The following is a 55988-nucleotide window of genomic DNA, read 5'->3' on the forward strand; positions in this document are numbered from 1 at the left end:
GAGGGCTGCCGACACCTCGGCCAGGTTGTCGCTGACCTGGGTCGCCTGCGAACTGACCGGGGCCATCAGTCCCAGCAGGGTGGGCGATTCCGGAGCCTCATAGACCCCGGCCATGCCCTGCCACTTGAAGTGGACGTTCGAGCCGTGCTCGGACACCTGACCCGCGATCGTCCCGATCGTGCGGGCGTTCTCCTCGATGACCTCCGGCTTGATCTCGTCACCCGGGATCTCACCGACCTTGATCGCGTCCGGCATCACATCACCCCGTGCGGAAAGCTCATTACTTGGCCACCGTCCCGCGCCCACGGAACAGATGAGACTTACACCGTAGGCACATCACCGCCACTCCCCAAGGAAGATGAGAGAACTCTCCTCTTCGCCTCATCCGCAAAGGAAAAGGGGCCGGATGCCACTGGCATCCGGCCCCGAAAACGTCCGGTCCTATTCGACCGTCACCGACTTCGCGAGGTTGCGGGGCTGGTCGACGTCCAGGCCCTTGGCCTCGGCGAGGCCCATCGCGAAGATGTGCAGCGGCACCACGGCGAGGAGCGGCTCGAACAGCGGCGCGGCGAGCGGGATGCGGAGCACCTCGTCGGCGGCGGGCAGCACGGCGACGTCGCCCTCTTCCGCGATCGCGATCACGCGGGCGCCGCGGGCGCGGATCTCCTCGATGTTCGACACGACCTTCTTGTGCATCTCGCCCGAACCGCGCGGCGACGGCACCACGACGAACACCGGCTGACCGGGCTCGATCAGGGCGATCGGTCCGTGCTTCAGCTCGCCGGCGGCGAAGCCCTCGGCGTGGATGTAGGCCAGCTCCTTGAGCTTCAGCGCACCCTCGAGGGCGATCGGGTATCCGACGTTGCGGCCGAGGAACAGCACCGAGCGGGTGTCGGCCATCCAGTGCGCGAGCTGCTCGATGCGGGTCTGCTCGGTCTCGAGCACACGGGCGATCTTGCCGGGGACGGCCTCGAGCTCGGTGACCGCCTCGACGGCGACCACGGGGTCGACCGCGCCACGCACACGACCCACGTGCAGGGCGAGCAGGTACAGCGCCGTGATCTGCGCGACGAAGGCCTTCGTCGAGGCGACGGCGACCTCGGGGCCGGCGTGCGTGTAGACGATGGCATCCGACTCGCGCGGGATGGTCGCGCCCTGCGTGTTGCAGATCGACAGCGTCTTCGCGCCGCGAGAGCGGGCGTACTTCACGGCCATCAGCGTGTCCATGGTCTCGCCGGACTGGCTGATCGAGACCACGAGCGTGCGGGGCGAGAGCACCGGGTCGCGGTAGCGGAACTCGTGCGCGAGTTCCACGTCGACGGGGACCCGCGTCCACGTCTCGAGCGCGTACTTGCCGACCATGCCGGCGTAGGCGGCGGTGCCGCACGCGATGACGAGGATGCGGTCGATGTCGGCGAGGAACTCGTCCATGCCGTCGAGTTCGGGGATCTCGACACGGCCCTCGTGGATGCGACCGCGGAGCGTGTTGGCGACGGCCTCGGGCTCCTCCGAGACCTCCTTCGCCATGAACGACGACCAGCCGCCCTTCTCGGCGGCGGACGCGTCCCACGTGACCTCGAAGGCCTCGACCTCGACCGGCGCGCCGGAGAAGTCGGTGACCTCGACACCCTCGGGCGTGATCGCGACGATCTCGTCCTGGCCGATCGCGAGAGCGTTCCGCGTGTGCTCGACGAAGGCCGCGACGTCGGAGCCGAGGAAGTTCTCGCCCTCGCCCAGGCCGATCACCAGCGGAGAGTTGCGGCGGGCGCCCACGACGAGGCCCGGGTGGTCCTTGTGCATCGCGAGCAGCGTGTAGGCGCCCTCGAGGCGCGACACCACGGCGCGGAACGCCGCGACGAGGTCACCGGTGCGGGCGTACTCGCGGCCGATCATCGCGGCCGCGACCTCGGTGTCGGTCTCGCTGCGGAAGGTCACGCCCTCGCCCACGAGCTCGCTCTTGAGCTCGGCGAAATTCTCGATGATCCCGTTGTGGATGACAGCGAGCTTGTCGTCATCGGCGAGGTGCGGGTGCGCGTTGGCATCCGTCGGTCCGCCGTGCGTGGCCCAGCGCGTGTGCCCGATGCCCGTGGTGCCATCGGCGAGGGGCGTGGATACCAGGTCGTCACGCAGCACCGCGAGCTTGCCGGCACGCTTGCGCATGCCGAGGCCCCCGTCGCCGTCGATCACGGCGATGCCGGCGGAGTCGTAGCCCCGGTACTCCAGCCGCGACAGGCCCGCCAGCAGGATGTCCTGGCTCTGCCGAGGACCCACGTATCCGATGATTCCGCACATAGCTTCCGAGTCTACGGGGCGGTGCCTGTGCGAATCCCCCGCCGGGTTGCTGCGTCAGAGCTTGCGTAGCAGTACCGATTCGACGGTGTGGTCGGCACCCTTCTGCAGCACGAGCTTGGCCCGGTGTCGGGTGGGAAGGACGTTCTCCTCGAGATTGGGCAGGTTGATCTCGCGCCAGAACCCGAGCGCCCGCGACACCGCTTCTTCGTCGCTGATGTCGGCGAACACGCGGAAGAAAGACGAGGGGTTGGTGAACGCGTTGTCGCGCAGCGCCAGGAAGCGGTCGACGTACCAGCGCTCGATGTGGGCCGCATCGGCATCCACGTAGATCGAGAAGTCGAACAGGTCGCTGACCGCGACGTCGTTCGGCGTGGGCGGGGGCTGCAGCACGTTGAGCCCCTCGACGATCACGACGTCGGGGCGGTGCACCGTCACGTGGGCGTCGGGCATGATGTCGTACTGCACGTGCGAGTAGAACGGGGCGCGCACCTCCTCCGCGCCGGACTTCACTTCGCTGAGGAACTCCACCAGCGCCCGTCGGTCGTAGGACTCCGGGAAGCCCTTGCGGTCCATGAGGCCGCGGCGCTCGAGCTCGGCGTTCGGGTAGAGGAAGCCGTCGGTGGTCACGAGCTCGACGCGCGGGGTGTCGGGCCAGCGGCTCATCAGCTCGCGCAGCAGGCGCGCGATCGTGGACTTGCCCACCGCGACCGAGCCCGCGACCCCGATGACGAACGGGGTCGTGGCATCCGGTTCGCCCAGGAACTCGCTGGTGTCGGCACCGAGCCGCCGCGTGGCGCGGGCGTAGAGGCTCAGCAGGCGGCTGAGCGGCAGGTACACCTCGGCGACCTCGCGCAGGTCGAGCCGATCGCCGATGCCGCGCAGCTGCACGACCTCGGTCTCGGTGAGCGGCTGCTGGATGCCGCCGGCCATACGTGCCCACTCGGCGCGGTCGATCTGACGGTAGGGGCTCAGCGACGGTGCGGGAGCGGCGGTCTCTGCGGCGGACACCCGCCCATGCTACCCGCGGGCTCCCACTACGCTCGGAGCGTGCGACTCGGGGTACTCGACATCGGTTCCAACACCGTCCACCTGCTCGTCGCGAACGCGCGCGCCGGGGGACGGCCCACCGCGACGACGTCGCACCGCTCGGTGCTGCGGCTCATGCGCTACCTCGAGCCCGACGGGTCGATCTCGCCCGAGGGCGTCACCGGACTGGTGGATGCCGTGACCCAGGCGTGCGAGACCGCGCGGGCCGAAGGGGTCGACGAGCTCCTCGCGACCGCCACCTCCGCCGTCCGCGAAGCGACCAACGGCGATGACGTCATCGCCCGCATCGAGGCCGTCCTGGGGCAGCCGCTCCAGGTGCTCGGCGGAGAAACCGAGGCCCGGTACACCTACCTGGCGGTGCGCCGCTGGTTCGGATGGTCCGCCGGACAGATCCTGCTGTTCGACATCGGCGGCGGGTCGCTCGAGATCGCGGGCGGCGCGGACGAACTGCCCGAGCTGGCCGAGTCGGTGCCGCTGGGCGCCGGGCGGTCGACGGTGCAGTTCCTCCCCCACGACCCGCCGAGCGAGGACGAGATCGACGCGCTGCGTCAGCACGCGGCATCCGTCCTCGCCCCCGTCGCCGAGCGCTTCGCCGCCCTCCCCCGCCCGGACCACGTGATCGGCTCGTCGAAGGCGATCCGCTCTCTCGCGAAGCTCGCCGGGTACCCCGTGCCGGGCTGGTCGGGCATCGACCGGATGGTGCTGCCGCGGCGCGAGCTGAAGGATTGGATCCCGCGACTTGCGCGGATTCCCGCCGACGCCCGCGAGGCGCTCCCCGGTATCACCGCCGACCGCACGTTCCAGATCGTCGCGGCCGCGGTCGTCGTGGAGCGCGCGATGAAGGCGATGGACGTCGATGAGCTCGAGGTCTCGCCCTGGGCGCTGCGCGAGGGCGTCCTGCTGCGCTACATCGAGTCGCTGGAGTACTGACCTTCCTCGGGGCGCCGCATTCCCTGGTTTGGGGCGCGTTCCCGCGTTCGGGGCGTGAAAATCCCGCCCCGAACGAAGAATCGCGCCCCGAACCCAGGTCAGGGGCCGTGGGTCAGAGGGCGAGGCGCTCGCGCACGACCTCGGACAGGCGATCGGCGTGGGCGCGGGCGACGTGCTCCGACGCGGCCTCGACCATGACGCGAACCAGCGGCTCGGTCCCCGACGCGCGCAGCAGCACGCGCCCCGAGTCGCCCAACTCCGTCTCGGCGGCGCGCACGGCCTCCTGCACGACCTCGTCGGACACGCGGTCGCGGTCGACGCCCCGGACGTTCACGAGCACCTGCGGGTAGACCGTCATGATCGCGGCCAGCTCGGCCATCGTCTTCTTCTGACGGGCCATCTCCGCGACGATGTGCAAACCCGTGAGCAGACCGTCGCCGGTCGTGGCGAAGTCGCTCATGATCACGTGGCCGGACTGCTCGCCCCCGAGGGAGTAGCCGCCCTCGTTCATGGCCTCGAGCACGTAACGGTCTCCGACGGCGGTCTGGAGGACCCGGATGCCGTGATCCGCCATCGCGCGATGAAGGCCCAGGTTGCTCATCACGGTGGCCACCAGGGTGTCGTCGACGAGCGCACCGCGCTCCTTCATCGCCACCGCGAGGATCGCCATGATCTGGTCGCCGTCGACGATGTTGCCGTCGGCATCGACGGCCAGGCAGCGGTCGGCGTCGCCGTCGTGCGCGATGCCGACGTCGGCCCCCAGGCGCACCACGGCCTCGGCGAGCACGTCGAGGTGGGTGGAGCCCACGCCGTCGTTGATGTTGAGGCCGTCGGGGTCGGCACCGATGACGGTCACCGTGGCACCCGCGTCGCGGAAGGTCTCGGGCGAGACGCCGGCGGCGGCACCGTGCGCGCAGTCGAGGACGACGTGGATGCCGTCGAGCCGGTGCGGAAGCGAGCCGAGCAGGTGGACGACGTAACGGTCTTCGGCGTCGGCGAAGCGACGGATGCGCCCGACACCCGCACCCGTGGGCTGCAGTCGCTCCCACTCCAGGGCGCGCTCGATGCGCTCCTCGACGATGTCGGGGAGCTTCGTACCGCCGCGGGCGAAGATCTTGATCCCGTTGTCGGGAGCGGGGTTGTGCGAAGCCGACACCATGACGCCGAAGTCGGCGTCGCGATCCGCGATCAGGAAGGCGGTCGCCGGGGTCGGGATGACGCCCGCGTCGAGGACGTCCACGCCCGACGAGGCCAGGCCCGCGGCGACCGCGGCCGAGAGGAACTCTCCCGAGACCCGCGGATCGCGCGCGATGACGGCGGTGAGACGGCGGCCTTCGGCCTTCCGCGCCTCCGCCGAACGGCCCTGGCCCAGGACGACGGCAGTCGCCTGGGCCAGGTGCAGCGCGAGTTCGGCGGTGAGGAGACCGTTGGCCAGCCCCCGCACCCCGTCCGTGCCGAAAAGAGGCATCCGGAACGTCGAACTCAGCGCTTGGAGTACTGAGGCGCCTTGCGGGCCTTCTTAAGACCGGCCTTCTTGCGCTCCTTGACGCGGGCGTCACGGGAGAGGAAGCCGGCCTTCTTCAGACCCGGGCGGTTGTTCTCGGCGTCGATCTCGTTCAGCGCACGGGCGATGCCCAGGCGCAGCGCACCGGCCTGGCCCGAGGGGCCGCCGCCGGAGATACGTGCGATGACGTCGTAGGCGCCGGCGAGCTCGAGGACCGTGAACGGGTCGTTGATGAGCTGCTGGTGGAGCTTGTTCGGGAAGTAGTCCTCGATCGTGCGGCCGTTGACCGTGATCGTGCCGGAGCCGGGGACCAGGCGCACGCGGGCGATGGCCTGCTTGCGACGGCCGACGGCTGCGCCGGGGACCGAGAGAACGGGGCGCTCGGCCGCGACGACGGCCTGCTCGGCCGGCGTCTCGGTGCTGTAGTTGCTGGAGTCGATGTTCGACACTGTTTCGTCCTTATCCGGCGGCGCTTACTGGGCGACCTGGTCGAAGGTGTACGCGGTGGGCTGCTGGGCACCGTGCGGGTGCTCGGCGCCGCGGTAGACCTTCAGCTTCTTGAGCTGCGCCGCACCGAGGCTGTTCTTGGGGAGCATGCCGCGAACGGCCTTCTCGACGGCCCGCTCGGGGTTCTTCTCGAGGAGCTCGTTGTAGGTGACCGACTTGAGGCCGCCCGGGTAACCCGAGTGGCGGTAAGCCTTCTTCTTCTCGAGCTTCTGACCCGTGAGCGCGACCTTGTCGGCGTTGATCACGATGACGAAGTCACCCGAGTCGATGTGGTTGGCGAAGGTCGCCTTGTGCTTGCCGCGGAGGAGGGCCGCCGCGTGCGAGGCCAGGCGGCCGAGGACGACGTCGGTGGCGTCGATAACGACCCACTCGCGCGTGACCTCAGCGGCCTTGGGGGTGAAAGTGCGCGTCACAGTAGTGCTGCTTTCTTGATCGAACGGAGGAGTTCGTGAATCCCGCTCCGGTGGTCGGTTCTCCGGTCGATGACCGGGCAACTGGGCCGGTGGAGGGCTCACGTTCGGGCGACCCGCTCGCAGTGAGGCGGGCACCAAAGGGTTAGCTTACGGCATCCGGATGCCACGACCAAACGAGACGGCCCTCTCCGCCACCGGTCGGGCGCTGCCTCCCGAGACAGGACCGTGCCCCCGGCACCGGGTGGTGTCGGGGGCACGGACCGCCCTCCGCGGGATCGCGGGCGAGATCGAGGGCGCGGTGACGGGTCAGCGCTGCAGGAAGTCCACCAGCGCGCGGTTGAATTCGTCGGCGTGGCTGACGTTGACGCCGTGCGGGGCGCCGGCCACGACGTGCAGCTCACTGCCGGGGATCGCCGCGTGGGTGCGCTTGCCCGAGCCCTCGAACGGAACGGTCGCGTCGCTGTCACCGTGCAGGATCAGCGCGGGCACCGAGACGTTGCGCAGGTCGTCGCGGAAGTCGGTCGTGGCGAATGCCTCCATCGCCTTCAGCGCGGCGTGGTGGTCGGCCTGGTTCGCGAGACGCTCCGCCTCGGCCTGCTCGGCCGGGGGCACGGTGAGCTCCCCGTCCACCGAGAAGAAGTCGGTCGTGAACTGGTGGTAGAAGGCCTTCTCGTCGTCCTTGAGCCCCTTCTCCATCCCCGCGGCCGTGTCCGCGTCGAGCGGCCCCTCGGGGTTGTCGTCGGTCTGGGCCAGGTACGGCGGGACCGCGGCGGCGAAGACGACGCTGCGCACCCGGTCGGCGCCGTGGCGGGTCAGGTAGCGCGCCACCTCTCCCCCGCCCATGGAAAAGCCCACGAGCGTGGCGTCGCGAAGATCCAGGGCCTCGAGGACGGCGTGCAGATCGTCGGCGAAGGTGTCGTAGTCGTATCCCGTGCGCGGCTTGTCACTGCGCCCGAACCCGCGGCGGTCGTAGGTGACGACCCGGTAGCCGGCCTCTTCGAGGGCGGGCACCTGATGGGCCCACGATTCGCCCGAGAGGGGCCAGCCGTGGATCAGGACGACGGGGCGCCCTGCCCCGCCGGCGTCGTCGACGTGGAGGTCGATGTCGGTCAGAAGTCCGTGGTGTGCGGTGATCTCGCTCATGCCGGTCATGCTGGGACGCCGACCTGGGCGCGCGGCCGCCATTGACGCCGGGGGCGGGGCTTGATATCACGCCGCTCCCCTGGCATATCCCACGCGCCGCCGCAATGACCGGCGTCGGTTCGGATCCGGCCGTTAGCCTCGCGCCATGGCATCCCATCGCGCTCCGGCCGCGGGGCTCTCCGCCCTCGGTCTCGCTCTCGCACTGACCGCGTGCGCTCCTTTCGGCGGCCAGGCCGGCACCGGCGACGTGGGCTACGAAACGGTGATCGCCGCGGTCCTGCTGGCCGAGTCGGATGCCGGGGGCCGGGCGTTCGAGGTGGAGATCGACGACGGGACCGCTCAGGTGCATGTGGCGGCGGGCGACCGGACCGTCGAGGTCGACATCGATCTCACCGGCCCGAGCGTGACCGACCGCCGGGACGCGGGCGAGGTCGAGGCCGAGGACCGGGAGGCGTTGACGAGGGCGTCCACGACGCTGGCGGACGGCATCCGCGTCGCCGCCTCCGCGCACGCCGGCGACGGGAGTGTCGCGGAGGTCGGGTTGGGCTCCGGTGCACAGCCGTCCTGGACGGTGGAGTTCACCGACGGCGGCGAGGTGGCGGTCGCGGTGACCGACGGGTCGATCGAACGCTGAACCGACGGCGATCAGGCCGGTTCGGCGAGGCCCGGCATCCCCGGGAGGCCGAGCTCGAAGTGGTGCCCGTTGATGGCGAGGACATCGCGGTCCGCGTCGGGCGGGAAGCCCGACGCGGACATGGCGCCGACGTCGCTGCGGGGGATCATGCGACCCATGGTGCGGGTGCACGGCATCCCGTGGCAGGGGTTGACTTCCGGGGTTCGCTCCGATTCATGTTGTGCACAATTAAATTGTGTGCAACTCTTAGGTCATGCCCGCCGTCGACTCCCTCGTCTGCTTCGCGCTGTACGCGGCCAGCCGCACCACCACCCAGGCCTACCGCGTCCTCCTCGACCCGTGGGATCTCACCTATCCCCAGTACCTCGCGTTCGTGACGCTCTGGAACGACGGCGATCAGACCGTCAGCGGGCTCGGCGACGCCCTGCAGCTCGATTCCGGCACGCTTTCGCCGATGCTCGCCCGCATGGAATCCGCCGGATACGTCACGCGCGAGCGCCGCGTCGACGACGAACGCGTCGTGACGGTGTCGCTCACCGCACGCGGGCGCGAGATGCGCGACGAGCTGGCGCACGTCCCGCGCTGCATCGCCGTGGGATCCGGCATCCCCGACGCCGACAGCGCTCACGAGTTGATCCGCGCCCTCCAGCAGCTCACCGTCGCGATGCGCGACCTGCGCGACCACCCCCAGACCGTCCGCGACGTCGTCGACGGAGCATCCCGCGCCTGATCGCGAGACGCCGCGCGCGTCCCCTCCTCCCCTCATGCCGTCCGGCATCCGTTCGTCCTCCAGAAAGGAACCCCCACACATGGACGTCCTCTACACCGCCGAAGCCCTCTCGACCGGAGAGGGCCGCAACGGCCACGTCGTCGCCGGCGACCAGCTCGACCTCGACGTCGCCGTCCCGAAGGAGATGGGCGGCTCGGGCAACGGGACGAACCCCGAGCAGCTCTTCGCAGCCGGCTACGCCGCGTGCTTCCACAGCGCGCTGCACGCCGTCGCCCGCGGTCACAAGGTGAAGCTGCAGGACTCCTCCGTCGGCGGCCGTGTCCAGATCGGACCCAACGGTCAGGGCGGCTACCAGCTCGCCGTTCTGCTCGAGGTCGTGCTCCCCGGCATCGAACAAGACCAGGCCCAGCAGCTCGCCGACGAGGCGCACCAGGTGTGCCCGTACTCGAACGCGACACGCGGCAACATCGAGGTGACGGTCACCGTCTCCGACGACTGACCCGTCGACGGAAGGGGATGCCGGTCGCCCGGCATCCCCTTCCGCGTTCCCGGGCGGGCGACTCGGCCCGCCCCGTCGTAGGGTGACAGACGTGATCCGCGTGGTAGTCGTCGACGACGAAGCCCTCGTCCGTTCGGGCTTCGAGCTCATCCTGGGCGCCGCCGACGACATCGAGGTCGTCGCGGCCGTCGACGGCGACCATGCCGTCGACGTCATCCGTCGCGAGCGTCCGGACGTGGTCCTCCTCGACATCCGGATGCCGGGACGCAGCGGCCTGGACGTGCTGGCCGACATCCGGGACGACCCCGAGCGCCCCGTCGTCGGCATCCTGACGACCTTCGACACCGACGAGCACATCGCCCGGGCCCTGCAGGACGGCGCGTCCGGGTTCCTCGTGAAGGACACGCCCCCGCAGCACCTCGCGGCCATGGTGCGCTCGCTCGCCGCCGGAGGCGTGGTGCTCTCGCCCCAGGTCTCGCGGACGCTGGTCGAGGGCTACGTCGGCGCTCCCGACCCGGACGCCGTGGAACGCGTGGCGCTCCTGACCGAGCGCGAGCGAGACGTGCTCGAGCGCCTGCCCACGGGCGAATCCAACGCCGAGATCGGCAAGCGCCTGCATCTCAGCGGCGCGACCGTGAAGGACCACGTGAGCGCCATCCTGGCAAAGCTCTCGGTCTCCACCCGACTCGAAGCCGCCCTCATCGCCGAGCGCGCCCGCCGGGGCGGCGACCGGCGGTGACCCTCCGCGCGCGCGACCGGTTGGCGGCCGTCACCCGCACGCGATGGTTCGCCGTCGTCACCGACCTCGCGCTGGCCGGAGCCGCGGTCGTGGACGTCGTCGTCCTCCTCCCGGAGTGGACCCCGTTCGAGGTCGCGCTCGCCGCCATCGCCGTCCTCGGGCTCCTCGTGCGCCGACGTCTTCCCTGGGTGGCGTTCGCGCTGGTCCTGCCCGGGCTCGTGGTGGATGCCATGACCATCGCCGCACCGATCGCGCTGTACTCGGTCGCCGTCCGCGAGCGGCGCCTCCCCCCGCTCGTCGCGGCCGGGGCCGTCACCTTCGCGTGCTTCCTCCTCCCCGACTGGCAACTGCCCGAGCTGGACTACCTGGCGCCCTCGCTCCTCTACGCCCTGCTCTACGCCGCGACCCCGATCGCCCTCGGCGCGCTGGTGCGCACCCGGCGGGAGCTGAGCGACCGGGTCGCCGATCTCTCGGCGGCGAGGGAGGCCGAGCGGCGCCGCGACGAACAGGACGTCCTCCGACGGGAACGCGCCCGCCTCTCCCGCGAGATGCACGACGTCGTCTCCCACCAGGTGAGCCTGATCGCCGTGCAGGCCGGCGCGCTCCAGGTGTCCTCGCCCGATCCGGCGGCGCGGACAGCGGCCGGAGTCATCCGCTCCCTGGCGGTGCGCACCCTCGACGAGCTCCGGCAGATGGTCGGGGTGCTGCGCGCCGAGGGCGCTCCGACCGGCGGCGACAAGCCGCAGCCGACCCTCGACGACCTCCCGCGACTGGTCGCCGACAGCGGCCTCCCCGCGGAACTGGTCACCGACGTCACGGACGACCTCGCACCGCCGCTGCAGCGAGCGGTCTACCGGACGATCCAGGAAGGACTGACGAACGCTCGGAAGCACGCTCCCGGAGCCGCCGTGCGGGTGAGCGTGCGCACCTCGACCACGACCATCGACGTCGTCGTCGAGAACGACCCGCCCACGGGAGCCGCGCTGATCCTCCCCTCCGGCGGAGCCGGCCTCCGCGGACTGCGGGAGCGGGCCGAACTGCTGGGCGGCCGTCTCACCGCCGCGGGCGGACCGGACGGCGCCTTCCGACTCGCGGTGTCGCTCCCCCGGCGCACGCCCGAGAGCTGAGCCCGGTCAGGACAGCCGGAGCTCGGCCTCGGTCTTGGGGTACGTCCGTCGCAGCCAGTCGCCGAAGCCGGGCTGCGCGAGGCACGTGGACGCCTCCGCGCACCGGACCACCGGGTCGTCGGCGGCATAGGTGCGGTACACCTCGACCTTGGCATCCAGGGCGTCGCCGGTGACGTTGACGGGTTGATCCTGGGACGGGTATCCGAGGAAATACGACATGGACTCCGCGGGGATGCCGACCGCGGGCGCGGACCTTCGCACCAGCGAGCCGACGCACGAGTGATCGGGGTGGTCGCCGCGGGCGAAAGCGCTCTCGTGCGGGACGTTCGTGCTCACGCGTTCGGGCTGCGCCGCCGCCAGGAGCTCGGCGAGCGTCGCGGTCAGTCGCGGCAGGTCATAGGTCGGCGACCCGTCGATCGGGGCGAGTTCCGCGACGTCGCCGTTGACGAGCTGCGTGAGCCCGGCGTTCCCCGTGGCGGGGAAGCCCTTGCCGTTGAGCCCGCCGTCGGGGAGCCGAAGGACGGTGATGGACAGGCGTGGTTCGTCGGACGGCACGAACCGCGTCACGGTGGCACCGCTGAGGAGGGTGATGCGTCGTTCGTCCCACTCCGCGGTGGAGCCGCGCATGAGGTCGTAGGCGGCGCGGATCCCGGCCTCGCGTTCATGGGCGTAGTCGAGCCCCTTCCCCGCGTCTCCCGCCGTGACGTACACCGCGCGCACGGTGGCGCCGCCGGTGATCGCGTCCGACAGCTCCGGGTTGGCGAAGATGATGTCGTCATCGGCGTGCGCCCACATCGTCACGCTCGTGTCGATGCCGGGCGCTTCGACCGCGGGCGAGAGCGCGGCCGGCGCCGTCGGCGCGGGGATCGCGCGAAGCGGCATCCACGCTCCGCGCGGCGGGCCGCCCCGGCGGAACTGCCGGGCGAGCAGGGCGCCGCCGCCGAGTCCGACGACCGCGAGTCCGCCGATGAGGAGGCCGCGCCGAGTCACACGGATGCGGCGCGCGTCGCGTGTTCCGTCTTCTCCGTCACCTTTCGCCCCAGAAAGGTCGTCGTCCTGCACCGTGGCTCCGTCCTGTGTCCCCCCGGCCGAGCGCGGCGACGGGTTCGGGTCGTCGGCGGTCGGCGTGACCCTCCGACGCTACCGCGCCGACGCACCGGAACCGCTGAACACACACCACGGCCCCACCGACCGGCGGGGCGACAGACGCCGATCGGCGGGTGCCATCGACGGCGCGGCGGGAGTGCGTTGGCATCCACGTCGTTCATCGCGCTCCCTCAGCGGACACCTAGAGACGATGGGAACACTCGGGGCATGCAGACGTCCTCGCCGCCGCGGTCACTGTCTCCCCTCGCCCGGCGCATCCGTGCCGTGCTGTGGGAGTGGGATCCGATCGGCGTGCGGGCGATCGGCGACGGGTGGCCGGAGGACGAGTACGACGACCTGCTCCTCCCGCTGATCGCGGCTCTCGCCGAGCGGCCCGGGGTCGCGGAGCTCGCCGACGACCTGCGCGCCGTCCTCGAGACGGACTACGGACTCCCCTCCCCCGGCCGCTGCACGGAGGCGGCCCGCGCCCTGCTCGCGCTGCACACGGAGGACTGATCGGCGTCTACCGAGCGACCGCGAAGGGCGCAAGCCCGGTCTGCGTGTCGGATCGGAGTCCTATCGTGCGGTCATGGTTGATCTGACGCGCCCCCAGACCCCCGATCCCTATCCGCTCCTGCCCGCCGTGCGGTCCTTCGACGTCGTCAGCGACGACGTGACCGACGGCCGGCCGCTGAAGGACGACCAGGTGGCCGCCCGCGGGAACACGTCTCCGCACCTGCGCTGGTCGAACGTGCCCGAGGGAACCGCGTCCTTCACCATCACCTGCTTCGATCCCGACGCCCCCACGCCCAGCGGGTTCTGGCACTGGGTGCTCGTCGATCTGCCGGGCGATGTGCGCGAGATCCCCGCCGGTTTCGCAGCGGGAGACCTGCCGGGAGCCGCCTTCCACCTCCGCAACGACGGCGGGCAGGCCGGCTTCCTCGGTGCGGCACCCCCCGAGGGGGACCAGCCGCACCGCTACTTCTTCGTCGTGCACGCCGTCGGCGCCGAGAGCCTCGGGGTGGAGCACGACGCCACCCCCGCCGCGGCGTCCTTCGCGCTGGCATTCCAGACGCTCGGACGCGCGATCGTCCACGGTACCTTCGCGCACTGAGTCAGGACATGCGGAGGTCGGCCTCGGTGAGGGGGTACGACCTCCGCAGCCACTCGCCGAACTTGCGGGTCTTCAGACACGCGTCGCGGTCGGCGCATCGCACCACCGAGTCCTGCTGCGCGTAGATGCGGTACGTCTCGACCTTGGCATCCAGGACGGCACCGTCCAGGGTGCGGGGAAGGTCGATCGACGGGTAGCCGACGAAGTACAGGATGCCGGGGGCCGCCGCCGGGTTTTGTCCGATCGAGTCGCGCACGAGCGTGCCCACCGTGGAGTGGTCGGGATGGTCTCCCGGCGCATACGAACTGCCGCGCGGAACGTGCGTGAGCGTGCGCACCGGGTGCAGCGCGACGGCGATCTCGCTCAGTGCGGCGGAGAGCTGCGCACGGTCCACCGCGGGACCCCCGTCGATCGGCGCGAGCGTCGAGATGTCCCCGTCGATCAGCCTGCTCAGCGACGCATGCCCGGTGGCGTCGAATCCCCGGTCGGTGATGTTGCCGTCGGGAAGGCGCACGAACATCACCGACAGACGCGGGTCGCCCTGGGGGGTCAGCCTCTCCAGCCGCAGCCCGGCGTCGAGGGTCACGACGGTGGAATCCCACAGCCCGTCGGCACCGCGCATGTGGTTGTACGCGCGGAGGATGCCGAGCTCGCGCGCGTGGGTGTAGTCCAGTCCTTTTCCGGCGTCGCCCGCCGTGAGGAACACGGTGCGAACGCACTGGCCCGCGGCGATGGCGTCGGAGATGGTGGGGTTGCCGAAGATGATGTCGTCGTCGGGGTGGGCCCACACGGTCAGAACCGTGTCGCCGTCGCAGGCCTGGACGGCGGGCGACGGGGGCACCGTCGGAGTGGGGCTCGCCGTCGCCGAAGGGGCGACGCGGGGAACCGGCGCGGCCGTGGACGCGGGACTCGGCGTCCGGGTGGCCGCGGGTGCCGCCTGCGGGGTCGCCGCGCGCAGAGGCCAGATCCCCAGAGCGGTGGACACGACGATCGAACCGCCGACGAGGAGAACGACGGCGAGCACGGCGATGAGGACGCCCGCTCCCCACCGAGGCGGCCGGGGAGTCGGCCGGTCTGCGCGTGTCATCGGCGATCCCCCCGGAGTCGCGACCGGGGGGATGGGAAGCCACCGGCCGCGGCCGAGTCTAGGCGACCCGAACCCGTGCACCAAAGGAGTGCGGGCACGGGTGCCCTTTGACGGCGGGCGGACGATGCATCCGGTCTGCGAACCCGCGGCTGCGACCGTGTCCCCCGATCGGCGGACATGGCCTTCATCTGGGGAAACTTCGGGTGACTACTGCGCACGCTCAGGAAACAATCCGTTCATACAGGGGTGATTCACGGGGTGAGTTGAGGCTGTTATCGTTCCGAGAAGAACCACGATCCGGGGTTACCGGGGAAAGGGGCCTACGCACTGTGACGTCTGACCTCAAGGTCGGCGCGACATCGACGTCGCAGGGCGCCGTCGTCGGCATGGACGATGCGACGACGACGATGAAACCGATGGGCGGGTCCTTCCTGGACCGCCGCCCCCAGGCCCCCTCCTCGACGCACGACCGCTGGCGCCAGCGGTATCGCCGCAACCTGATCCTCACCGACCTCGCCGCACTCATCTGGGTGGTCTACGGCACGCAGCTGGCGTGGTTCGGCACCGGGAACGCGGCCGTCGCCGCGAGCCGCGACAGCCGCATCACGGACCTCTCCTACTGGATCTTCTCGGCCGTCCTGGTCGTCGCCTGGATGTGGGCGCTGTCGTTCATCGACTCCCGCAGCGACCGCGTGCTCGGCACGGGGTCGCAGGAGTACATCCGCGTCGTCGACTCCAGCTTCCGGCTCTTCGGGACGATCGCGATCATCGCCTTCCTGACCCAGATCGACGTGGCCCGCGGATACCTGTTGATCAGCCTGCCCGTCGGCATCCTGGTCCTCATCTTCACCCGCTGGCTCTGGCGGCAGTGGCTGGTGGTGCAGCGCTCGCACGGGAAGTATTCGGCCAACGTCCTGCTCGTGGGGTCGCTCCCCTCCGTCACCCAGCTCGCCCGCGAGTTCGCCCGCAACCCGAACGCCGGCTACCGCGTCGTGGGCGCGTGCGTCCCCAGCGGCAAGGTCGCCGACACCATCCCCGGGACCGACATCCCGGTCATGGGCCACGTCGGCGACATCTCGCGCGCCCTCCAGGTCACCGGCGCGGACACCGTCGCCGTGACGAGTGCAGACGAACTGCCCGCCGACAAGGTGAAGCAGATCTCGTGGAGCCTCGAGGCCGGGCGGCAGCACCTCGTGCTCGCACCGAGCATCATCGACATCGCGGGACCTCGGCTCCACACCCGCCCGGTCGCCGGACTCCCCCTCATCCACGTCGAGACGCCGCGGTTCTCCCGCGGGCAGGTCTTCCTCAAGCGCACCGTCGACCTGGTCGCGAGCATCGCCGGCGTCATCGTGCTGAGCCCGCTCCTCGCATTCCTCGCGATGGCGGTCCGCCTCTCCAGCGAAGGCCCCGTGTTCTTCCGGCAGAAGCGCGTCGGATTCCGCGGCCGCGAATTCACGATGATCAAGTTCCGCTCCATGGTCGTCAACGCGGAGGATCTTCTCGAGCAGCTCGCGCGGCAAGAACGCGATGCCGGCAACGAGGTTCTCTTCAAGATGAAGAACGACCCGCGGGTCACGCCCATCGGCCGCATCATGCGCAAGTTCAGCCTCGACGAACTGCCGCAGCTGTTCAACGTGATCGGCGGGTCGATGTCGCTCGTCGGTCCGCGGCCCCCGCTGCCGTCGGAAGTGGCGCTCTACGCTGACCACGTGCATCGTCGATTCCTGGCCAAGCCCGGCATCACGGGCCTCTGGCAGGTCAGCGGACGTTCCTCCCTCTCGTGGGAGGAGTCGGTGCGCCTCGACCTCTCCTACGTGGAGAACTGGACGCTCGTGGGCGACTTCGTCATCCTCGGCAAGACCGCCCGTGCCGCACTGGCACCGGGCGAGACGGCCGCGTGAACTCCCCGCGCTCCCGCGCGGGTCGACGGCGCGACACTCGCGCGCCGTCTCTCAACAAAGCTGGAGGAGACCTGTGCGTCTTTCTGTGATTGGTTGCGGATACCTGGGAGCCGTGCACGCGGCCGCGATGGCCTCGATCGGACACGAGGTCGTCGGCATCGACGTCGACGAGCGGAAGGTGGCCTCGCTCTCGAAGGGGGAGGCCCCGTTCTTCGAGCCCGGACTCCAGGAGATCCTCACCGAGGGCATCGCCTCCGGCCGACTGTCCTTCACGACCGACATGTCCGCCGCACAGGGCGCGAAGGTCCACTTCATCGGAGTGGGTACGCCGCAGCAGCCGGGCGGATACGCCGCGGACCTCACCTACGTCCACGCCGCCGTCGACGGCCTGCTGCCCTACCTCTCCGAGGGGGACATCGTCGCCGGCAAGTCGACCGTGCCGGTCGGAACGGCGGAGTCGCTCGCACCGCGGGTCTCCGAGCGCGGGGCGACCCTCGTGTGGAACCCCGAGTTCCTCCGCGAGGGCTGGGCCGTCCAGGACACCGTCGACCCCGACCGTCTCGTCGCCGGCGTGCCGAGCCTCGACGGCGCCCCCAGCGAGGAAGGCGCCCGTACCGCGGACGTCCTGCGCGAGGTCTACCACCCCTCCATCGCCAAGGGCACCCCGTTCATCGTGACGGACTACGCCACGGCCGAGCTGGTGAAGGTGTCGGCCAACGCCTTCCTCGCCACCAAGATCAGCTTCATCAACGCGATGGCCGAGATCGCCGAGGTCACGGGCGCCGACGTGACGACCCTCGCCGACGCCATCGGACACGATGCGCGCATCGGTCGCCGCTTCCTCGGCGCCGGCATCGGATTCGGCGGCGGCTGCCTGCCCAAGGACATCCGCGCCTTCTCGGCTCGCGCCGAAGAGCTGGGCCGCGGTGAGTCGGTGGCGTTCCTGCGCGAGATCGACGCGATCAACCTGCGCCGTCGCGACCGCGCCGTCGACCTCACGGTGCAGGCGCTGGGCGGGTCGGTGTACGAGAAGAAGGTGACCGTCCTCGGCGCGGCCTTCAAGCCCCACAGCGACGACATCCGCGACTCCCCCGCGCTCGATGTGGCGGTGCGCCTGCACGGCCTGGGCGCCGACGTGACGCTCACCGACCCGGCGGCGATCGAGAACGCCCGTCGCATCCACCCGCAGCTGACCTACGTCGAGGACCGCGACGAGGCCCTGCGCGGAGCCGACGCCGTCATCGTCGTCACCGAGTGGGACGAGTACCGCCGCGAGCTCGATCCCGCCCACGCCGCCGAGCTCGCCGCCGGTCACGTGGTGGTCGACGGACGCAACTGCCTGGATGCCGCCGCCTGGCGCTCCGCCGGCTGGACGTACTACGGCATGGGTCGCCCCTGACCACGCACGACTCCCCGTCGGGCCCGCGGCATCCTGTCGCGGGCCCGACCTCGTTCGGACGACGCCGAGAGGCCCGGAGTCCGCGACCCGGTGGGATACCGTCGAGGGGGCACCCGCGCCCGTAACCCGACCCTGGAGCGTGAGCATCCGATGAGCCGACCCAAGCTGCAGGACGTCGCCGCGCACGCGGGCGTGTCGGTCACCACCGTCTCGCGCGTCCTCAACAACCGGGGGTACCTCAGCGACGACATCCGCCGCCGGGTCGACGACGCGGTCACGGCACTCGGCTATCGCCCCAATGAGATCGCCCGGTCGCTCATCGGCCAGCGCTCCACGCTCGTGGGGCTCATCGTCCCGACGGTCGCCGACCCGTTCTTCGGAGAACTCGCGACCCACGTCGAGGGCGCACTGGCCGAGAGCGGCTACAAGATGCTCCTCTGCGACTGCCACGACACCCCCGAACGCGAAGAGCGCTACCTGGACCTCCTGCAGGGGAACCGCGTCGACGGGATCATCAGCTCCACGCACAATCGGGACGTCACCGGCTACGGACGCGCCGATCTGCCGATCGTCGCCATCGACCGACGACTCGGCGAGGGCATCCCGACCGTCCACAGCGACAACCGCACCGGTGGACTCCTCGCCGCCGAACACCTGATCTCCCGCGGATCCCGTTCACCGGTGCACATCACCGCGACCGATCACGCCGGCAACGCGCGCGCCGCGGCCTACCGCGAGGTCATGGACCGCCACGGACTCGAGCCCCGCGTGATGGCCTACGGCTACGACACCCCGGTGGATCGTCGTCGCGCCGCCATCGAGACATGGCTCACCCTGAACCCCGCGGACGGGGTGTTCGCCAGCGACGATCTCACCGCGCTCATGGCGCTGGACTGGGCGCGCAAGACCGGACGACGCGTCCCGGACGACCTCCGGATCGTCGGCTACGACGGCGCCGCAGCGCTGCGGATGGCCGTGCCCGGACTCACCACCGTCCGTCAGCCGATCGAGCGCATGGCCGCCCGGGCCGTCGACCTGCTGCGGGCACGGATGGCGGATGCCACGCTGACCGAGGTCGAGGAAGAGCCTCTCCCGGTCGAGCTGCTGCAGGGCTGGACCTCCTGACGGTGCGGCTCCGCCGGATCCCGGCGGAGCCGCACTCCCTCAGCGAGCGCTCGGGTCGTTGACCGCGAGGGGGGACAGGGAGACGTCGCGGATCTCCGCCTCGGCCCCGACGGACTCGACGGTGACGCCCCCCGTGAGATCGACGAACGCCGCTGAGGTGAGCGAAGCCTGCCCGTCTCCGGTGAAGACCTCGATCGAGGACGCGTCGACGATCACGTCGAAGACGACCGTCCCCCCGGTTCCGACCGGGGCGACGCGCACCTCGCGATACGTGTCGGGCAGGGCATCCGCCGCCTCATCGCGGCGACGGTCGAGGAAGACCTTCCCCGCCTCGGCGTCATAGCCCACCGTGACCTCCCCTCGCTCGGACGAGCCCAGTCGGAGCCGCACCTCGCCGCCGTCGGGAGCGGACACGGTCGCCCGCAGGCGATAGGCGGCCCCGGTGCTCTGCACCGGCAACGCGGTGATGTTCCCCGGGACCACCGTCACGGGAGCGACGGCGGAGCGGGCCCGCCCCTCCTGGGCCGCGACCTCGGTGACCGGCTGCGAGAGCAGCGTCAGGCGCCCGTCCACCTCGCGCAGCGTGATCTCGCGCGTGGTCGAGAGGGAGCCGCCCTGCCAGCTTCCGCCGGGCAGCTCCCGGGCGTACGCCCAGTTGTTGACCCACGCGAGGGCGAACCGGCGTTCCAGTCGGCCGCGGTCCCCGTCGCGGGGGTCGTCCCACGTCACCGCGGCGTAGAAGTCGGATCCTCCGTCGAGCCACTGCGGCTCGTCGGCATCGGCGGCGAAGCGCTCCCCGTCCCACGTCCCCGTCCAGTAGGCGAAGCCGGTCGTGCCGCCGGAGCGCGCGGCATCCGCGCTCGCTCCGAGCACCCAGGTGCGGCGCCCCGAGACCGGGTCGACCATCTCGAACAGGTCGGGACACTCGAGGAGGCCGTAGCCGTCGCGCACGAAGTCCGAGACGTAGGTCCACTCGCGCAGGTTCGTGGAGGTGTAGAAGCCGAGGCGCTCCCCTTCCGCCAGCACCATCACCCACCGCTCGTGGGCGTCGTCCCAGACGACCTTGGGGTCGCGCCAGTCGGTGACGCCGGGGTTGTCCATGATCGGATTCCCTTCGTAGTTCTGGAACGTCCGGCCCCCGTCGGCCGAGGTGAACATCGACTGCCGCTGCACTCCCTCGTCCTGCTGCGTCGTGAGCGCGACGATCGTGCCCGCGCCGAATCCCGCGGTGTCGCGTTCATCGACGACGGCGCTGCCGGTCAGGATGTCACCGAGCCCGTTGCGGTACTTCTCGATCGCGACACCGCGGTTCTTCCACGTCACCATGTCGGCCGAGGTGGCCAGATGCCACTCCGTGCCGTTCCCCTCGGGGTAGTCGGCGTTGTACAGGTAGTAGAGGTGCCACTCGCCGTCGATGAGGACGGGGCGTTGCGGGTCGTTCATCCAGTGCTGCTCGGGGGTGAGGTGGAACGTGGGCCGGAACCTTTCCCAGCCCTCGGGCACGTCGAACGCGTCGGACGTCGCCGTGGGCGTCGGTTCGACGGGCGGCGAAGCGTCGCGCGGGAGCAGGAGGACCACGAGACCGATCGCCACCACGACGCCGCCGGCGATCAGCGACAGCAGGGTCGCCCGGCCCGGGCGCACGGATCGTTTCGCGCGGGGGTTCTCGACGCCCGTCATGCGCGCCCCCGGGCACGGCGCGCGTGCAGGGCGAGAGCGGTCCACCCCGCGGCCAGCAGACCGACGGCGGCCGCGGCGAACGACACAGCCGATCCCTCCGACCCCGTCTCGGCCAAGCGTGCGGGCACGGGCGGCGCGGGCACCGGGGTCTCGGCCACCGGGGGCTCCGGCAGGGGCGGCTCCGGCGTCGGCGGTGCGGTCGGCGGGACCGGGGGCTGCTCGACGAGGAGGGACTCCCAGCCGACCGCGCGTACCGGCTCACCCGGCTGGGTGCGGCGCGCCTCGAAGGTCGCCGCGTTGGAGATCTCGGTCGAGGGCGCATCCGGGAGCGTGTCGAGGGCGACTTCGACGATCTCGTCGCCCACGGGCTCGACGTGCACCGCCACTTCGGTGTCACTGCAGTCGACGCGCACGCGCTCCACGGGCACGTCGACCGGGTCGACGAGCGCCCCGGTGTCCGGATGCGTCGCGACCGCGGATCGGACGCTCACCCCGGCCGCGCAGTCGACACGCTGGCCCGGCCCCACTCGATCGACGATGTCGAGGACGTCCCACGGCCCGCGCGGTGCTTCCACGACCCACCGCGCACGGGTCTCGTCCTCGTCGGCCCAGAAGCCGTACTTGTTGCCGCGCGTACGGTCGGGGATGCCGTAGAAGGGTCCGGGTCGTTCGCCGGGGCGCAGGGTCGCGTCGGCGGTGGACGAGGATGCCGTCACGATCGGGGGCCCGACCTCCTCGGTCGATCGCACGATCGCCTCCCCCGCGCGGTTGGCGGGGTCCGCGACGGCGTCGGTGAGCTCGATGACGAGCCTTCCGGTGGCATCGAGCCGCGCCGTACCGATCACGACGCCCGTGGAGGAGATCCAGTCGGCTCCCGCCGCACCGCCCGCATGCTCCGGAAGGAAGAGCTCGACGGTGTCTCCGGGAGCGGCCTCCGCGGGGAGCACCCACCGCACGTCCGAGACGGTCGCGGGACCGTCCTGGACGACGGTGGTCTCCGCGACGAGCGGCAGCTCGACGCGCGCGTGCGCGGGGGCCGCGAGGACCGCCGCCCCCGCGAGAGCGAGCACCGCGCCGGCCGTGGAACGGACGGGGAGACGGGAGCCGACGCGGATCACGGCGCGCTCACCCCATCGCGGGCACGGCGGCGGCGGGCGATCACGAGAGCGGTCACGCCGGCACCCACCGCGGCCGCGGCGATTCCCGCCCCGGCGGTCAGGGCTGCGCCGTCCACACCCGTGTTCGCCAGCGGTGAGCCGGGTCGTGCGGATCCGGATCCGGTGGACGACGCGTCGGAGGCGGGGATCGGGTCGGGGGATGCCGCGGCTCCGCCGTCATCGACGACCGGCGGGGTCGTCGGCTGCACGGGTCCGGGTACGGAGGAGATTCCCCCCGCGGCCAGGAGGAGCGTGGAGTCGAGCTGGCCGTCGCGCGTGTCGGCGATCGCGGCGACGACGGTGACCGGCTGACCGGGGGTGACCTCGGCGGTGCAGGTGAGCGGCACCGTGTAGCCGTTCATCTCGGTCGCGCGATCGCCGGGTGCGCCGTCGGCGGTGAGGTTGGAGACGAAGAGCTCCGAACGCGTGTCCGCGTTGATGAACTCGACGCCGACGGGGAGGTCGTCGACGGTGGAGCAGAGGCGTCCGTCGACGAAGACACCGAACGCGTCGGTGTAGTCGCGCGCGGCCCAGTCCGCGTACTCCTCGCTACCGATCTGGTAAACGATTGTCAGAGTGTCGCCCTCGGGAACGACCTCCAGGTGGAGCTCTGCGGCGTCGTAGGTGGTCCGACCGGACGAGGACTCCAGCACGGCGGAACCACCACCGCCGAGATCGCCCGTGGTGGTGAGCTTGCCGTTCGGGCCGAGCAGCGCCGAGGCGGTGAAGTCGACGTCGGACGAGGCCGAGGGATCAGCGGCGCGCAGCGAGCCCGTGCTCAGCGCGACACCGGAGACGGGGCCGCCCGGAAGACCGAGGTCGAGCTCTGCGAAGGAGGCGGCCTGCACGCCACGGCCGGATGCGAGCGTCGCCGACGCCAGCGAGACGTGGCCGCCGATCAGGCTTTTCGCGCCATTCGCGGCATCCTGGCCCTCGAAGGTGGACAGGGAACCGGCCGCGTGGGCGGGGGCGGCGGCCAGCAGGATCAGCGCCGCGGACGACGCCAGGGCCGCCGCGGTCGCGGCGGGGACACGCCGGGACCGCGCCCGGCGGGCGGTGGGGATGAGAGGGGTCATGACACTCCAGAGGGCTGGTGGCGGGCGCGACGAACGGGGGTCTGTTCGACCGGGTTCACGTCGTCGCGAAAGGGTGGCGGTGCGGGCTCAGATGACCGCGAAGGAGGAGGGATGCCACGGAGCACACCGTTCGGCGGCTCGCGTCGAGAGTGCCAGAGATTCTCAGCGAACACAAATTATGTCAATCGTTTGACAGTCGGCGTCAGGTTTCGTACGCTGACCGCGAGGAGCAGGATCCACGTCACGCGAAGCAGAAAGCAGAACGACGTGACCACCACGCAGAACCGAGCGGGGCGTACGCGCATCCGGCTCGCGGCGATCGCCGCCGTGATCGCCACGACCGCCGCCCTGGCGGCCGGCGCCCCCGCGCAGGCGCAGAACGCGCCCGAAGCCGTACCGGGCTTCCCCACGCCGACCGAGCACACCCAGAAGGCCTTCGACCCTGAGGACGACTTCACCGCCAAGTGGACCCGGGCCGACGCACGCCAGCTCAAGGCCATGAGCGATCCCGCCGCGCCGTCGCGGGAGAACTCGTTGCCCGAGGAGTACACGATGCCGACGGTGCCCCAGGACTTCCCCGACATGAGCAACGAGGAGGTGTGGGTCTGGGACAGCTGGACGCTCACCGACGGCACCTCCGCACAGCCCAGCTTCAAGGGCTGGGAGGTCGTGTTCTCCCTCGTCGCCGACCGCGAGCTCGGGTTCGACGACCGGCACACCTACGCCAAGCTCGGCTACTTCTTCCGCAAGGCCGACGTCGCCGAACGGCCGGCCGACGGCGGATGGACCTACGGCGGCCTGGTGTTCCCCGACGGCGCATCCGGCGCGATCTTCGACGACCAGTCGTTCAGCCACCAGACCGAGTGGTCGGGTTCGACGCGCATCTTCGACGGCAACAAGCTCCGCATCTTCTACACGGCCGTGGCGTTCTACCGCAACGAGGACGGCTCCAACCGCAAGCCCTACGACCCGCGCATCGTCCAGAGCGAAGGGCGTCTCTTCGCCGATGAGAACGGCGTGTGGATGACGGGCTTCCGCGACCAGCACGACATGCTGCAGGCCGACGGCGAGTACTACCAGACCGGCGCGCAGAACGAGTTCTTCAACTTCCGCGACCCCTTCACCTTCGAAGACCCCGCCCACCCCGGCAAGACGTACATGGTCTTCGAGGGCAACTCCGCCTTCGCCCGCGGCGAGCGCGCCTGCACGGAGGACGACATGGGCTACGCGCCCGGTGACCCGTTCGCCGAGACCGCCGATCAGGCGATGGATCAGGGCGCGCACTTCCAGATGGCGAACGTCGGGCTCGCCGTGGCCGAGAACGCGGCGTTGACCGAGTGGCGGTTCCTGCCGCCGATCCTCTCGGCCAACTGCGTGAACGACCAGACCGAGCGTCCGCAGATCTACATCAAGGACGGCAAGTACTACCTGTTCACGATCACCCACCGCGGCACGTATGCGGCGGGCATCGACGGCCCCGAGGGCGTCTACGGCTTCGTCGGCGACGGCATCCGGAGCGACTTCCAGCCGGTGAACCGCGGTTCGGGACTGGCCCTCGGCAGCCCCTCCAACCTGAACTTCCCGGTCGGAACCCCCTTCGCTCCGCACCCCGACCAGCACCCGGGACAGTTCCAGGCGTACTCGCACTACGTGATGCCCGACGGTCTCGTGCAGTCGTTCATCGACACGATCGGCACCAGTGACGACTTCGTGCGCGGGGGGACCCTCGCCCCGACCGTCCGCGTCGACATCGCGGGCGACGCCGTGACCGTCGACCGTTCGTACGGCACGAACGGTCTCGGCGGGTGGGCCGACATCCCCGCGGGGTATGCGCACGACATCGACGCAGCGGCGGACGCGCGCCCGATCGGCTGACGCGCCCTCTCTCCATCCCTCCCGAACGGGGCCCCGCGATGCGGGGCCCCGTTCCTGTTCCGCCGTGACCGCGTAGCCTGGACGGCACCACCCCGAGGGGGGTGCGAGGGGTCCGGGTGCCGATGGATGCCACGACGATGGCGGACGCCATCCTGGCCGCCCTCGGCGGCGCCGGGAACGTCCGCGGGGTCACGCACTGCGCGACGCGGGTGCGGGTGGATCCGGCCGAGTCCGCTCGCGTGGATGTCACAGCCCTCGCCCGGATCCCCGGCGTGCTCGCCGCGCAGGTGGTCGGCGATCGCGTGCAGATCGTCGTCGGGCCGGGGCGGGTGGAGGCCGTCAGCGCCGCCGTGCGTCGCGGAGCCGGATCGGCGACGGCTCCCGCGCACCGAGGCCGTCTGTCCGCGCGAACGGTCGGCGTCCTGGTCGACGTGTTCACCCCGCTGCTCCCGGCCTTCGTCGCGGGGGGCCTGCTCACGGCGCTGCACAACGTGCTCGCGGGTCCCGGGGTGTTCGGGGACACGGCCGTCGTCGACACCCTGACGTGGCTGCGCGGCCCCGTGGCCCTGGTGGGACTCGTCGGAGCCGCGGTGTTCGCGCTGCTTCCCGTCCTCCTCGGATTCTCCGCGGCCGGCCGCTTCGGCGGCAGTCCGTACCTGGGCGCCGCGATGGGGGCCGCGCTCGTCGCCGCCCCCGGCCTCACCGCAGAGAGCGCCCTGCCAGCGATCCACCTGGCGCCCGACACGGGGTGGGTCATCGCCGGCGTGGACGTGCTGGCCATCGACTACCAGGGCACCGTCGTGCCCATCATCGCGATCTGCTTCGTCCTGGCCCGCCTCGAGCGGTTCTTCGCGCGGCGCACGAGCGGATCGGCGCGTCTGCTGCTGGTGCCGCTGCTCACCCTGCTCACCACGGGCCTGCTCGCCTTCCTGGTCCTGGGCCCGGCCCTGCGCTTCCTCGGAGATGCGGCCGCGCAGGGGATGGAATGGCTCTACACCGGCGCCGGTGTGCTCGGGGGAGCGCTCGTGGGCGCGGTGTACTCACCGCTGGTGGTGACGGGGCTGCACCAGGGACTCATCGCGATCGAGCTGGGTCTGCTGTCCACGGGGGGATCGTTCATCTTCCCGATCGCCGCGGCGGCGAACGTGGCCCAGGCCGCCGCGTCGCTCGCGGTCTGGCTCTGCGCACGGAGGGGGACGCGCCTGCGCGCCCTCGCGGCCACGGCGACCGCCCCCGCCGCCCTCGGAATCGCCGAGCCGGCGATGTTCGGCGTGACGCTCCGGCTGCGCGTCCCGTTCCTGATCGCCGTCGGCGCGACCGCGGTCTCAGCGGCGCTGCTGGCCGCGTGGCGGGTCGAGGCGGTGACGCTCGGCGCCGCCGGACTCCTCGGGTTCGCCTCGATCGCCCCCGGGAGCGTCGGGCCGTTCCTGGCCTGTCTGGCGGTGTCGATGCTGCTCTCGTTCGGCGGCACGCTGGCCTGGGCGCGATGGCGGCGGCGGCGGGGGCGCCCGATCGACGGCGAGGATCCCCGCCGGACCGGCGACGAGACCGCGATCCTCTCCCCCGTGTCCGGTCGGCGCGTCGCGGTGGAGTCCCTCGCCGATCGGGCGTTCGCCGCGAGCGCGCTCGGACCCACGGCGGCAGTGGCGCCCGAGAGCGGACTGATCACGGCGCCCGTGGCGGGCACGGTCAGCGCCGTCGCGGCGACCGCGCACGCGTACGGCATCACGACCGACGGCGGGACCGAGGTCCTCGTCCACATCGGCATCGACACGGTGCGCCTGAACGGCGACGGGTTCCGTCCGCTCGTCCGCGCCGGCGACCGGGTGGCCGCGGGAGATCCGCTCGCCCGCGCGGATCTCGACGCGATCGTGGCGGCGGAGCTGGACCCGGTGGTGCTCACCATCGTCACGGAGGCCGGGGCACGCACCTTCGCACCGATCGACGGGGAGACCCGGGTCGTCGCGGGTACGCCCGTTCTGCGCCCGACCGGTTCGCCGGAAAACATGTGATTAACCGCTTGACCAACCTCGCGAGACGTTGCTACGTTCTGCGTAACCGATTAACCAGCCCCGGTTCGTCGGCGACATCGTCTCGATGAGGAGTCATCCGAATGGACCAGCGAGGGTTCTACCGACCGCCGAACGCCTGGGTCGGCGACGTCATCCCGTGGGAGGAGGACGGCCGGTTCCACCTCTTCTACCTGCACGAATCTCGGCAGGTCCCCAAGATCGGGATGCCGTGGCACCGCGTCGTCACCGACGACCTCGTCACCTTCGTCGAGACCGGTCCCGCGCTCCCCTCGGGAGGGTCGGATGCCGCGGACTTCAACGTCTACACCGGCAGCGTCGTCGTAGCCGGCGGCATCCACCACGTCTTCTACACCGGGCAGAACCCCGAACGGATCGGCGCGGACGGCCTCCCGCTCCAGGTCGTCCTGCACGCCACCAGCGACGACGGGATGCGCACGTGGGTCCGCCACCCCGACGACACCTTCGGCGCGACCCCGGGATACGAGACCGCCGACTGGCGCGATCCCTTCGTCTTCCGCGACGACGAGGCCGGCGTGTGGCGCATGCTCGTCACCGCCCGTCACGCCGACGGCCCCGAGCGGCGACGCGGGGTGATCGCGCAGTGCGTCTCGCACGACCTCCGCACGTGGGAGGCCGCCGAGCCCTTCTGGGACCCGCGCCGCTACATCGCCCACGAGTGCCCCGAGGTCTTCGAGTGGAACGGGTGGTGGTATCTCGTGTACTCCGAGTTCAGCGAGTCCTTCACCACGCGCTATCGCGTCTCGCGCAGCCTCCACGGCCCGTGGCGGGTGCCCGAGAACGACACGATCGACGGACGCGCCTACTACGCCGCGAAATCCGCCGCTCGCGACGGGCGCCGGTTCTTCTTCGGCTGGATCTCCTCCCGCGAGGGCGGCCGTGACGACGGCGCGTGGCAGTGGGCGGGGACGCTCTCGGTCCTGGAAGCGGAGCAGAACGCCGACGGCTCGCTGCGCTTCCATCCGCCCCTGGAGCTCTCCGCGAGCTTCGGCGAGCGCCTCGGCTCGGCGGCATCCGGAACGGTCCTGTCGGCCCCCGACGGCTACGCCGACCTCGTCCTCCCGACCGACCTCCCCGCCGCCTTCCGCGTGGACGCCGTCTTCGACATCGCCCCCGGGACGACGGAATGCGGCCTCCTGCTCCGGGCGAGCGCGGACGGCGACGAGGCCTACGTCCTGCGCCTCGAGCCGCGACGGAACCGTCTGGTGTTCGACCGCTGGCCCCGCCGGCGGACGGGCGGCGAGCAGTGGCAGATCTCGGGGGACGTCCCCCACGTCATCGAGCTCGAGCGCCCCGTGACGCTCGCTCCGGGCCCGCACCGGCTCGAGGTCGTCGTCGACGGCGATCTGTGCGTCGCCACGGTCGACGGTTCGGTGACCCTCAGCACGCGCCTCTACGACCGGACCGACGGTCGCGTCGGCGCCTTCGTCGGCGAGGGCGCCGCGACGGTGCTCTCGCTGGAGATCACCGGCCCCTCCACCACCGCCGTCCCGGCCGCGTCGCTCGACGACGCCCTCGTCTCGTCCTGACCCGCACCACCTCACCCCTACCCGCACCACCACATCAATGGAGATTCACATGGTCCACCTCACCCGAGCGGCATCCTGGGTCGCCCTGACCGCCGCCACCGCGCTCGTCCTGTCCGGATGCGGCGCGACCGGCTCCGCCGGCGACCCGACCGACGTCAACCCCGAGGGCGAGATCAAGCCCCGCGAGATCTCGTGGCTGCTGTCGCGTCCGGCCGACGGCGGCGTGATCACCGCGATGCAGAAGATCGCCGACGAGTACGCCGCCGACCACCCCGGCTTCTCGCTGAACCTCATCACGACGCCCGATCGCCCCAGCTACATCCAGAAGTACGAGACCCTGGCCGCCGCCAACAAGCTGCCCGAGCTCTTCGACACGGATGCCACGCCCTTCGCGCAGAAGCTCGCTCAGCAGGGCCGCATGGTCGACGTCGACCTGCTGCTGAAGGACCTCGGCCTGTCCGACGAGTACCGCGACGTCGCCCTGACCTATCAGCGCTTCGACGACGGCTCGCTGTACATGGTGCCGTTCGAGTTCCAGCTGGAGTTCTTCTGGTACAACAAGGACCTGCTCGCGCAGGCCGGGGTGCCCGTCCCCGCGACGCTCGACGACATCGCCCCGATGTGCACGGCGCTCCGGGCCAAGGGCATCACGCCGATCGCCCTGGACGGCGCCGACGGCTGGCCGCTCGAGCGGTACATGGCCTACTACCCGTTCCGCCAGGCGGGCCCCGACTACGTGCAGAAGCTGAAGACCGGCGAGGCGAAGTTCTCGGACGCTCCCGGACGCGCCGCCGCCGACTGGCTGTACGGGCTCGGACAGGCCGGCTGCTTCCAGGAGGGCTTCTCCGCCACGGGATACGCCGACGCCCAGGCGCAGTTCACCTCCGGCAAGGCGGCGGTGTACAACATCGGCACCTGGGAGCTGGCGAACCTCGCCACCGACAAGCTCGACGCGGGCGTACGCGACAGCGTCGACTACTTCACGCTCCCGACGATCCCCGGCGCCGTGACCGCCGACAACGAGTTCGTGACTCCGTCCGGCATCGGCATGGCCGTCAACTCCGCCACGTACGACCCGCTGGTGCGCGACTTCCTGCGGTTCGCCCTCGAGCGCTATCCCGCCGAGGTCGCCGCCTCGGGCGCTCTCTCGCCGACCACGGGCGTGGAGACGACCATCCCCGCGAACGCGACCCCGCTGTACACGCGGGCGATCGAGCAGGCCGGTGACGTGGGCCCGAAGATCGCGATGCCCTGGGACACCCAGCTCGACCCCGCCACGAACACCCGTCTGCAGCAGGAGCTGACCCTCCTCGTGCAGGGCGACATCACGCCCGACGAGTTCGTCAGCACGATGGACGCGGCTCTGACGGAGAACGTCGGTGGCTGACACCCTCGCACCGAGCCGGCCCCGGGTCACCGGGGCCGGCTCGCCCGCCCGACGTCGGGCGCCGATGCGCACGTCGATGCTGCCGCGGCGCTCGGGCCTGGCCGTCGCCGTCTTCCTCGTCCCCCCGCTGCTGCTGTACGGCGCCGCGGTCCTCCTCCCCATCGTGCAGTCGCTCGTCCTCAGCCTGTTCTCGTGGGACGGCATCACCGACCTCGCGTTCGTGGGCCTGGACAACTACGTGAAGATGTTCACTCGCGACGACGTGTTCTGGACGGCGTTCGGCAACGCGCTGGGATATCTCGCCATCTGCCTGGTCCTCCAGCTCGGGGGCGCCCTGGCGGTTGCGGGGCTCCTCACCGCCCTCCCCCGGGCCCGCGAACTGGTCAAGACGCTGTACCTGCTGCCGGCGGTCATCTCCACCGTGGCGATCGCGTTCCTCTTCGTCCGCATCTACTCGCTCGAGCCCGTGGGGCTGCTGAACCAGCTGCTGGCGTGGGTGGGACTCGACGGCCTTCAGACGGCCTGGCTCTCCAACGTGCAGACGGTGCTGGCGGCGGTGTCCATCCCCGAGGGGTGGCGGTTCACCGGTCTCTACATGCTCATCATCTACGCGGCGCTCATCGCGGTGCCCAAGGAGCTCGAGGAGGCCGCGCGCCTGGACGGCGCCTCCTGGTGGCAGACCTTCTGGCGGATCCGCTTCCCCTACATCCGTCCCGTCTGGATCACCACGACCGTGATGGCCACGACCTTCGCGCTCCGCGGCTTCGACATCCCGTACCTGCTGACCAACGGCGGACCGGGTCAGGCGTCGGAGCTGCTGACCACCTACATGTACAAGACGGCGTTCGTCCACACCGACTACGGCTACGCCAGTGCCATCTCGGTCTTCATCGTGGTCGAGTGCCTCGTCGCGGTGGGACTCATCTTCCTGCTGCTGCGTCGAAAGGACGCGTGATGAGCACGACTCTCGCCCCGCCCCCGGTGGCATCCGTCCCCCCGTCCGACGCACCGGAACCGCGCGCCGTGCACCGCTCGCCGCGGGTGCGCGTGCAGCGGACTCTCCTGACGGTGACGGTGATCCTCATCGTCGTGGTGCAGGTGTACCCGCTGCTGTGGCTGTTCCTCACGAGCTTCCGCACCGCGTCGGATTTCGCCGGAGGAGACCCCTTCGCGCTGCCGTCGGAGTGGACGCTCGAGAACTACGCCCGCGCTTTCGCGACCGGGAACCTGGCACTGAACATCGCCAACAGCTTCATCGTCACCCTCGGCGCCAGCCTCCTGATCGTCGTGGCCGGCATGATGGCCGCGTACGCGCTGCAGGTCCTCGGCTTCCGGTTCAGCGGGTTCGTCCGGGCGCTGTTCCTGCTCGGGATCATCGTGCCCGTGCAGATCGCGCTCGTGCCGCTGTTCATCGATTACTCGCAGGTCGGGCTGCTCGACACGCACCTCTCGATGATCCTGCCGCTGGCGGCGTTCTCGCTGCCGATGGGGATCTACCTGTTCTCGTCGTTCTACGAGTACATCCCGCGGGAGCTGTACGAGGCCGCGTCCTTGGACGGCGCCGGCCCGTACCGGATCTTCCTGCAGATCACGGCGCCGCTGTCGGTGAACACGATCATCACGGTCGTGCTGGTCAACAGCATCTTCATCTGGAACGACTTCATCTTCGCGAACACGTTCGTTCTGTCCGATGGACTCAAGACGATCCCGCTGGGGCTGCAAAACTACATCGGAGCGATGGGCAACACCGACTGGACGGCGACGTTCGCCGCGGTGTGCGTCACGGTGACGCCACTGCTGCTGGTGTTCCTCGTGCTGAACAAGGCGATGATCGCCGGCCTGGAGAGCGGAGCCACCAAGGGATGAGCACGACGATGCGCGACGTGGCGCGGGCGGCCGGGGTGTCGGTGGCGACCGTGTCGCACGTGGTGAACGACAAGCCGGGCGCGCGCATCGGCGAAGACGCCCGACGCCGCGTCCACGAGGCGATCGAGGCGCTCGGCTACCGGCCCAACGCCCTCGCCAAGACGCTGTCCGAAGGCAACTCGCGCTTCATCGGCCTGGTGGCGGATGCCATCGCCACCACCCCCTTCGCCGGACAGATCATCCACGGGGCCCAGGACGAGGCGTGGCGTCACGGCTTCGTCCTGCTCGTCGCCAACACCGAGGGCAACGCCGCCGCCGAGAACGACGCGATCGCGATGATGCTCGAGCACCAGGTGCGCGGCATCCTGTACTCCACCTGGTACCACCGCGAGATCGACGTGCCGCCGCCGCTCCAGCACACCGAAACGGTGCTGGTGAACTGCTTCGCCGCCGACGACGCTTTCCCCGCGATCGTCCCCGACGAGGTGCAGGGCGGTCGGACGGCCACCGAGGAACTCCTTTCGGCCGGTCATCGCCGGATCGCCTTCGTGAACACCACGTCCCCCTCCCCCGCGAGGGACGGGCGGCTCGAGGGCTACCGCGCCGCCCTGGAGGACGCCGGCGTCGCGAGCGACGACTCCCTGATCTTCGAGGCGGCTCCCGAGCAGGAGGGCGGGTACGGCATCGCCGGAGCCGTCGTCGCCTCCGGAGCCACGGCGGTGTTCTGCCACAACGACCGCGTCGCGATGGGCCTGTACGACGGCCTCCGCGACCGCGGCCTGCGCATCCCCGACGACGTGGCGGTCATGGGCTTCGACAACCAGGACGTCATCGCGGCGCACCTGCGTCCGCCGCTGTCGACGGTCGCGCTGCCGCACTACGAGCTGGGCGCCGCCGGCGTGCGCACGCTCCTGGGGCTGGAGGCGCCCGCGTCGGGTGCGCGCCAGCTCGTGGCCTGCCCGCCGGTCCTCCGGGAGTCGATGTGAGCCTGCCCCGCCCGCGCCTGCACCTCGCGCCCGCGCGCAACTGGATGAACGACCCCAACGGCCTCGTGCACAGCGGCGGCCGGTGGCACGCGTTCTTCCAGTACAACCCCGCGGGCAACGACTGGGGCAACATGAGCTGGGGCCATGCGTCCAGCCCCGACCTCCTGCACTGGGAGGAGCATCCCGTCGCCCTCGCCCATCGCCCCGGCGAGCAGATCTTCTCGGGATCGGTCGTGGCCGGCCCCGGCGACGCCCTGACGGCGTTCTACACGAGCGCCTACGCCCACGGCATCCAGGCCCAGTCCCGCGCGACCAGTCTCGACGGCGGCCTCACCTGGACCCCGGATGCCGCCAACCCGGTGCTCGACCGCGGCAGCTCCGACTTCCGCGACCCGAAGGTCATCGCGCTCCCGGGCGGCGGCTGGCTGATGCTCGCGGTCGAGGCGGTGGAACGGCGCGTCGTGTTCTACGCCTCCGACGACCTGCAATCGTGGCGCGAGACGGGATCGTTCGGCCCGCTCGGCCCGACGGACGTGGTGTGGGAGTGCCCCGACCTCGTGCGTCTCCCGGTCGAGGGATCGGATGCCGCCGCCTGGGTGCTGCTGCTGAGCACGAATCCCGTGGGCGACGCCCCCGACCCGTCCGGGTCGGCGATGCACTACGTCGTCGGCGACCTCGTCGGCGACGTGTTCCGCGCCGACGAGGACGTCCTCCTCCCCGTCGACCACGGCCGGGACTTCTACGCCGGCGTCACCTTCCACGACGCCCCCGGCGGCGCGGCGGTGATGCTCGCCTGGATGAACAACTGGCGCTACGCGCACGCCGTGCCGACCGCTCCCTGGCGCGGCGCGATGTCGCTGCCGCGCACGTTGGGGCTGCGCCGCATCGCGGGTGCGCTGCGGCTCGTGCAGCACCCGGTCCTCCCCGCGGCCCCGGACGCGACGCCCCTGCCGGTGGCCGGTATCGATCCCCACGCGCTCATAGAGATCCGTCGCGACCCCGCGGACACCGGCATCCTGCGCATCCGGCTCGACGGCGAAGCGGATGCCGCGGTCGAGATCGTGCACGACCCGACCGCTCGCACCCTCACCGTGTCGCGCACCGGCGAAGCCGCGCAGACGTTGCACCCGGACTTCGCCGGCGCGCGCGTCGCCCCGCTGCTCGAAGCGGGCGCGGCGGTGTTCACGATCGTGCTGGACGGCCCCCTCCTGGAGGTCTTCGCCGACCGGGGCGCCACCGTCCTCTCGCACCTGGTGACCCTCGGCGCGGGGCCCGTGGCCGTCCGCGCCACCTCCGAGGGGGCGGAGGCTCCCGCCGTGCGCATCGTCGGGCTCGACGACGCGCAGGAAGGTCGGGCGGCTCCGGCGGCCGCCTGACCCACCACGACCGAACCGCCGGACACCCGGCGGGTGCATCGTCGCGCCCGCCGATCACGAGGAAGTGAGCATCATGCCGTTCGAGATCTCCCGCCGCACCCTGCTGCAGGGCGCCGGAGCCGGGGCCTTCGGCCTCGCCCTGGCGTCCGCGGCTCCCGTGGCCGCCCGCGCCACCCCGCCGTCGCAACGCGCGATCTACCACATGACCCCACCGACGGCCTGGCTGTGCGATCCGCAGCGCCCGATCGTCTCGGGCGGGCAGTACCAGCTGTACTACCTCCATTCCGACGTCAACAACGGTCCCGGCGGGTGGGATCACGCCACCACCGACGGCGTCAGCTTCGTCCACCACGGCACCGTCATGCCGCTCACGAACGGCGTCCCCGTGTGGTCGGGGTGCCTCGTGGTCGACGAGGCGAACACCGCGGGATTCGGCGCGGGAGCGGTCATCGCGCTCGCGACCCGTCCCACCGACGGCATCCGCAAGTACCAGGAGCAGTACCTCTACTGGTCGACCGACGGCGGGTTCAGCTTCACGATGCTCCCCGACCCCGTCCTCGTCAACACCGATGGTCGCGCCGCCCAGACCCCGGCCGAGATCGACAACGCCGAGTGGTGCCGCGACCCGAAGGTGCACTGGGACGCGTCGTGCGGTGAATGGGTCATGGCCCTCGGCCGTGCCCGCTACGCGGGTTTCTACACCTCGCCGAACCTCCGGCAGTGGACGTGGCGCAGCAACTTCGACTACCCGAACCCGCAGCTCGGTGGGATCGAATGCCCTGATCTGTTCCAGATGACCGCCGACGACGGCACCCGGCACTGGGTGCTGGGGGCGAGCATGGATGCCTACACGGTCGGGCTTCCGATGACCTACGCGTACTGGATGGGAACGTGGAACGGCACGCACTTCGTCGTCGACGACCCGACCCCGCAGTGGCTGGACTGGGGCTGGGACTGGTACGGGGCGGTGACGTGGCCGAGCATCGAGGCGCCCGACACCCGACGACTGGCGATCGGGTGGATGAACAACTGGAAGTACGCCGCGCGTGACGTCCCCACCGACGTCACCGACGGCTACAACGGCCAGAACTCGATCGTGCGCGAGCTGCGCCTGGAGAAGCAGCCCGGCGGGTGGTACAGCCTGCTCAGCGCACCGATCTCCGCCCTGGCGGGTCGCGCGACCTCGACGGCGACCCTGCCGGACCGGACGGTGAACGGCAGTGCGGTGCTCCCCTGGACGGGGCGGGCCTACGAACTCGAGCTGGACATCGCGTGGACCGATGCGGTCAACGTCGGCGTCTCGGTCGGCCGATCGGCCGACGGGTCCCGCCACACGAACATCGGCAAGTACGGATCCGACCTCTACGTCGACCGGGGGCCGTCCGACCGTGCCGGATACGCTCTCGCGCCGTACACCCGCGCGGCCGCGCCCATCGACCCCGCGGCCAGGTCCGTGCACCTGCGCATCTTCGTCGACCGTCAGAGCGTGGAGGTCTTCGTCAACGCCGGGCACACCGTTCTGTCGCAGCAGGTGCACTTCCTCGACGGCGACACCGGGATCTCGCTGTACACCGACGGCGGTGCCGCGCAATTCTCGGGCCTCACGATCCGGGAGTTCGCCACCCCCGTGTGAGCGCAGCCGCACGCATCCGGAGAAAGTGGGGGCCGCGGCGTGACGAAACCCCTTCCGCGTACGTCTAACAAGTAAGCGAACACAGCTGGCACGGGATCACCGCCCCGGCCAGGACGTACAGGAAGGACACTCCGATGGCTATCGAAGAAAAGCCCGCGGCCCCCACCGCCGCGCCCCAGGGCTCGCGCGTGGACCGCGCATCCGCCGGCTCCGCGACCCTCGCCGCCGACACCGCCGGCAAGACCACCATCGCCGACTCCGTCGTGGCCAAGGTCGCCGGCATCGCGGCGCGAGAGGTCACCGGCGTCTACGCCCTCGGCGGTGGCGGAGCGCGCGCCTTCGGCGCGATCCGCGACGCGATCAACGCCACCGATCTGACGCAGGGCGTCAAGGTCGAGGTGGGCGAGACCCAGGCGGCCGCCGACCTCACCATCGTGGTCGAGTACCCCGCTCCGATCCAGGAGGTGGCCGACCAGGTGCGCGCGCGCGTCGCCGGTGCCATCAGCCGTCTCGTCGGCCTCGAGGTCGTCGAGGTGAACGTCGACGTCAACGACATTCACATCCCGGGTGACGATGACGACGACTCGACCCCCTCGCGCGTGTCATGAACCCGACCATCACCGGTGCCCTCGTCGGCCTGATCCTGGCCGCCGCCGCACTCATCTTCGGGTTCTGGGGCTTCCTCCTGGTCGCCCTGTTCATGGCGATCGGCGCGGTCGTCGGTCGGATCGTCTCGGGCGAGATCGACATCCGCAGCATCGCCAACGCATTCTCGGGTCGGAGCACATCGTGACCACCGCGCTTCCCGGGGTGGCCACCGCCGCCCCGGGGGGCGGGGTCAGCGTGCAGACCCACGGCCGCGTGGACGTGGCCGACCGCGTCTTCCGCAAAGCGGCCGAGCAGGCCGCCGCCGAAGCCATCGGCGTCGACCGTGCGGACGTGTCGGTCGACATCGCCGCCTCGCGCGACACCGTCGTGGTCCGCGTCCAGGCTCCCTTCCCCGTCCCCCGCCTCGACGACACCGAGGCGGTGCGGGCCGCCACCCCCGTGCTGGAAGCGGCTCGCGGCATCCAGCACGATCTCCACGACCGCCTCACCCGTCTGTTCGGGCGCAAGGTGTCGCGCGTGGACCTGACCATCGCCGGGGCGACCACCCCGAAGAGAAGGAGGGTGAGATGACCGACTCCGTTCTGCGTACCGTCGTGCGTCGCGAGACGCACTCGCCCCGCACCGGAGCGATGCTCGTCGTCGTGATCCTGCTCATCCTGGCCGCGGTGTACGCCGCTGTCGAGATCGGGTTGTCGCTCGCCGGCCGGCCGCCGCTGCTCGTGGCTCCCGGTGCCGCTTTCGACGCTCTCGCCGCGCTCCCCACGGCCGTCGTCCCCGCGGCGCTCATCGCCATCGGCGCGGCGATCGCCGTGATCGGGCTGATCGTGCTCGTGATCGCCGTGGCCCCGGGCCGGCTCTCCCGCCACGAGATGACCTGGGGAGAGCGCGCGGTCGTCGTCGACAACGGCGTGGTGGCCTCCTCGATCGCCCAGCACGTGAGCCTCGAGTCCGGGATCGCCCGCGAGAACGTGGTGGTGGGCGTCGCCCACCGCAGCGTGGACGTGACCGTGCGGCCGCCGCTCGGGATCCCGGTCGACGTCGACGGCCTTCGAGCCATCGTCGATGAGGAAGTCGCGTCCTACCGTCTCACCCCGTCCGTGCGGACGCACGTCCGTGTCGAGCGCCCGCTCGACGCGGGGAAGGAGGATCTCCGATGAGGAACACCAATCGCGCACTCAACCGCATCCTGCTTCTCGTCGTCGCGCTGGTCCTCCTGGCTCTGGGCGGTCTGCTGATCGTCGTGGCCGCCCTCCCCGGCGCCGCCGACGTGTGGACGCGGACCGCCGACGGTGTCCGCGGATGGACCGAGGGGCTCGGTCAGCCGTCGCTGGACATCGGGGCGATCGCCGTGCTCGCCGTCGTCGTGATCGTGCTGGTGCTCGTCGCCGTGGGCGCCGTGCGCGGAAAGCACCGCGTGCCGCTGCAGTCCATCGGCTCCGAGAGCGAAGCGGGTCGCATCATCGTGACCGACGACTTCGCCTCGGCGGCTCTGAAGAACTCGCTCGACGAGCGCGACGAGATCCTCGCCTCGCGCATCTCCTCGAACGAGGTGCGCAAAGAGACGGTGCTGCACGTGAGCATCACGCCGCGTCAGAACACGTCGCCCCGTCAGATCGCCGAGGACGTCGACACCCTCGTGACGAATCTCGCGACCCTGACCGGTCAGCAGTTCCGCACGTTCATCTCGGTGCATTCGAGTCTCCGCGCGAAGCTCGCGCACGACCAGAAGCGCCTGAACTAGAAGGGGATGCCATGCGCAACCGGATCATCGTCATCGGTGCCCTCGTCCTGATCGCCTACGTGATCGGGACGCGGACCGGCCGTGTCGAGGTCAAGAACCGCGAGTCGGTCGGCCACCAGATCGTGCGCCTGTGGGACGACCCGCGCGCACGCCGACGTCGACGCAAGGCCGCCGCCCGGGCCGAGAAGAAGGCCAAGAAGGCTCTGCGGGAATTCCGTCGCTGACGGACGGACCGCGCGGCCACGCGGAAGGGGGAGAGGACGCACGGCGTCCCTCCCCCTTCGTCGTCGCGACCCGGCGCCCCTGTGGACGACCCTCCCACGCCGGAGCATGCGCATGTAAAGATGTCCTCGACCGAAGGGCATCGATGTTCCCACCTCCCGCCGCACCCCCCGCCCCCTCTGCCCCTCCGGCGCGGGCCGACGACGACGACACGGCCGTCGGGTTCCCTCCCCGTTGCCCCGGACGCCTGCACCGCATGGATCCCGACACCCGAGGTTCCGCGGCCGTGTGGGTGTGCTCGGGTTGCGGGTTCGCCCGCATCTCCTGAGTCGACGGTTACGCTGACCCCGTGGTCGTCACCCTGCTCATCGCCATCGTCGCGATCGTCTGCGCGATCCTCGTGGGGTTCGTGGCCCGTCAGATCATCGGGACGGCGGTGGGATGGCCGCGCAGCATCGCCGTCGGACTCCTGGTGTTCTTCCTCGGTGTTCCCGCCGCGGAATGGGTGCTGGAGCAGACGAACCTCCCCGCGGGCTCGACGCTCGCCGAAAGCGGGAACGTCTGGCTGGCCCTCGGTCTCATCGCCCTCTCCATCAGCTGGGTGTTCGCCCTCGGGGTCGCCACCCTCGTCGCCAGCGAGGCCATCTTCCCGACGCGACCGCTGCCCAATCCGATCGATGTGATCCGTGCCGGTCTCCGGCAGCGCAAGCGCACACGTCGCTACCTCCAGATCCTCGCCATCGCGTCGCGACACGGCGTCGGCTGGCTCTTCCACGGCGGCCATTCCCGCGTGGAGCAGCAGCTCAGCACCTCGGAGGAACGCGCCCGGGCCATCGTCGCCACGATCAACGACGCCGGGGTGAGCTTCGTCAAGCTCGGCCAGGTGCTCTCCACGCGCCGCGACCTCATCCCGGAGCCGTATCTCAGCGCCCTCGCCTCGCTGCAGACGAGCGCGACCACCCTCCCCTGGGAGACCGTGCGCGAGGTGATCGAGAGCGATCTCGGCCGCCCGATCGACGAGATCTACGCCGACGTCGACCCGAACCCCCTCGCGGCCGCCTCTGTGGCCCAGGTGCACCGGGCGACGCTCCACGACGGCCGTCGCGTCGTCGTCAAGGTCCAGCGCCCCGCCGCACGCGCCCAGGTGGAAGCGGATTCCGACATCATCGGCCGCCTCGCCCAGCGCGCGCAGGAGCGCACCCGCGTCGGGCGCGACCTGCACATCGAATCCGTCGCCCGCGGATTCACCACGACGCTCTTGGAGGAACTCGACTATCGCGTCGAGGCGCAGAACACGGAGATGATCCGCGCCACGATCGAGCGCATCGACGCCGCCGAGCCCGGACGCCGCGGGCTCGTCACCATCCCCGGGGCGTTCCCCGAGGCCTCGAGCACACGCGTGCTCACCATGGAACTCGTCGACGGCACCGCGCTCAGCGACTCCGCGGACCGCCTGGCGGCACTGACGGCCGAGGAGCGGGATCGGCTCGCCGAGGTGCTCATGTCGACGGTCATCGAGCAGATCCTCGTGTACGGCGTCTTCCACGCCGACCTCCACCCCGGCAACGTTCTCCTCACCGACACCGGGAGGCTGGGGCTGATCGACTTCGGCGCGGTCGGCATCATCGAGCGCAGCCGCCGTCAGCACATGACGGCCTTCCTGCTCGCAGCCCTCAGCGAGAACGACGTGGCCGCCACCGACGCGCTCCTGCTCATCGTCGACGCCCCCGACGACGTCGATCTGGATGCCTTCCGCCACGACGTCGGGATCGTCCTCACGGCGGAACACGTGCGCAGCGGAGGGCAGGGCTCCATCTTCACCCGCATCGTCGACGTGATCCGGCAGCACCGGATCGCCCTGCCCGGGGAGCTGGCATCCGCGCTGCGCAGTTTCGCCACCCTGGAGGGTTGTCTCCGCGTGATCGTCGATGACTTCGACATGGTCGGCCGAGCACTCCCCCTCATGCCCACCCTGCTCCGACGCTCGGTCTCGCTCAGCCGGGCGGCCACCGACCTCCAGGCCGGCGCGGTGATCTCGCTCGCACGTCTGCAGCGGATGCCGCAGCGCCTCGAAGCCCTGCTCACCGGCATCGAGCGCGGCTCCATCGGGATCACGCTGCGCTCCGACGACGGCACCGATACGAGCGGCATCCTGAGCCGGATCACCTCCGAGATCGCGACGACCCTGGTCTCGATCGCCGCGGTCGTGATCGCCGTCGTCCTGATCGTCGCCGGCGGCGGACCGGTGCTCGGCGGATCGGTCACGTTGTTCGCGATCCTCGGCGCAGTGATCGGCCTGTTCGGCTTCCTGGGACTGCTGAGGGTGGTCCGCCGGACGTTCTCGCGCCGGAGCTGACATAGCGCATTCCGCCACGCGGCGGGAGTCTCTCTTTCCCACGCGCGGGACCGCTACAGTGTCGAACAGCTACCCGTTGTGCACCACCGGACTCCAAAGGAGAAGTCCCATGGTCTTCGTCGTCACCGCCATCGTCGTCGGTATCGTCACTTGGATCGTCGCGGCCCTCGCCGCGGGCATCGGCCTCGGCCGCATCATCGCCCGCGCCGACAGTGAAGAGGGTCGCGCGCTCGACGCCCCATCGGGGGCCGGGTTCAGCGGCGTGATCACCCTCTGATCCCCCGGGATCGCGCGGCGGACGCCGCGTGCGCGGCTTCGTACGGTGAGGCATGCGCACCGCACCTCCGCGCGGCCGGGGCCGCACCCTCGCGGCCGTCTCGGCGTCGGTCTATCTCGTCGTCCTCGCGGCGGTCCTGTTCTGGCCGCAGCACATCGACTCGCAGGCCGGTCCGCTGTACGACGTCCTCCTGCGCGTCGTCCCCGCGGCCTTCCCGTTCGGGATCGACCCGACCCTGAACGTCGTGATGATGGTTCCGTTCGGGGTGATCCTCGCCACCGTCCTGCCCCGTCGGCCTCTCGTCATCCTCGGCGTGGCGTGGGTCGTGCCGCTGATGGCCGAGATCGCCCAGGGGCTGTTCCTCCCCGGCCGGACGTCCAGCGCCGTCGATGTCGCGGCGAACACCCTCGGCGGTATCCTCGGGGCGGCAGGCCTCGCGACGCTGCGCCGCCTCACCCGCCGTCGACGCCCGGAGTGAGAGGTCCACCTCCGTCGAGGGAGGCATTGGAACCCGCGACGCGCCGCGCGCGCGCTCGATGCTCCCGGCGGGTCATCGGCGGCCGGTCCGGGAGGCGATCCACTGCTGCCGCGGCGAGCGCCGGAGCCGTATGCATCGCGATCGACTCGACGGCCTCCGTCGCGGCGCGCTCGAACTCCCGCCAGACGGCCGGCGGCTGACCGATCGGGTCGACGAGGTCATCGTCTCCCGCGGGTGTCCGACGCGTCCGCGTCCGCCCTCGAGCGAGGCGGCGCACCAGCGAGTCCCAATCCTCTGCGGCGGACGCGTCGCGCTCCTCCCGAAGCAGTCGGGCGAACTCGCGCACCATGAACGTCGTGTCCAGAGCGTCCGGACGCATGTCCAGGACCGTTCGCCGGTGAACGGCCGCCGCGCACAGGACGGTCGACGACTCGCGGAGCATGACCTCGTCGAGGGAGCGCGTGCGATGACCGGCGAGGTCGAGCCCATGCTCCCGTCCGAGTTCGACCGCGTCCGGCTCCGCGGATCGGCCGGGCCGCGCGGCCGTCCCCGCGCTGGTGAGGACGGGACCGACGACACCCGCGTCGGCGAACCGGGCACGGAGCAGGTGCTCGACGAACGGCGAGCGGATCGCGTTCGCCGTGCACACGATCAGCACACGGGGGCGGGAGAGCTGGTTCACGGGTCTCTTTCGGGGCGGCGGCGGCGAGGTCGGGTCCTCGCGCGCGACGGCTGCTCCCTCGAGTACAGCGTCCTCCGCTGCCGCTCCGTCCGCCCCGCCGGCCGATGCGTCGACTGCCGGGACGGGTGAATCGCCGCGGCGTCCGCGTTCCCGATCACCTCAGGACGACAGCGCCTCTCGGATCTGCGGGTCCTCCGCGAGCACGCGGCGGAGTTCGCGCGCACCGCCGATCGAGAGCGCGAGCCCCACGGATCCGAGCTCGATCGCGAGCCAGTTCTCGACATCGCCCGGTCGACGGAGGATTCCGACCTCGACCTCGCTCTCCCGTCCCGCTCCCGACTCGTCCGAGCCCCGGACCCGCGCCGTGAAACCCGAGCCGGAGCTGCGGTGCGTCTCGTCGTCGGGGTGGACCGTGAGGCCGTGGCGGGTCGTGCACCACGCGTACGCGCAGCGCGCACCCGAGTGACGGGGATGGACATCGTTCTCGCTCATGCCGGACACCTCTCTTTCCGGGTCGTCCGCGAGGACTCCCCGATCATCGGTGGGCACGGAAGAAGTGAAGCACGAGCCTCCGACACCGCACTCAGCGACCGGGCGCGACGCCCTCCGGCGGCTGCGGCAGCAGGTCGGGGAGCGGAATCTGCAGGACCTCCGCCAAGCACACGATCGTGCGCAACCGCGGGTTCGCCGGCGTACCGGGGTTGGACTCGCCGTGCTCGAGCTTGCGGTACGTGAAGGTGGCGAGTCCGGCAGCATGCGCGACGTGTTCCTGCGAGAAACCCTTCTCCGCACGCGCCGCGAGCAGACGGGCGCCGAACTGCCGGGCGAACTCGTTCCAGGGATCGGGCACGTCGGTCATGCACCCAGCTTGTCCGTTCGGCTACGCGCACATGAACATGTGTACATGTCTCACCGGCGCCGGGTCCGTGCCCGGAGGCGGGAAACCTGCCGAGGTGATCGGCGATCTTGCGGAGGTGAGCGCGGGGGCGAACCATGTGCGGATCACGGGCGCGGGGCCGGTCCTGCTGCCGCATCACTCTTTGGAGCCCTCCCCCTCGACACCCTTCACCCTCCCCGCACCGCTGAGGTATCGGTCCCCCGCGGACGCCGTGGGTGGCACAGTGCCCGGACCCCGCGCCTCCTGTTCCAGCCCAGAGGCGCATCATCTCCGGCCACTGAGCCCGATCAGCGGAGTACCCATGGATCTCGCTACCTCGTCACTTGTTTCACCCGCCCCTGCAAAAAGCTTCACCCCGACGCGCACGCAACGAAGGCGCACCTGGCAGTCCCGATACGCCCGGCTCCTCGTCGCCTCCGACGCGCTCGTGGTGGCAGCGGCCGTCTTCGGCACCCAGGCGCTCTGGCTCGGACCCGATCACGCGGGCGTCAGCGCGGTGCCGATCGACTACACCACCGTGTCGCTGCTCCTGTGCGTCGCGTGGCTCATCGCCCTGACCCTCTGGGGGACACGCCTCCCCCGGGTCGTCGGACACGGCGTCGCCGAGCATCGCCTGGTCATCGCGGCATCCTTCCAACTCTTCGGCCTCATCGCCATGGGCGCCTACCTCACCGGGGTCGACCTGTCCCGCGGTTACTTCCTGCTCAGCCTTCCCGTGGGGACCCTCACCCTCCTCGCCTCGCGCTCGGCCGCCCGCGCCTGGCTCGTCGCCCGCAGACGTCGGGGGGAACTGTCCGCGCGAGTCGTCCTCGTCGGAAGTTCCGAGGAGAACGCCCGGGTGGCCGGCGAGATCGCCCGTCAGCCCGGCGTCGGCCTCACGATCGTGGGCGTGCACACCGTCGAGGGCGCCGGCGAGAACTCGTGGACGGACGCCCACGCGCGGCGCCTGGAGCGCCGACTCGACGAGTTGGACGCCGACAGCGTGCTCGTCACCGGCGGCGGACACATCGACGCCCATGACATCCGGCGGATCGGCTGGGGCCTCGAGCCCGGGCGGCAGCACCTGATCGTCGCCGTGAACCTGACGGACGTCGCCGGGCCACGGATCCACACGCGCCCGGTCGCGGGTCTCCCCCTCGTCCACGTCGAGACGCCGCAATACTCCACCCGTCAGCGGGTCCTGAAACGCGCGTTCGATTTCGTGGGGTCCCTGCTGCTGCTCGGGGCCCTCAGTCCGCTGCTGCTCGTCCTGGCCGTCCTCGTGCGACTGTCGGGCCCCGGCCCGATCCTGTACCGGCAGGAACGTGTCGGTCAGGGCGGCGTCCGATTCGGGATGATCAAGTTCCGCTCCATGGTCGACGGCGCCGACGCCCGCCTGTCGGAACTCCTGACGAGCCAGGGACGCGACGGCGCCCCCCTGTTCAAGATCGACGACGACCCGCGCATCACGCCGATCGGCCGTATTCTGCGGAGGTACTCGCTTGACGAGATCCCGCAGCTGTTCAACGTGCTGGCCGGGCAGATGAGCCTCGTCGGGCCGCGTCCTCAGCGCGATGCGGAGGTGGCGTTCTACGACGACGACGCCCGGCGTCGCTTGATCGTCCGCCCCGGAATGAGCGGTCTCTGGCAGGTGAGCGGCCGATCGGCGCTGTCCTGGGAGGATGCCATCCGCCTCGACCTCTTCTACGTAGAGAACTGGTCGCTGATCGGCGACCTCGTCATCCTGTTCCGCACCGTGAAGGCCGTCTTCGCCCCCGGCGACACCGCGCACTGAGCACACGAGGAGGGCGCCGATTCCCGGAGTGGAATCGGCGCCCTCCTCGTGTTCCGTGGTGGCGTCTCACCCCCGCCGTCGACGCCGCGGCGTCCGCTCGTCCGCCACGACCGCGGCGGGCGGAGCGACGGCGACCGCGCCTTCACCAGTGAAATCACCCGACGCCGCCACGGGGTTCCGCCGCGCGGACAGCGTCCGCAGGCCGCTGACGTTCGAGGGAGGCAGTTCCGCGGATCGCCGACGCGGGCCCGGCGCCGACGCACCGGCATCCCCCGCGTCGCCCACCTGACGACGCCACGGCCGACGCCACCATCGGGTTCGCTCTGCCCCGGAACCCGGTGCGCCGTAGCCGTAGTATCCGCCGTACTGAGATCCGTAGTAGTTCGAATCGGCGCCGCGGAGCGGAACCCGGTTCAGGACGACGCCGAGGAGCCGTCCGCGCGTCTTGGCGATGTTGCCGACCGCGCGCTGGAGCATGTCGTCCGTCGTACGACCGGCTGTCACCACGAGGACGGCCCCGTCCGCCCAGCTGGCGATCACCGCGGCGTCGGCGACCGCGAGCGTCGGTGGCGAGTCGATGATGACGACCATGTCATCGGCCAGTGTGCGCGCCAGCTGCTGCATGCGCTGCGAGCCGACCATCTCACTGGGGTTCGGAGGCGTCCGCCCCGCCGCGACGACGAAGAGGCGCCCGTGCTCGTCGACCTGGTGGGCCACCTGCTCGATGCGGGCGCGGCCCGCGAGGACGTCCGAGAGGCCCACGTCGTCGGAGAAGCCGAACGTCGCCCCCAGCACGGGGCGGCGCAGATCCGCGTCGATGAGGATCACCGACTGCCCCGTCGCCGCGATGCTCACCGCGAGGTTCGCGGCCGTGGTGGACTTGCCGTCCCCCGGCAGCGGGCTGGTCACGACCATGACGCGCGGAGGCCGGTCCACGTCCACGTACTGCAGGTTGGTCCGGAGCTCCCGCATGGCCTCCTTGTGGGCGAAGGATCCGCGTCCGTCCCGGATGTCGTCGAACGAGAAGACGGCGCGGCCGGCGGCGAGCTCCTTGTCGACGGGGAGGATGCCGACGACCGACACGTCGACGGAATCGGAGATGTCCTGAGTCGACCGCACCCGCCGGTCGAAGGTCCGGCGCACCAGCGCGAACAGGACCCCCACCACCGCCCCGCCGAGCGCCCCGACGGCGATCGCCAGCTTCTCGTTGGGCGAGGACGGCGACGTCGGGAGACGCGCCGAGTCGCCGGCGACGAGTTTGACGGCGCTGTGCGCGCCACCGGTGGACTCCAGCTGATCCACCTGCACGGTCATCCCGTGGAGCCAGGCCTGTGCCAGATCGCGAGCCGCCTCGGGGGTCGGCCCCGTGGCGTCGACGCGCACGTTGACGGTGTCGACGGGGTTGGACACGTGGACGCGCTGCACCAGGGATTCCGGGCTGTCGGTGAGTCCGAGCTCGTCGCGCGCCGTTTCGGCGACCGACTTCCAGTAGCCCATGTCGATGAAGGACTTCACCCTGGCCAGGGCGAGGGTCCCTCCCGCGAGAGCCGAGCCGGTCGATCCGTCGGATGACACGCTGGCGACGTAGCCGCTCGCGTCGGCCGTGTAGACCCGTGGTTGCAGCGCGCTCCACCCGAACCCCGCGAGGCCTCCGGCCAGGGTGAGCGCCACGATCGCCTTCCAGTACGCGCGCAGGATCCGCGCGACGCGTTGCATGTCCACTCGTGTACCGCCTTCCGCTCGGTCCGATCGGGAACGCCGAGCCCGGGAAGCATAGGCATGGCCCGGAGGAGCACTCGCACCACCTCGGATCGTGCCCGGGCGGGCGATACACGGGGGGAATCGGCGGCGCCCGGCGATGGTGACAGGGGGGCGGAGAGTGTGATGCCAACAGGGTGAAGGAGGGATGACCACGGGGATGAAACCGCTCCCTCGACAGGTCATACGGGCGAACATCACCCCAATGATCGGGTGAAGCGCACCCCCGCCGTGCGCTCCTTTCGTCGCCCAGACCCGAACCCGGGCCGACGACTGCGCAGACCGAGAGTTGGAGAACACGATGCTGATCGACCTCGACACCCCTCCCGCCGCGGCCCGCGCCGCCCGGCGCTCCAGCCGCTTCTGGACACCACGCACCCTGACCGTCGCCAAGCTCCGCGAAGCGCTCGAGAGCGACGTCGTCCTTCTCCGGGGGCCTGCCGGAGTCGGCAAGAGCGCCCTGCTGCGGCAATTCGCCGCGGCCCTCGACGACGACCCCGAGACCGGCATCCAGCTCCTGGACTCCGCCCACGCCGACGCGGAGACCCTCGACCGCGTCGCGGCCGCGTTCGGCGAGGGTCCGCCGCAGCACGTGCTGCTCGTGGACAACCTCACCGACGGGCCGACGGTCGGCTCCGCCGCGATCCTCGACCTGCTCCGCGCGGACCCGGCGCTCCGCGTGGTCGTGGCCACGCGGCACGTGACCCGGCTCGAGAGTCCGCTGATCGCTCTCGAGTTCGACGTCCACGTCCTCACCCCGGCCGACCTGCTGATGACGCGCGAGGAGCTGGCTCTGGTCCTCGACCTGAACGGGATCGAGACCACTGACGTCGCCGTCGACGTGCTCATGCGCCGCACCCACGGATGGCCCGCGCTCGCGCAGCTCGCAAGCTCCCGGCTGCGTCTCGAGGGCCTGCCGCTGCGCACGCGTGACGAGGCGGATGCCATCGCGGATCATGCCGGTCGCGCGCTCACCGCGGACATGGAGGCGCACCTCAGCGTCCCGATCACCGACGAGGTCCGACTGCTCGCGGTGGCCCCGTACATCAACGTCGAACTGGCCGACGCCATCGGCATCGACTCGACCGCCGGAACCACGAGTGATCTGCTCGGCGAGCTGCAGGACGCGGGCTTCGTCTGGCCCAGCACGACTCGGCTGGTGCTGGCCGAGCCCGTCCGCGCGCAATGGCTGCGCGAGATCACGGCCGGGGCTCCCGAACTGGTCGAGCACGCGCGCCTGCGCCTGCTCGATCACCTCGTCGCCGCGGGCGAGCCCTTGCGCGCCGCGCAGCTCGCCGCCGACGCGGCCCAGTGGCCCACGCTCGGTTCGATCCTGCGCTCGGCCGGCCCGGAGATCTGGGCACGCGACTCCGTCGCCTTCGCGACGCTCGTCGAGACCCTGCGGGCGCACGTGGGTTTCGACCCCGTGTCGGTCGACGCGCTCCTCTCGGTCGACCCCGACACCGCGGCATCCGCGGAGACCCCCGCGCTCGTGGTCGGCGCGCTCGGGCGCCTCCCGGAGGCGAAGGCGGCCGCGCAGCACAACATCGAGGCGCTGATCGTCCGCGTGAACCTGCTGCGCGCCGCGGGGCGGTTCGCCCTGGCCACCGAGTCGGCGACGCTCCTCGTGGACGCTCTTCGTCGTCGGCCGGCGCTCTCGGACGACGTCGTCGCCGAGGGGTGGTACCAAGTCGGGATGACCCACCTCGCGATGGGCAAGCTGCGCGATGCGACCCTCGCCCTCGGGCAGGTCGAGCGACTCGCTCCCCCGGCCCGCCGGCTCCGCGCCCGCGGGGTGCTCGCGGTCGTGGCGCTGCTGGAGGGCGACGTCCGTGCGGCGGGGGTGCTGTGCGACGCCGATGGCGAGGACGCGTGGGCCGGTTCGCCCTGGGGCGAGGGGACACGGCTGGCTGGTGCCTGGCTGAGCCTGGAACGCGGCGACGCCGCAGCCGCACGGGAGCGCCTCGACACGATGACCGCGACCGGCGGCGCACGGGAGCTGTGGCCGTTCGCCGCGTCGGTCCAGGCCATCGCGTTCCTGCTCTCCGGAGCGGCCCCCGACGCGTTGGGGATGCTGCGGTCGTGGATGGGGCGGACGCGCAGCACACCCCCGTCGCACTTCCAGTCGATCCAGCTGCTGACGGCCCGCGCGAAGGTGCTGATCGCCCTGCGCCAGGCGCGCAAGGCCCTGGCCCTGTTCGAGGGGCCGTTCGGGCTGTCGGCCGCGACCGCGCCCGCGATCGCCCTGTCGCAGCTCTACGCGGGACGCGCCCACGAGGCCTATGTGATGAGTGTGAAGTGGGGCATCCACCAGGACTCCTCGCCGCGCGCCGCGCTGGAGAGCATGGTGGTCAGCATGGTCTCCGACGTCCGGCTCAACGGGACGGGGGCCCACCGTTCGACCGCCCAACGGGCCGAGGCGCTGAGTGCGCGTCACGACCTGTGGAGCCCGTGGAGCGCGGTCGCGCCCGAGGACCGCGGCCTCGTCCTCCGGCTCCTGTCCCCCGCGGCACGTGATCGCGTGTCGGACCGCGTCTCGTTCTTCGCGTCATCCGTGAGTGTTCCGCACCTCACGAAGCGCGAGCAGGTGGTCCTGGCACAGCTCACCCCGACGTCGACGATCGCCGACATCGCCCGCGCACTGGTCGTCTCGCCGAACACCGTCAAGACGCAGTTGCAGAGCCTGTATCGCAAGCTCGAGGTGTCGGACCGCGCGAGCGCGATCCGCGCCGCGCACGCGTGGGGCCTGATCGAGGCGGACGGCGAGCTGTGAGGCCGGGCGCGCCGACTCAGCCCCGGTCGGCGCGCCGGCGGCGGGCGAACCCGAAGACCAACCGCGCCACGATGAGGAGCACGACGAAGACGAGCACTCCCGGGAACGTCAGCGGCAGACCCGCGCCATGGAGGACCGTCAGCACGACGACGACGCTCGCGATCGGCACCACGAGTCCGATCACACGGCGCAGTCGACGTCGGGTCATGGGTAAACGGTAGCCGGTGCGTCGGCGCGGGTGACGCGTTCGTCCGCGGCGACCTGCAGCCCGAAGACTCCGAACCACGCGATCGCGAGCGTCGCCGCGATGAACTCGAGGTTCCCTCCGAGGACCGTGTCGCCGCGGAAGAGCGCCAGCATCGCGCCGGTGAACGACGTGAGGCCGACGGCGACGAGCGTTGCGAGACTCGCGGCGCGCATCCATGGACGGCGGCGCAGAACCGACACCTGCGCCATCGCGACGATCGCCAGGACGAACCCGAGCACCGCGGCGCTGATGTGGATGAGGTCCTGCGGCAGGGCACCCGGGGTGAAGGGCACGGGGCACCCGGGCGAGCAGGTGACGACGGATGCCAGGGCGAAGCACGCCCCGCACACGACGAGGGTCGCGGCGATGGGCCAGCCGACGACGTAGACGTCGGGCCGGTGCAGGATCGCGCGGTCGACGAGAACGGCGGCGATGCCGAGCAGCAGGAGGGCGGAGTTGAAGACGGGCGCCGTGGGCATGCCGGTGGCACCCAACTGGCTCACGTAGTGAACGGTCGGATCCCAGAGGCGACTGAGCCAGATGAGGCCCGCGCTGAGGAAAGCGGCGCCCCCGCCGACGAGGGCGAGGAGCACGACACGACGGCTTCCCGAGCGGGGTGCGAGGCGGGGCGACCGAACGATCGTCTCGGTCATGGGCGTCTCCGGCGGCGTCGAGGGGCCTGGCCACATTACCGCGCCCGGTGCACACGCGCGCCGCAGAGCGGGACATCGGATGCCGACGCGGTCGGAATCCGTGCGGGACGCGGGCGATTCCCCGGGTGAGGTCTGGCCCTCCCCGGGGAGCGACGGCGGCCACGCGTGGCAGGGTCGTCCTCGAGTGATCTCGAGTGGTTCTCCCCCAAGTTCCTTACTCTTCAATCCGATCGCTCATCATGGATGCGCGGTCTCGTGGCCACGGCACCCGGTTCGAGACCGCGCATCCCCTCCGCACGAGCCTGCACCCCACTCGTCGGGCGCCCAGGCAGCCCACCGAGAGGAGTCCCGTGACGGACGACCAGACCGAGAAGTCGCCGGCGTCGACGGACGGAGCGGAGTCTTCCCCGCTCGACGAGTTGCTGCGACGGGACGACGCCGACGATGCGTCTCCGACGTTCCCCGCCGCCTTCCGCGGGTACGACCGCGACGCCGTCGACGACGCCGTCCGTCATCTCGTCCAGCGCGCACGCGCGGCCTCGGACGAGGTGCATCGCGAGAAGCTCCGCGCCGAGACGATGTACGCGCAGCAGCGCGCAGACCACGATGACGAGCTCGCGGAGGCGGCCCGGCGACACGTCGAGGAGACCGGCAGGCTGCAGGAGCAGGCGCGCGCGGCGGCCGCGCGCGCAGCCGAAGCCGAGGCCCAGGTCGCCGCCCTCTCCGCCGGTCTCGTCGCGGGCTCCGACGGCGACGGCGAGGATCCCGCGCAGAGTCGTCAGCGGTTCGACGCGATCCTCCGCGTCGCCGAGGAGCAGGCGAACGTCCTCGTCCAGAATGCGGCGGCGCAGGCGGATCGACTCCTGGCCGGTGCCCGCGACGAGGCCGACGGCATCCGGGCGGACGCGGTCGCCGAACGCGACCGGATCCGCTCCGAGGCCCAGCACGACGCCGATCAGGCACGTCTGCGGATCGAGACGGAGCTCACCGCGCATCACGCTCGCCTCGAGCGGGAGGCCGCCCACGCGGCCGAGAAGGTGGCCCAGGCCGAGCGCGAGGCCGTCGCGCTGCGCACGGAGGCCGAGAGAGGGGCGGCGGCACTGCGCTCGCTCGTCTCGCGCGAGACCGGTGACCTCCGGGCCGCCGCGGAGCGCGACGTCCGAGAGATGACCGCCCGGGTCCTCGAGTTCGAAGAGTCTCTGACCCGGCGTCAGGACGAGGCGCAGCAGGAGTTCCTCGTCCTGCACAATCAGGCGGTCGCGCACGCCGAACGGATCACCTCGGACGCGAGCGAACAGGTGGAGGCGGCGCTCGATCACGCGCGTCGGATCGCGGCACGGGCTGACGATCACGAGCGACTGGCACGCGCCCAGGCTCAACAGATCGAGGCGCAGGCGAACGTCCACGCGCGCGAGGTCCTGGACGACGCGCGGGAGAAGGCGCAACGGATCGCGGACACGATCACGGCGCATGCGGCCACGGTGCTGCGGGACGCCGAGGACCGCACGCGCGACCTCCGCTGGCAGCAGCAACAGCTCGGCGGTTTCCTCTCCGAGATGAACGAGCTGCTGCGCGCGACACCGCGGGGGACGCCGCGACCGGGTGAGGACGATCAGGATGCCGAGCCCGCGGCGGCGGACGGCGGCGGAGCGGGCTCGACGCCGTCCGACTGAGACGCCGAGGCCCGGGCGGGGATAACGTGGAGCGATGCGATCCGTCCCCCTCGGCCCCTCGGGCCCCGCCGTCCCCGCCGTCGTCGCCGGAATGATGCGGATCGACGGCAAGACCGACGCGGAGGTGCGCGAGCTCTACGAGGCCGCACGCTCGGCGGGCATCGACTTCTTCGACCATGCCGACATCTACGCGCGCGAGCTCCATTCCGCCGAGCGGCGGTTCTCCGAGGCGCTCGCGCTCGGTTCGTCCGAGCGCGCCGAGATCCGGCTGCAGACGAAGGCGGGCATCGTCCGCGAGGGTCCGTACTTCGACTTCTCCTACGAGCACATCGTCGCCTCCGTGGACGAGTCCCTCCGCGCGCTGAGGACCGACTACGTCGACGTTCTGCTGCTGCACCGACCCGACGCGCTCGTCGAACCCGACGAAGTCGCGCGTGCGTTCGATGAGCTGGAGGCCGCCGGCAAGGTGCGCGCTTTCGGGGTGTCCAACCACACCCCGCGCCAGATCGACCTGCTGCGCACGGCGGTGCGCCAGCCCATCGTCGCGAACCAGGTGCAGCTCTCCGTCGCGCACGCGCCGATCGTCGCGCAGGGGCTCGCGATGAACATGGAGTCCGCACCGCAGTCCGCCGTCCTCGACGGCGGCGGACTCGTGGACTACTGCCGGCTGGAAGGCATCACCCTCCAGGCATGGTCACCGCTGCAGGGGACGAGGGGGAACGGCGTGTTCCTCGGCGACCCGGCCTACGCCGAGCTGAACGCCGTGATCGACGACCTGGCCGCGCGCTACCGTGTCACCCCGATCGCGATCGCCGTGGCATGGATCACCCGGCATCCCGCCGGGATGCAGGTGGTGCTGGGGACCACGACGCCCGGTCGAGTGATCGACGCGGCGGCGGGAGCCGACGTGGTGTTGACCCGGGCGGAGTGGTACGCGCTGGTCCGTGCGGCGGGATACGTCGTCCCGTGACCGCGCCGGGCGGAAGTGAGCGTGAGACGGCATCGATGACGAAGCGCCCGTGGGGGGCGATCGTCGCCGGCCTCGCCGCCCTCGTGTTCGCGGCCCCGACGTCGGTGCTCCCGGCCGACGGTCCGGTCGCCCCGAAACTCAGTTTCATCGTCGTCGGCGCCGTCCTGCTGGCCCTCGCGATCGTTCTCACGCGGCGGGAGCCCGGCGCGTCGGGACGGGGCGACGGCGAGGACGCCGACGACCTCACACCGTGACGGTGGCGGCGAGGGCCGCGGGCGTGATGATCGTGAGCGGCTCGGTGGGCACGTCCCACGCGAGGGAGTGAGTCACTACCACCGGGTCGGCGGCGCTCATGCGGCGCGGGCCAGGGAGCGCGGCGCCGCAGTGGACCGCGCCTGACCGGGTCGGGCGGAAGCCGGGCGCTCGGCGGCCGCGGCGGTGTCGATGTCGAGACTCAGACCGCGCGAGGAGTTGGCGTCGTTCGCCATGCGCTTGAGCAGGTTCTGGTCGAGGGACTCCGGCTGCTCGGACTCGAAGACGAAGCGCAGCGGAATGGCGGGCTGCAGCCAGATCGTCGAGCGGCCGGCGGGCTCGTCCTCGCCGTGCGTCCACGACAGCGTGAAGCTCTCGCCGCGGCGCAACTTGGTGGCGACGACCACCTTGACGTGGGCGAGCATCCGATCGTCGATCGTGATGGGCTCGGGGGTCGTTCCGTAGAACAGCTTCGCCATGATGTGTCCCTTCACTCTTTGCTTGTTTACGAACTTACTAGGTAGACTAGCGAATAAGCAACCGAGATATAAGGCGAAGATCGGAGGCGGCCCGATGACCACCGCATCCCCCGCTCCCTACTGGTACGGCGAGAGCGCCGACGACCTACGCGGATCGCGCGTCATGCAGGCGCTTCGGGAGTACCGATCCGCAGAAATGGCGATGCGTCGGCGCACGCAGGACTCGATGGCCATGGGCGAGAACGAACTCCTCGTCCTGCGATTCCTCACCCGCACTTCCGGAGCAGGGGCCGACACGACACCCGCCGATCTCGCGCGTCACCTCGGGCTGTCGACGGCATCCATCACCGCGCTCCTGGATCGCCTCGAACGATCGGGGCACGTGCGACGCGAGCGGCATCCGACGGATCGACGGAAGATCCTCGTGCGCGGGACCGCGCACACGGAGGACGAGATCCGCGACACCCTCGGGGGGATGCACGAGCGCATGATGCGCGTCACTTCCGGAATGAGCGGAGTCGAGGCGGATGCCGTGACGGCCTTCCTCGAACGCATGCGCTGCGCCGTCGATGGCTCGTGCACGAGGACGGGGGCGCCGTGCTGCCTGAGCGAGCGTCCCGCCGAGCACCCCGCGGCCGGACGCGCTGCCGGCTGACAGCCCGATTCCGTGGCGCGCCGTCGACGCTCCGCGCACCGACCTCCCCCGCAGGACGGATCCCCCGCCGGGCGCATCTCGATACCGTCGAGACATGGACGCCCTCGCCTCTCGAGTCCGCTCGATCCGCTCCGCGCTGACGTCGGCGGTGCTCCTCGGCCTGCTCCTCCTGGCGGCGACGCCGCCCGCCCCCGCGCACGCCGACGTGGACGACTTCCGGTTCGAGTCCTTCGATGCGCAGATGTCGCTGACGCGGGCCGCGGACGGGCACGCCGAGTCGACGGTCACGGAGACGCTCGTCGCGCAGTTCCCGGAAGAAGACCAGAACCGCGGCATCGTCCGGGCCATCCCGGACGACTACGACGGCGTACCCCTGCAGACGCGCATCATCTCGGTCACGGGTGCCGACGGCGCAGCCATCCCCTACGAGATCGAGACGGACCGACGGGAGGTCCGGGTCCTCACCGGCGACGACGATTACGTGCACGGCAGGCAGATGTACGTGATCTCGTACACCCAGCGCGACACCATCCGCGCGTTCGACGACACCGACACCGACGAGTTCTACCGCGACGTCAACGGAACGGAGTGGGCGCAGCCCTTCGGTCGGGTGAGCGTCGAGGTGACGGTGGATGCCGCTCTCGCGCCGACCGCACTCGACGGCGCCGCCGCCTGCTACCGAGGCGAACAAGGTTCGACCGACCGGTGCGACGTCGTCCGAGCGGATCGTGCGGACGGCGGCCTGACGTTCTCCGCCGCGGCGGACGACCTCGGACCGGGCGAGAACCTCACCATCTCCGTCGGCTTCGCGCGGGGCACGTTCGTCCCGGGCGAGGTGGTGCGGACCGCGGCCGAACAGTTCTCCGTGGATGCCGCGCCGGCGCTGTCCGCGATCTCGCTGGGCACCCTCGGCGTCACCGCCGCCGCGATCGGAGCGGCGATCTCCTCGCGTCGCCGCAACCGCGACGCCGCGGGTCGGGGCATCATCGTCCCGGAGTACGCCCCGCCCGCCGACGTCGACGTGCTCGAGGGCGCGCACCTCGTCGGACGTTCGCGCGGCGCCCTCCCCGCCGCGGTCCTCGACACGGCGGTCGCCGGACACCTCCGCATCGTGGAAGACCCCTCCGCGGACGACGAGCTGGCCCTGGAATACATCGACGGAACCGGAGCGACCCCCCTGCGGGCGGGGGTCCTCGCCGCCGTGTTCGGCGAGCGTCCGCGACCCGGCGAGCGCGTGGCACTGGACACACCGGGCAGCGACGCGGGCGAACGGCTGCGCGACCTGCTCACGGTGGCCGGCGCAGAGGTGCGCCGCCGCGGATGGATGCGTCCACCGCGGATGCGCGGGGCGGTGGTCGCGGGGACGATCGCCGTGACCGCGTTCGGGGTCGCGGTCGCCGCCCTGATCATCACGTCGGTCGGAGCGGCACCGACCTGGTGGCAGATCGCAGCGATCCCGGCGACGGTGGCCGGCGGCATCCTGACGTTCGTCCTCCTCCGGTACTCGGATCGGGTGACGGATGCCGGGGCGCCCGCGCGCGACCATCTGCTCGGGCTGCGGGACTACCTGACCCTGGCCGAAGCCGACCGTATGC

56 protein-coding genes (1 of these 56 running past the window's edge) are annotated in these 55988 nt (G+C 71.1%); 36 read left to right on the forward strand and 20 right to left on the reverse strand.

Annotation, left to right across the window (positions count from 1 at the left end):
• The 3 genes from CSIV_RS00570 to coaA all read right to left on the reverse strand — a co-directional run.
• Positions 1–255 (reverse strand): hypothetical protein (locus tag CSIV_RS00570; protein ID WP_139340557.1); only part of this gene is annotated, 255 nt, incomplete at its 3' end.
• Between the two features lie 186 nt (positions 256–441).
• The gene (glmS, locus tag CSIV_RS00575; protein ID WP_077049503.1) at positions 442–2292 is read right to left on the reverse strand and encodes a glutamine--fructose-6-phosphate transaminase (isomerizing); all 1851 of its coding nucleotides are present in this window, start codon (positions 2290–2292) and stop codon (positions 442–444) included.
• A gap of 54 nt (positions 2293–2346) precedes the next feature.
• Entirely contained in the window at positions 2347–3300 is a 954-nt protein-coding gene (gene coaA / locus CSIV_RS00580; RefSeq protein WP_077049504.1) for a type I pantothenate kinase, read from the reverse strand.
• 39 nt (positions 3301–3339) lie between these two features.
• Between coaA and CSIV_RS00585 the strand changes: the two genes are divergently transcribed.
• Entirely contained in the window at positions 3340–4269 is a 930-nt protein-coding gene (locus tag CSIV_RS00585; protein WP_077049505.1) for a Ppx/GppA phosphatase family protein, read from the forward strand.
• A gap of 112 nt (positions 4270–4381) precedes the next feature.
• Here the strand turns inward: CSIV_RS00585 and glmM are convergent, their stop codons facing one another.
• From glmM to CSIV_RS00605, 4 genes are all read right to left on the reverse strand, one after another.
• Positions 4382–5737: a phosphoglucosamine mutase gene (gene glmM / locus CSIV_RS00590; protein WP_077049506.1), complete on the reverse strand. Its 1356-nt coding sequence runs from the start codon at positions 5735–5737 to the stop codon at positions 4382–4384.
• Positions 5738–5751: 14 nt separating this feature from the next.
• The gene (rpsI, locus tag CSIV_RS00595; protein ID WP_077049507.1) at positions 5752–6222 is read right to left on the reverse strand and encodes a 30S ribosomal protein S9; all 471 of its coding nucleotides are present in this window, start codon (positions 6220–6222) and stop codon (positions 5752–5754) included.
• 24 nt (positions 6223–6246) lie between these two features.
• The gene (gene rplM / locus CSIV_RS00600; RefSeq protein WP_076491214.1) at positions 6247–6693 is read right to left on the reverse strand and encodes a 50S ribosomal protein L13; all 447 of its coding nucleotides are present in this window, start codon (positions 6691–6693) and stop codon (positions 6247–6249) included.
• A gap of 306 nt (positions 6694–6999) precedes the next feature.
• The gene (locus CSIV_RS00605; RefSeq protein ID WP_077049599.1) at positions 7000–7836 is read right to left on the reverse strand and encodes an alpha/beta fold hydrolase; all 837 of its coding nucleotides are present in this window, start codon (positions 7834–7836) and stop codon (positions 7000–7002) included.
• 145 nt (positions 7837–7981) lie between these two features.
• Here CSIV_RS00605 and CSIV_RS00610 point away from each other — a divergent pair, with 145 nt between their 5' ends.
• On the forward strand, positions 7982–8470 hold the full coding sequence (locus CSIV_RS00610; protein WP_077049508.1) for a hypothetical protein: 489 nt from the start codon (positions 7982–7984) through the stop codon (positions 8468–8470).
• An 11-nt stretch (positions 8471–8481) separates the two neighbouring features.
• Here CSIV_RS00610 and CSIV_RS18200 read toward each other — a convergent pair whose 3' ends face one another.
• A complete protein-coding gene (locus tag CSIV_RS18200) occupies positions 8482–8619 on the reverse strand; it encodes a hypothetical protein (RefSeq protein ID WP_160897633.1) in 138 nt (45 codons plus the stop codon).
• A gap of 104 nt (positions 8620–8723) precedes the next feature.
• Between CSIV_RS18200 and CSIV_RS00615 the strand changes: the two genes are divergently transcribed.
• The 4 genes from CSIV_RS00615 (at position 8724) to CSIV_RS00630 (ending at position 11565) form a co-directional block, all read left to right on the forward strand.
• The gene (locus tag CSIV_RS00615; RefSeq protein WP_077049509.1) at positions 8724–9200 is read left to right on the forward strand and encodes a MarR family winged helix-turn-helix transcriptional regulator; all 477 of its coding nucleotides are present in this window, start codon (positions 8724–8726) and stop codon (positions 9198–9200) included.
• A gap of 79 nt (positions 9201–9279) precedes the next feature.
• On the forward strand, positions 9280–9699 hold the full coding sequence (locus CSIV_RS00620; RefSeq protein WP_077049510.1) for an organic hydroperoxide resistance protein: 420 nt from the start codon (positions 9280–9282) through the stop codon (positions 9697–9699).
• 91 nt (positions 9700–9790) lie between these two features.
• Positions 9791–10438 carry a response regulator gene (locus tag CSIV_RS00625; RefSeq protein WP_077049511.1) on the forward strand — a complete coding sequence of 216 codons (648 nt, stop codon included), beginning with the start codon at positions 9791–9793 and terminating at the stop codon, positions 10436–10438.
• Positions 10435–11565 (forward strand): sensor histidine kinase, encoded by a 1131-nt coding sequence (locus CSIV_RS00630; RefSeq protein ID WP_202401113.1) that lies wholly within the window; start codon positions 10435–10437, stop codon positions 11563–11565. The genes CSIV_RS00625 and CSIV_RS00630 overlap by 4 nt, the downstream gene beginning before the upstream one ends.
• 6 nt (positions 11566–11571) lie before the next feature.
• Here CSIV_RS00630 and CSIV_RS00635 read toward each other — a convergent pair whose 3' ends face one another.
• The gene (locus CSIV_RS00635; protein WP_175627530.1) at positions 11572–12627 is read right to left on the reverse strand and encodes a PIG-L family deacetylase; all 1056 of its coding nucleotides are present in this window, start codon (positions 12625–12627) and stop codon (positions 11572–11574) included.
• Between the two features lie 252 nt (positions 12628–12879).
• Between CSIV_RS00635 and CSIV_RS00640 the strand changes: the two genes are divergently transcribed.
• Complete coding sequence (locus CSIV_RS00640; RefSeq protein WP_077049513.1) at positions 12880–13167, forward strand: hypothetical protein; 288 nt, start codon at positions 12880–12882, stop codon at positions 13165–13167.
• Positions 13168–13240: 73 nt separating this feature from the next.
• Entirely contained in the window at positions 13241–13765 is a 525-nt protein-coding gene (locus tag CSIV_RS00645) for a YbhB/YbcL family Raf kinase inhibitor-like protein (protein ID WP_077049514.1), read from the forward strand.
• Position 13766: 1 nt separating this feature from the next.
• Here CSIV_RS00645 and CSIV_RS00650 read toward each other — a convergent pair whose 3' ends face one another.
• Positions 13767–14852, reverse strand: coding sequence for a PIG-L family deacetylase (locus CSIV_RS00650; protein WP_083734907.1), 1086 nt, complete (start codon positions 14850–14852; stop codon positions 13767–13769).
• A 416-nt stretch (positions 14853–15268) separates the two neighbouring features.
• On the opposite strand from CSIV_RS00650, the gene CSIV_RS00655 reads away from it, so the two are divergent.
• The 3 genes from CSIV_RS00655 (at position 15269) to CSIV_RS00665 (ending at position 19280) form a co-directional block, all read left to right on the forward strand.
• A complete protein-coding gene (locus CSIV_RS00655) occupies positions 15269–16756 on the forward strand; it encodes a sugar transferase (RefSeq protein WP_077049601.1) in 1488 nt (495 codons plus the stop codon).
• A 73-nt stretch (positions 16757–16829) separates the two neighbouring features.
• Positions 16830–18155, forward strand: coding sequence for a UDP-glucose dehydrogenase family protein (locus CSIV_RS00660; protein ID WP_077049516.1), 1326 nt, complete (start codon positions 16830–16832; stop codon positions 18153–18155).
• 150 nt (positions 18156–18305) lie between these two features.
• Positions 18306–19280 carry a LacI family DNA-binding transcriptional regulator gene (locus CSIV_RS00665; RefSeq protein ID WP_077049517.1) on the forward strand — a complete coding sequence of 325 codons (975 nt, stop codon included), beginning with the start codon at positions 18306–18308 and terminating at the stop codon, positions 19278–19280.
• Positions 19281–19319: 39 nt separating this feature from the next.
• Here CSIV_RS00665 and CSIV_RS00670 read toward each other — a convergent pair whose 3' ends face one another.
• From CSIV_RS00670 to CSIV_RS00680, 3 genes are read right to left on the reverse strand one after another with little or no spacing between them, the layout of a single operon-like run.
• On the reverse strand, positions 19320–20960 hold the full coding sequence (locus CSIV_RS00670; RefSeq protein WP_077049518.1) for a glycoside hydrolase family 32 protein: 1641 nt from the start codon (positions 20958–20960) through the stop codon (positions 19320–19322).
• Positions 20957–22078, reverse strand: a complete 1122-nt coding sequence (locus CSIV_RS00675; RefSeq protein ID WP_077049519.1) for a hypothetical protein — start codon at positions 22076–22078, stop codon at positions 20957–20959. Before CSIV_RS00675 ends, CSIV_RS00670 begins: the two co-directional genes overlap by 4 nt.
• Complete coding sequence (locus CSIV_RS00680; RefSeq protein WP_077049520.1) at positions 22075–23193, reverse strand: choice-of-anchor L domain-containing protein; 1119 nt, start codon at positions 23191–23193, stop codon at positions 22075–22077. The genes CSIV_RS00675 and CSIV_RS00680 overlap by 4 nt, the downstream gene beginning before the upstream one ends.
• A 267-nt stretch (positions 23194–23460) precedes the next feature.
• Between CSIV_RS00680 and CSIV_RS00685 the strand changes: the two genes are divergently transcribed.
• From CSIV_RS00685 to CSIV_RS00765, 18 genes are all read left to right on the forward strand, one after another.
• Positions 23461–25068 carry a glycoside hydrolase family 68 protein gene (locus CSIV_RS00685; protein ID WP_238592313.1) on the forward strand — a complete coding sequence of 536 codons (1608 nt, stop codon included), beginning with the start codon at positions 23461–23463 and terminating at the stop codon, positions 25066–25068.
• A gap of 122 nt (positions 25069–25190) precedes the next feature.
• A complete protein-coding gene (locus CSIV_RS00690; RefSeq protein ID WP_077049521.1) occupies positions 25191–27080 on the forward strand; it encodes a glucose PTS transporter subunit IIA in 1890 nt (629 codons plus the stop codon).
• Positions 27081–27181: 101 nt separating this feature from the next.
• Complete coding sequence (locus CSIV_RS00695; RefSeq protein WP_077049522.1) at positions 27182–28648, forward strand: family 43 glycosylhydrolase; 1467 nt, start codon at positions 27182–27184, stop codon at positions 28646–28648.
• Positions 28649–28697: 49 nt separating this feature from the next.
• The gene (locus CSIV_RS00700; protein ID WP_077049523.1) at positions 28698–30035 is read left to right on the forward strand and encodes an ABC transporter substrate-binding protein; all 1338 of its coding nucleotides are present in this window, start codon (positions 28698–28700) and stop codon (positions 30033–30035) included.
• 76 nt (positions 30036–30111) lie between these two features.
• Positions 30112–30990, forward strand: a complete 879-nt coding sequence (locus CSIV_RS00705; protein ID WP_077049603.1) for a carbohydrate ABC transporter permease — start codon at positions 30112–30114, stop codon at positions 30988–30990.
• On the forward strand, positions 30990–31901 hold the full coding sequence (locus CSIV_RS00710; RefSeq protein ID WP_077049524.1) for a carbohydrate ABC transporter permease: 912 nt from the start codon (positions 30990–30992) through the stop codon (positions 31899–31901). Before CSIV_RS00705 ends, CSIV_RS00710 begins: the two co-directional genes overlap by 1 nt.
• Entirely contained in the window at positions 31898–32887 is a 990-nt protein-coding gene (locus CSIV_RS00715) for a LacI family DNA-binding transcriptional regulator (RefSeq protein ID WP_077049525.1), read from the forward strand. Before CSIV_RS00710 ends, CSIV_RS00715 begins: the two co-directional genes overlap by 4 nt.
• Complete coding sequence (locus CSIV_RS00720) at positions 32884–34263, forward strand: glycoside hydrolase family 32 protein (RefSeq protein WP_077049526.1); 1380 nt, start codon at positions 32884–32886, stop codon at positions 34261–34263. Before CSIV_RS00715 ends, CSIV_RS00720 begins: the two co-directional genes overlap by 4 nt.
• Positions 34264–34336: 73 nt before the next feature.
• Positions 34337–35896: a glycoside hydrolase family 32 protein gene (locus tag CSIV_RS00725; RefSeq protein WP_077049604.1), complete on the forward strand. Its 1560-nt coding sequence runs from the start codon at positions 34337–34339 to the stop codon at positions 35894–35896.
• A gap of 134 nt (positions 35897–36030) precedes the next feature.
• Entirely contained in the window at positions 36031–36504 is a 474-nt protein-coding gene (locus CSIV_RS00730; protein WP_077049527.1) for an Asp23/Gls24 family envelope stress response protein, read from the forward strand.
• On the forward strand, positions 36501–36689 hold the full coding sequence (locus CSIV_RS00735) for a DUF2273 domain-containing protein (protein WP_077049528.1): 189 nt from the start codon (positions 36501–36503) through the stop codon (positions 36687–36689). Before CSIV_RS00730 ends, CSIV_RS00735 begins: the two co-directional genes overlap by 4 nt.
• Positions 36686–37075, forward strand: a complete 390-nt coding sequence (locus CSIV_RS00740; RefSeq protein WP_083734909.1) for a hypothetical protein — start codon at positions 36686–36688, stop codon at positions 37073–37075. The genes CSIV_RS00735 and CSIV_RS00740 overlap by 4 nt, the downstream gene beginning before the upstream one ends.
• Positions 37072–37662: a DNA/RNA endonuclease G gene (locus CSIV_RS00745; protein WP_077049529.1), complete on the forward strand. Its 591-nt coding sequence runs from the start codon at positions 37072–37074 to the stop codon at positions 37660–37662. Before CSIV_RS00740 ends, CSIV_RS00745 begins: the two co-directional genes overlap by 4 nt.
• Positions 37659–38246, forward strand: a complete 588-nt coding sequence (locus tag CSIV_RS00750; protein ID WP_077049530.1) for a hypothetical protein — start codon at positions 37659–37661, stop codon at positions 38244–38246. Before CSIV_RS00745 ends, CSIV_RS00750 begins: the two co-directional genes overlap by 4 nt.
• Before the next feature lie 11 nt (positions 38247–38257).
• The gene (locus CSIV_RS00755) at positions 38258–38470 is read left to right on the forward strand and encodes a hypothetical protein (protein ID WP_077049531.1); all 213 of its coding nucleotides are present in this window, start codon (positions 38258–38260) and stop codon (positions 38468–38470) included.
• A gap of 347 nt (positions 38471–38817) precedes the next feature.
• Positions 38818–40824, forward strand: a complete 2007-nt coding sequence (locus tag CSIV_RS00760) for an ABC1 kinase family protein (protein WP_077049532.1) — start codon at positions 38818–38820, stop codon at positions 40822–40824.
• Between the two features lie 109 nt (positions 40825–40933).
• The gene (locus CSIV_RS18205) at positions 40934–41101 is read left to right on the forward strand and encodes a hypothetical protein (protein WP_160897636.1); all 168 of its coding nucleotides are present in this window, start codon (positions 40934–40936) and stop codon (positions 41099–41101) included.
• Between the two features lie 52 nt (positions 41102–41153).
• On the forward strand, positions 41154–41579 hold the full coding sequence (locus CSIV_RS00765) for a VanZ family protein (protein ID WP_077049533.1): 426 nt from the start codon (positions 41154–41156) through the stop codon (positions 41577–41579).
• On the opposite strand, the gene CSIV_RS00770 is transcribed toward CSIV_RS00765, so the two are convergent.
• The 3 genes from CSIV_RS00770 to CSIV_RS00780 all read right to left on the reverse strand — a co-directional run bounded on the left by CSIV_RS00770 (position 41554) and on the right by CSIV_RS00780 (position 43120).
• Complete coding sequence (locus CSIV_RS00770; RefSeq protein WP_077049534.1) at positions 41554–42261, reverse strand: arsenate reductase/protein-tyrosine-phosphatase family protein; 708 nt, start codon at positions 42259–42261, stop codon at positions 41554–41556. The two genes, CSIV_RS00765 and CSIV_RS00770, sit on opposite strands and share 26 nt — an antisense overlap.
• Positions 42262–42420: 159 nt before the next feature.
• Positions 42421–42753: a hypothetical protein gene (locus CSIV_RS00775; RefSeq protein ID WP_139340558.1), complete on the reverse strand. Its 333-nt coding sequence runs from the start codon at positions 42751–42753 to the stop codon at positions 42421–42423.
• Positions 42754–42844: 91 nt separating this feature from the next.
• A complete protein-coding gene (locus CSIV_RS00780; protein ID WP_077049536.1) occupies positions 42845–43120 on the reverse strand; it encodes a helix-turn-helix domain-containing protein in 276 nt (91 codons plus the stop codon).
• Positions 43121–43460: 340 nt separating this feature from the next.
• Between CSIV_RS00780 and CSIV_RS00785 the strand changes: the two genes are divergently transcribed.
• On the forward strand, positions 43461–44933 hold the full coding sequence (locus CSIV_RS00785) for a sugar transferase (RefSeq protein ID WP_077049537.1): 1473 nt from the start codon (positions 43461–43463) through the stop codon (positions 44931–44933).
• 66 nt (positions 44934–44999) lie between these two features.
• Here CSIV_RS00785 and CSIV_RS17940 read toward each other — a convergent pair whose 3' ends face one another.
• Positions 45000–46649 carry a polysaccharide biosynthesis tyrosine autokinase gene (locus CSIV_RS17940; RefSeq protein WP_077049538.1) on the reverse strand — a complete coding sequence of 550 codons (1650 nt, stop codon included), beginning with the start codon at positions 46647–46649 and terminating at the stop codon, positions 45000–45002.
• A gap of 343 nt (positions 46650–46992) precedes the next feature.
• On the opposite strand from CSIV_RS17940, the gene CSIV_RS18595 reads away from it, so the two are divergent.
• The gene (locus CSIV_RS18595) at positions 46993–49464 is read left to right on the forward strand and encodes a helix-turn-helix transcriptional regulator (RefSeq protein WP_139340559.1); all 2472 of its coding nucleotides are present in this window, start codon (positions 46993–46995) and stop codon (positions 49462–49464) included.
• A gap of 16 nt (positions 49465–49480) precedes the next feature.
• On the opposite strand, the gene CSIV_RS17950 is transcribed toward CSIV_RS18595, so the two are convergent.
• Both CSIV_RS17950 and CSIV_RS00800 read right to left on the reverse strand, forming a co-directional pair.
• The gene (locus CSIV_RS17950) at positions 49481–49672 is read right to left on the reverse strand and encodes a hypothetical protein (protein ID WP_139340560.1); all 192 of its coding nucleotides are present in this window, start codon (positions 49670–49672) and stop codon (positions 49481–49483) included.
• Positions 49669–50364 (reverse strand): DUF998 domain-containing protein, encoded by a 696-nt coding sequence (locus tag CSIV_RS00800; protein WP_160897638.1) that lies wholly within the window; start codon positions 50362–50364, stop codon positions 49669–49671. The genes CSIV_RS17950 and CSIV_RS00800 overlap by 4 nt, the downstream gene beginning before the upstream one ends.
• Before the next feature lie 350 nt (positions 50365–50714).
• Between CSIV_RS00800 and CSIV_RS00805 the strand changes: the two genes are divergently transcribed.
• The 3 genes from CSIV_RS00805 to CSIV_RS00815 are packed head-to-tail and all read left to right on the forward strand — an operon-like array spanning position 50715 to position 53261.
• Entirely contained in the window at positions 50715–52037 is a 1323-nt protein-coding gene (locus CSIV_RS00805; protein ID WP_077049540.1) for a cell division initiation protein, read from the forward strand.
• A gap of 34 nt (positions 52038–52071) precedes the next feature.
• The gene (locus tag CSIV_RS00810; protein WP_077049541.1) at positions 52072–53007 is read left to right on the forward strand and encodes an aldo/keto reductase; all 936 of its coding nucleotides are present in this window, start codon (positions 52072–52074) and stop codon (positions 53005–53007) included.
• A 35-nt stretch (positions 53008–53042) separates the two neighbouring features.
• Entirely contained in the window at positions 53043–53261 is a 219-nt protein-coding gene (locus CSIV_RS00815) for a hypothetical protein (protein ID WP_139340561.1), read from the forward strand.
• 96 nt (positions 53262–53357) lie between these two features.
• On the opposite strand, the gene CSIV_RS00820 is transcribed toward CSIV_RS00815, so the two are convergent.
• Complete coding sequence (locus CSIV_RS00820) at positions 53358–53738, reverse strand: DUF7882 family protein (protein WP_077049543.1); 381 nt, start codon at positions 53736–53738, stop codon at positions 53358–53360.
• Between the two features lie 94 nt (positions 53739–53832).
• On the opposite strand from CSIV_RS00820, the gene CSIV_RS00825 reads away from it, so the two are divergent.
• Together CSIV_RS00825 and CSIV_RS00830 are read left to right on the forward strand one after the other, a co-directional pair.
• On the forward strand, positions 53833–54393 hold the full coding sequence (locus CSIV_RS00825; RefSeq protein WP_077049544.1) for a MarR family winged helix-turn-helix transcriptional regulator: 561 nt from the start codon (positions 53833–53835) through the stop codon (positions 54391–54393).
• A 94-nt stretch (positions 54394–54487) separates the two neighbouring features.
• Positions 54488–55988, forward strand: partial view of a DUF2207 domain-containing protein gene (locus tag CSIV_RS00830; protein WP_077049545.1) — the 5' portion only. 350 nt of this gene lie beyond the right edge of the window; 1501 of the gene's 1851 nt are visible here — the first part of the coding sequence; the start codon lies at positions 54488–54490; its stop codon lies off the right edge, out of view.

This window comes from Microbacterium sp. CSI-V (genome assembly GCF_001984105.1).
Lineage (GTDB): Bacteria > Actinomycetota > Actinomycetes > Actinomycetales > Microbacteriaceae > Microbacterium.

Excerpts from the sequence above, each read along its gene's own strand:
- glmS (WP_077049503.1), bottom strand. The coding sequence starts at position 2,292 with ATGTGCGGAATCATCGGATACGTGGGTCCTCGGCAGAGCCAGGACATC.
- glmM (WP_077049506.1), bottom strand. The coding sequence starts at position 5,737 with ATGCCTCTTTTCGGCACGGACGGGGTGCGGGGGCTGGCCAACGGTCTC.
- CSIV_RS00605 (WP_077049599.1), bottom strand. The coding sequence starts at position 7,836 with ATGAGCGAGATCACCGCACACCACGGACTTCTGACCGACATCGACCTC.
- CSIV_RS00610 (WP_077049508.1), top strand. The coding sequence starts at position 7,982 with ATGGCATCCCATCGCGCTCCGGCCGCGGGGCTCTCCGCCCTCGGTCTC.
- CSIV_RS18200 (WP_160897633.1), bottom strand. The coding sequence starts at position 8,619 with ATGATCCCCCGCAGCGACGTCGGCGCCATGTCCGCGTCGGGCTTCCCG.
- CSIV_RS00615 (WP_077049509.1), top strand. The coding sequence starts at position 8,724 with ATGCCCGCCGTCGACTCCCTCGTCTGCTTCGCGCTGTACGCGGCCAGC.
- CSIV_RS00620 (WP_077049510.1), top strand. The coding sequence starts at position 9,280 with ATGGACGTCCTCTACACCGCCGAAGCCCTCTCGACCGGAGAGGGCCGC.
- CSIV_RS00640 (WP_077049513.1), top strand. The coding sequence starts at position 12,880 with ATGCAGACGTCCTCGCCGCCGCGGTCACTGTCTCCCCTCGCCCGGCGC.
- CSIV_RS00645 (WP_077049514.1), top strand. The coding sequence starts at position 13,241 with ATGGTTGATCTGACGCGCCCCCAGACCCCCGATCCCTATCCGCTCCTG.
- CSIV_RS00650 (WP_083734907.1), bottom strand. The coding sequence starts at position 14,852 with ATGACACGCGCAGACCGGCCGACTCCCCGGCCGCCTCGGTGGGGAGCG.
- CSIV_RS00655 (WP_077049601.1), top strand. The coding sequence starts at position 15,269 with ATGGGCGGGTCCTTCCTGGACCGCCGCCCCCAGGCCCCCTCCTCGACG.
- CSIV_RS00665 (WP_077049517.1), top strand. The coding sequence starts at position 18,306 with ATGAGCCGACCCAAGCTGCAGGACGTCGCCGCGCACGCGGGCGTGTCG.
- CSIV_RS00670 (WP_077049518.1), bottom strand. The coding sequence starts at position 20,960 with ATGACGGGCGTCGAGAACCCCCGCGCGAAACGATCCGTGCGCCCGGGC.
- CSIV_RS00680 (WP_077049520.1), bottom strand. The coding sequence starts at position 23,193 with ATGACCCCTCTCATCCCCACCGCCCGCCGGGCGCGGTCCCGGCGTGTC.
- CSIV_RS00690 (WP_077049521.1), top strand. The coding sequence starts at position 25,191 with ATGGATGCCACGACGATGGCGGACGCCATCCTGGCCGCCCTCGGCGGC.
- CSIV_RS00695 (WP_077049522.1), top strand. The coding sequence starts at position 27,182 with ATGGACCAGCGAGGGTTCTACCGACCGCCGAACGCCTGGGTCGGCGAC.
- CSIV_RS00700 (WP_077049523.1), top strand. The coding sequence starts at position 28,698 with ATGGTCCACCTCACCCGAGCGGCATCCTGGGTCGCCCTGACCGCCGCC.
- CSIV_RS00705 (WP_077049603.1), top strand. The coding sequence starts at position 30,112 with ATGCTGCCGCGGCGCTCGGGCCTGGCCGTCGCCGTCTTCCTCGTCCCC.
- CSIV_RS00710 (WP_077049524.1), top strand. The coding sequence starts at position 30,990 with ATGAGCACGACTCTCGCCCCGCCCCCGGTGGCATCCGTCCCCCCGTCC.
- CSIV_RS00715 (WP_077049525.1), top strand. The coding sequence starts at position 31,898 with ATGAGCACGACGATGCGCGACGTGGCGCGGGCGGCCGGGGTGTCGGTG.
- CSIV_RS00725 (WP_077049604.1), top strand. The coding sequence starts at position 34,337 with ATGCCGTTCGAGATCTCCCGCCGCACCCTGCTGCAGGGCGCCGGAGCC.
- CSIV_RS00730 (WP_077049527.1), top strand. The coding sequence starts at position 36,031 with ATGGCTATCGAAGAAAAGCCCGCGGCCCCCACCGCCGCGCCCCAGGGC.
- CSIV_RS00735 (WP_077049528.1), top strand. The coding sequence starts at position 36,501 with ATGAACCCGACCATCACCGGTGCCCTCGTCGGCCTGATCCTGGCCGCC.
- CSIV_RS00745 (WP_077049529.1), top strand. The coding sequence starts at position 37,072 with ATGACCGACTCCGTTCTGCGTACCGTCGTGCGTCGCGAGACGCACTCG.
- CSIV_RS00750 (WP_077049530.1), top strand. The coding sequence starts at position 37,659 with ATGAGGAACACCAATCGCGCACTCAACCGCATCCTGCTTCTCGTCGTC.
- CSIV_RS00755 (WP_077049531.1), top strand. The coding sequence starts at position 38,258 with ATGCGCAACCGGATCATCGTCATCGGTGCCCTCGTCCTGATCGCCTAC.
- CSIV_RS18205 (WP_160897636.1), top strand. The coding sequence starts at position 40,934 with ATGGTCTTCGTCGTCACCGCCATCGTCGTCGGTATCGTCACTTGGATC.
- CSIV_RS00765 (WP_077049533.1), top strand. The coding sequence starts at position 41,154 with ATGCGCACCGCACCTCCGCGCGGCCGGGGCCGCACCCTCGCGGCCGTC.
- CSIV_RS00775 (WP_139340558.1), bottom strand. The coding sequence starts at position 42,753 with ATGAGCGAGAACGATGTCCATCCCCGTCACTCGGGTGCGCGCTGCGCG.
- CSIV_RS00780 (WP_077049536.1), bottom strand. The coding sequence starts at position 43,120 with ATGACCGACGTGCCCGATCCCTGGAACGAGTTCGCCCGGCAGTTCGGC.
- CSIV_RS00785 (WP_077049537.1), top strand. The coding sequence starts at position 43,461 with ATGGATCTCGCTACCTCGTCACTTGTTTCACCCGCCCCTGCAAAAAGC.
- CSIV_RS17940 (WP_077049538.1), bottom strand. The coding sequence starts at position 46,649 with ATGCAACGCGTCGCGCGGATCCTGCGCGCGTACTGGAAGGCGATCGTG.
- CSIV_RS18595 (WP_139340559.1), top strand. The coding sequence starts at position 46,993 with ATGCTGATCGACCTCGACACCCCTCCCGCCGCGGCCCGCGCCGCCCGG.
- CSIV_RS17950 (WP_139340560.1), bottom strand. The coding sequence starts at position 49,672 with ATGACCCGACGTCGACTGCGCCGTGTGATCGGACTCGTGGTGCCGATC.
- CSIV_RS00800 (WP_160897638.1), bottom strand. The coding sequence starts at position 50,364 with ATGACCGAGACGATCGTTCGGTCGCCCCGCCTCGCACCCCGCTCGGGA.
- CSIV_RS00810 (WP_077049541.1), top strand. The coding sequence starts at position 52,072 with ATGCGATCCGTCCCCCTCGGCCCCTCGGGCCCCGCCGTCCCCGCCGTC.
- CSIV_RS00815 (WP_139340561.1), top strand. The coding sequence starts at position 53,043 with ATGACGAAGCGCCCGTGGGGGGCGATCGTCGCCGGCCTCGCCGCCCTC.
- CSIV_RS00820 (WP_077049543.1), bottom strand. The coding sequence starts at position 53,738 with ATGGCGAAGCTGTTCTACGGAACGACCCCCGAGCCCATCACGATCGAC.
- CSIV_RS00825 (WP_077049544.1), top strand. The coding sequence starts at position 53,833 with ATGACCACCGCATCCCCCGCTCCCTACTGGTACGGCGAGAGCGCCGAC.